The following is a 55,151-nucleotide window of genomic DNA, read 5'->3' on the forward strand; positions in this document are numbered from 1 at the left end:
TTCGGCGTCTCGATCGTCGCGATCATCCCCGTCGTGATCCTGTTCATGCTCATCGAGAAACGACTCGTCGGCGGACTCACCGCAGGCAGCGTCAAATAGGCGAGCGAGCGGATGCCGCGGCATCCGCTCGCTCACACCCCGACGGTTGCACTCAGGCGGCGTCGGCCGCGGTGGTCCAGAGTCCGAGGACGTTGCCCTCGGTGTCACGGAAGTAGCCGAAGTACCCCATGCCCGGGATCGCGGTCTTCGCCTGGACGACGGCGCCACCGAGCCCGACGATCCGCTCGAGCACGGCGTCGATGTCGTCGACGTCGACGGTGATGATCGGATGGGCGAGATCGGGCGATCGCTCGAACATGCCGCCGTTGATCGCGCCCGGTTCGAGCGGAACCTGCGTCGTCCCGTCGACGGGCGTGGTCACCACGTTGGTGTATCCCAGCTCGGGCAGGACCTCGAGTCGCCAGTCGAACGCGGCACCGTAGAACTCCCGTGCCCGCCCTTGGTCATCGGCGGGGATCTCGAAATGCACGACTCCCGACATGGTGCGCCTCCAACTTCGGCGACGCGGCACTTCCGCGCCAGCCAACCCGGAGCCTAGCCCGCACGGGGAGTCGCCGTAAGGGCGGGGAGGACGGTCCGGTTGACCCGGCACCACGCGTCCACCAGAGTGGAACCGTGCAGTGGGCTCTGGCCGTCCTCACCGTCGTCGCGTACGTGACGCTGCCGCTCGGATCCGCGAGCTTCGCGCAGCAGCCGGTGCCGACCCTCATCGTCGGACTCGTCTTCTCGCTGCTCGCGATCTTCGGGTTCCGCTTCGTGCAGGGGCGCTCGATCTGGTGGGCGGTGGCGTACGTCGGCGTGCAACTGCCACTCGGGTTCGTGGTGTTCTCGCTCTCGGGCGCGGCGGTCGGCGCCATCCTCCTGCTCGTGGTCCTGGTCTCGCAGAGCGTGCTGCTGCTGCCCCTGCCGATCGCGGCCATGGTGGCCGCGGTCATCCCGCTCGTGCACCTCGGGATGGAGTGGCAGGACGGACTGCGCGAGGGACTCGGCACGCTCGCGGCCACGTTCTTCACGCTCATCGTGACCTGGCTCCTCGTTCGCGAGCAGAAGGCGAGGGCCGCGCTCGCACACGCGAACGAGCGGTTGCGGGGTTACGCCGCCCAGGCAGAGCAGCTGGCCACGATTCAGGAGCGCAACCGGCTCGCCCGCGACATCCACGACGGCGTCGGACACCACCTGACCGTCGTGCAGATGCAGCTCGAGGCGGCGCGCGCCGTCATCCGCACGGCCGGGCCCGAGCGACTCGATGCGATGCTGGCCACGGCGCAGGAGCAGTCGGGGCAGGCGCTCGCTGAGGTACGGCGGTCGGTGGCCGCCCTGCGCGAGCACCGCCCCGCCCTGCCCGAGGCGCTGCAGGCGCTCACAGCCGAGGCGACCGAGGCGGGCGTGCCGACCGACCTCGAGATCCTCGGAAGCGTGCGCCCGATCCGCGCCGACGTCGAGGAGTCGCTGTTCCGGGCGGTGCAGGAGGGCCTCACCAACGTCGCCAAGCATGCGCAGGCGAGCCGCACGACGGTCGTCCTCGACTTCTCGGGTGACGATCGCCTCCGGCTCGAGGTGCGCGACGACGGCCGAGGACTTCCCGAGACGCCCGGCGACGGCTTCGGGCTCACCGGGTTGCGTGAGCGCATGGCGAACCTCGGCGGGCGGATGTCGCTGACCCCGGCCGGCGACGCCGGCCTCACCCTGACGGTCGAGGTGCCGGGATGACGATCCGCGTGCTCGTCGCCGACGATCAGGCGCTCTTCCGTGAGGCGCTCACGACGCTGCTCGAGGTGCAGCCCGGGATCGAGGTCGTCGGCGAGGCCGGCAACGGCGACGAGGCCGTGCGCCGGAGCGCCCGGCTGCATCCCGACGTGGTGCTCATGGACCTGCGGATGCCCGTGCTCGACGGCATCGCGGCCACCGCGCGCATTCGCGCCGAGCAGCCCGAGGTGCGCGTGCTCGCGCTGACGACGTTCGACGACGATGACGACGTGTTCGCGGCGCTGCGCGCGGGCGCGGTCGGGTACCTCCTCAAGGACGTGTCCTCGGTGAGGCTCGTCGAGGCGCTCGACGCCGCAGCGCGGGGCGAGTCGGTGCTGCAGCCGTCGGTGGCGGCGAAGGTCGTGGCACGGGTCGCCGGGCTGCCCGAGGATGCGCCGCCCCCCGAGCATCCGCTCTCCGACCGCGAGGTCGAGGTCGTGCGCCTCCTCGCCGAGGGCCGCAGCAACCGCGAGATCGCCGGCACGCTCTTCCTCGCCGAGGGCACCGTCAAGAACCTCGTCACGAGCGTGCTGTCGAAGCTCGAGGTGCGCGACCGCACGCAGGCGGCCATCCGCGCACGCGACCTCGGCGTCCTCTGAAGCGTCCGCCCGCCGGGTCACCGCCGAGCCGCCGAGGTCACGCCCGAACGTGACCCGGAACATGACCTTCGGCACGTGTCGCCGCCGCGCGTCCCGCGGAGGATTCCGTGTGTTCCCGCTTCGAACACGCAAGGAGTAGAGATGAACCACACAGAGACGGCCCACCGCACCGAGGCGACCGCGCAGCGACCTTCGCTGCTGCGGTTCGCACTCCACGGGCTGGAGATGGTGATCGCCATGATCGTCGGCATGGTCGTGCTGGACCCGGTCTGGGCGTTCGCCTGGCCGGGGCTCCACGAGAACACCGTCGCGCAGGCGCTCGTGATGGCCACGGACATGTCGATCGGCATGGCCGTGTGGATGCGGGTCCGCGGTCACGGCCTGCCGGCCATCGCCGAGATGTCGGCGGCGATGTACCTGTCGTTCCTGGTGCTGCTGCCGTTCCTCTGGGCCGGGGTGCTCTCGGGCATGGCGTTCATGACCGCCGGGCACGTGCTCATGGTCCCGGCCATGCTGATCGCGATGCTGCGCCGCCGGCACGAGTACGGGTGGTGACCCCGATGCGTGCCGTCCTTCGCGTCGTCGTGCTCGTGCTCGCGGCGCTGGTGCTGCCCGCAGCGCTCGGCACTCCGGCGGTCATCGGGGCGCTCACCTCGCTGAACGCGCCGCGGACCGACGGCGTCTCCCCGCCACCCGCACCGGTCGAACACGACCCGTCCAAGCCGACGGCGGTGGTCGTCGTCGGCGACGAGGGCGCGGTCGTGTCCGACACGCTCGCCCCCTACGAGATCCTCGCCACCACGGGAGCGTTCAACGTCTACACCGTGGCGCCCGCGATGCACCCAGTGCCGCTCACGGGAGGACTCGACCTCGTGCCCGACCTCACCTTCGCCGGACTCGACGAGGTGCTCGGCGGATCGGCGGACGTCGTGGTGGTCCCGGCCATGCCCGACGTCGGCCGGCCGACGATCGAACCCGTCACCGACTGGCTCGCCGCGCAGGCTGCCGGGGGAGCGCTGCTCCTCAGCGTCTGCAACGGATCCGGCGTGCTCGCCTCGGCCGGTCTGCTCGACGGCCGAACCGCGACCGCGCACTGGCTGCGCATCGACGAGTTCGAGCGCGCCTACGGGGCCGTCGACTGGGTGCGTGGCACGAGGTACGTCGACGACGGCGACGTCGTCAGCACCGCCGGCATCCTGTCGGGCATCGACGGCACGTTGCGCGTCGTCGAGCGCCTCGCCGGCGCGGATGCCGCAGCCGAGGCCGCGCGCGAGATCGCGTGGCCGTTCTACCACCGCGACGGTGCCGCCCGATTGGAGCAGGCGCAGCTCGCGCCATCGGATGCCGTGGTGGCGTTCAACACGGCATTCAACTGGGGTCGGCCGAATATCGGGGTGCAGCTGACCGACGGAGTCGGCGAGCTCGAACTCGCCTCGGTCTTCGACACCTACGGGCAATCGCTGGCGGTGCGCACGGTCGCCGTGGGCGACGGCGCCGTGCAGTCCCGCCACGGCCTCACCTTCGTGCCGCGCACCGACACCGGGGCCGGACTCGATCGGCTCATCGTGCCCGGCACGGCCGAGCACGAACCCGTCCACGGAATGGAACCGGAGTATCCGCACCGCACGGCTGGTTTCGCGTTCGACAGCGTGCTGCAGGACCTCGCGCGAACGACGGACGTGGCCACCGCGGAGTGGACGGCGAAGGTGCTGGAGTACCCCGTCGACGACCTGGCACTCGAGGGGCCGTCCTGGCCGTGGGCCGAGACGTTCCGGCTGCTCCTCCTCGCCGCCGTCGGGGTGCTCCTGGCGCTCGGAGCGTTCGCACTCGTCCGTGCTCGCCGACGGGGGCGCTCGGGCACGTAGCCACACCGACTGCCGTTCCCGTGCCCACGAACGACCACGTGCGCACGGGAACCGCGGCGCGGGACATCCGTTGCTATGCTTGCGTTCGTCGCGACTGGCGTTGAGATGGGTTCCCATCGGGGAGCGACCTGGCACGCACCGACCGCACGCCTGGGCCGGTACGGATGCCTCGTGGCGCGAGTCGCACGAGGCAGCACCCTCGTTTGGTCCGTACCGTCAGAAGGAGCCAGTCTTGGCCGAGTCCGTCTTCAACGCCCCCCTCTCCGAGGTCGATCCCGAGATCGCCGAGGTGCTCGAGCTCGAGCTCGGTCGCCAGCGCGACTACCTCGAGATGATCGCGAGTGAGAACTTCGTCCCCGTGTCGGTGCTGCAGTCGCAGGGTTCGGTGCTCACGAACAAGTACGCCGAGGGCTACCCCGGCCGCCGCTACTACGGCGGCTGCGAGTACGTCGACGTCGCCGAGTCGCTCGCCATCGAGCGAGCCAAGAGCCTGTTCGGCGCCGAGTACGCGAACGTCCAGCCGCACTCGGGCGCCACCGCCAACGCCGCCGTGCTTTCGGCCATCGCCACCCCCGGCGACACGATCCTCGGCCTCGAGCTCGCGCATGGCGGCCACCTCACCCACGGCATGCGGCTCAACTTCTCGGGCAAGCTCTACAACGCGGTCGCCTACGGCGTCGACCCAGAGACGTTCGTCGTCGACATGAACGTCGTGCGCGACAAGGCCCTCGAGCACAAGCCGCAGGTCATCATCGCCGGCTGGTCGGCGTACCCCCGCCAGCTCGACTTCGCCGCGTTCCGCGAGATCGCCGATGAGGTCGGCGCCAAGCTCTGGGTCGACATGGCGCACTTCGCGGGCCTCGTCGCCGCGGGCCTGCACCCGAACCCGGTGCCCCACGCCGACGTCGTGTCGTCGACCGTGCACAAGACGATCGGCGGCCCCCGCTCGGGCTTCATCGTCGCGCGCGACATGGAGCTCGCGAAGAAGCTCAACTCGAACGTGTTCCCGGGCCAGCAGGGCGGGCCGCTCATGCACGTCATCGCGGCGAAGGCCACGGCGTTCAAGATCGCGGCCTCGGCCGAGTTCGCGGACCGCCAGGAGCGTACCGTGCGCGGCGCGAAGATCCTCGCCGAGCGCCTCACGGCCGATGACTCGCGCGCCGCCGGCGTCGACGTGCTCACGGGCGGCACCGACGTGCACCTCGTGCTCGCCGACCTGCGCAACTCCGCGATCGACGGCCAGCAGGCCGAAGACCTGCTGCACGAGGCGCTCATCACCGTCAACCGCAACGCGGTGCCGTTCGACCCGCGCCCGCCGATGGTCACCTCGGGCCTGCGAATCGGCACGCCCGCGCTCGCCACCCGCGGGTTCGGCGACGCCGAGTTCACCGAGGTCGCCGACATCATCGCACTCACGTTGCAGGGCGGGGCGGATGTCCCGGCGCTGCGCGCCCGCGTCGAGGCCCTCACGGCGCGATTCCCCCTGTACCCCGGCCTGGCGCAGTAGGGAGCGGCACACGCAGCCCTTGCGCACGGTTGCCGGATTCGGGGATTTCTGCGACACGCGCTGCAACCGTCAAGCCAGCGCGGCGCGTCGCGGAAATCCCCGAATCCGGAAGCACAGAAACGGAGCTCCATCATGACCGCCATCACGCTCGACGGGGTCGCCACGGCCTCCGCCGTGAAGTCCGAGCTCGCCTCGCGGATCGCGCTGCTGCGCGCGCACGGGGTCGTTCCCGGACTCGGCACGCTGCTCGTCGGCGACGACCCCGGCTCGAAGTCCTACGTGGCGGGCAAGCACCGCGACTGCGCCGAGGTGGGCATCGAGTCCATCCGCGTCGACCTGCCCGCATCTGCGACCACGGCCGACGTGCGCGCCGCCATCCGCGACCTCAATGCCGCGTCCGAGGTGACGGGGTACATCGTGCAGCTGCCGCTGCCCGCCGGGCATGACGAGAACGCGATGCTCGAGCTCATCGACCCCGACAAGGACGCCGACGGCCTGCACCCCACGAACCTCGGCCGGCTCGTGCTCGGCATCGAGGGCGAGCTGCACTCGCCGCTGCCGTGCACGCCGGCGGGCATCGTCGAGATGCTGCGACGCTACGACGTGCCGATCCGCGGGCGGCACGTCACGGTCATCGGTCGCGGCCTCACGGTGGGGCGTCCGCTGGGGCTGCTCTTCACGCGCAAGGGCCTCGACGCGACCGTGACCCTGACGCACTCCCGCACCATCGACCTCGCGGCCGAGGTGCGCCGGGCCGATATCGTCGTCGCCGCCGTGGGCGTTCCGCACCTCGTGAAGCCCGAGTGGATCAGGCCCGGCGCCGCGGTGCTCGACGTCGGCATCACCCGCGTGCAAGACGAGGAGACCGGAAAGGCCCGGCTCACGGGCGATGTCGATCCCGACGTCGCATCGGTCGCCGGGCACCTCTCGCCGAACCCGGGCGGGGTCGGGCCGATGACCAGGGCGATGCTCCTCGCGAACGTCGTGAAGTCGGCCGAGTTCAAGCTCGCCCGGTAGCCCCGCGGCGGGTCCATGCGCGCAGCAAGCGCGATCCGTCACCCGGCCTCCTCCCGGTCGCCCGGCGTTCACTCGTTGATCACCGAGCGGCAAGCCTGCGCGCGTAGCTTCGCGGCATGCTCCCAGACGGGCGACAGGTAGGTCGCACCACGCCCCCCGCGGCGGGGGTCGTCGCCATCGTGCCCGCGCGAGGCGGCTCCAAGGGTCTCCCGGGCAAGAACCTCGCGCCCGTCGCGGGCGTGCCGCTCATCACCCGAACGATTCGGGCCGCGATCGGCGCGAGCCGCATCGACGCCGTGTTCGTGTCGACCGACGATGACCGCATCGCCGATGCGGCCCATGCCGAGGGTGCCGGGGTGATCCGCCGCCCGGTCGAACTCGCGGGCGACACCGCGAGCTCCGAATCGGCACTGCTGCACGCGCTCGACGAGATCGCCGCCGGTGCCGGCACCCTGCCCGGCACCACGGTGTTCCTGCAGGCGACGTCGCCGTTCGTCGACTCCGCCGACCTCGACGAGGCCGTGCGCCGAGTCGTCGACGGCGAGGACGACGTGGTCTTCTCGGTCGTGCCGAGCCACGCCTTCCTCTGGCGCGATTCGCCCGACGGGGCCGAGGGCGTCAACCACGAGTCATCCGTTCGACCGCGACGGCAGGAGCGCGAGCCCGAGTACCGCGAGACCGGCGCCTTCTACGTGATGCGCACCGACGGGTTCCGCGAGGCGGGCCACCGCTTCTTCGGCCGCATCGGCATGCTGCGCGTGCCCGATGCCCACGCGATCGAGATCGACGACCCCGCCGACCTGGCCCTTGCGCGCGTGATCGCGCGCGGCGGACTCGGCGACGACGATCCGGTCGGCACCGGCCCCGTCGTCGTCCCGCCGCAGACAGCGCGCCGCCACGTCTCGGCGGGTCACGACGGCCATGACGTCGCGCAGCGCCGCCCGACGCGCCTCATCGACGTCGACGCCGTCGTCACCGACTTCGACGGCGTGCACACCGACGACACCGCCTGGGTCGACGCCGAGGGCCGCGAACTCGTGCGCGTCAGTCGCAGTGACGGCCACGGCGTGGCACGGTTGCGCGAGGCGGGCATCCCCGTGCTGATCCTCTCGGCCGAGACCAACCCCGTCGTCGCTGCTCGGGCCGCGAAGCTGCAGGTCGAGGTACGCCACGGCGTGGCCGAGAAGGGCGTCGTGCTCGCCGAGTGGGCCGAGGCACGGGGCATCCGACTCGACCGCATCGCCTACCTCGGCAACGACGAGGGAGACCTTCCCGCCCTCGCGCTCGTCGGCTGGCCCGTCGCGGTCGCCGACGCAGTGGCGTCGGTGCGCAGCATCGCACGACTCGTGCTCGACCGCCGCGGCGGCACGGGCGCGGTGCGCGAACTCGCCGAACTCGTCGTCGGCGCGCGAACCATTCCCGAATCGGCATACGCCGATCGGGTCGTCCAGAAGCAGGGAGCTTTCGCATGACGTCTGTCCGCATCGGCCGATCGTCGATCGGCCCGGGCCACCCGGTCTACGTGATCGGCGAGATCGGCCTCAACCACAACGGCGACGTCGAGATCGCCAAGCGGCTCATCGACGTGGCCGTCGAGGCGGGCGCCCAGGCCGTCAAGTTCCAGAAGCGCACGCCCGAGATCGCGACGCCCGAGCACATGCGCGACGTGCCTCGCGAGACGCCGTGGGGCACGATGACCTACCTCGAGTACCGTCACCGGGTCGAGTTCGGCGAGGCCGAATACCTCGAGATCGCCTCGTACGCGATGCGTGCGGGCATCGACTGGTTCGCGTCGCCGTGGGATGTCCCGTCGGTCGAGTTCCTCGAGGACCTCGACGTCGTCGCCTACAAGGTGGCTTCGGCGTCGCTGACCGACCTCGAGCTGCTCGACGCGATGGCCCGCACGGGCAAGCCGGTGATCCTCTCGACGGGCATGTCGACGATCGACGAGATCGACCGCGCCGTCGAGATGCTGGGCACCGACGAGCTCATCATGCTGCACGCCACGTCGAGCTACCCGATGCCGGCCGAAGAGGCGAACCTGCGCATGATCGACACCCTGCGCCGACGCTACCCCGGCGTGCCGATCGGGTACTCGGGCCACGAGCGCGGCCTGCAGATCTCGCTCGCCGCCGTCACGCTCGGCGCGGTCGCCGTCGAGCGCCACATCACCCTCGACCGTGCGATGTGGGGCTCCGACCAGGCCGCCTCGCTCGAGCCGACCGGATTCGAGCACCTCGTGCGCGACATCCGCGTCATCGGCGACGCCATGGGCGACGGCGTGAAGCGCGTGTTCCCGGGCGAGGAGGCGCCGCGCGCGAAGCTGCGTCGGGTGCCCGCCCTGTGAGGCCGAGGCTCCTCGTCCTCGCGGACTCCGATTCGTACGTCAAGTGGGGCGCGGCGTTCGCGTCGCGCCTCCCCGACGGATGGCGGGCCGAGCTCGTCATCCTCGCGACGCCCGTGGCGCCGAGTGAGCGGCAGCTGCGCGCGGCCCTGGCCGGGTCGGTGTTCGACGTCCCCGACGTCACCTTCGTCGAATTGCACGAGCTCGAGCAGCATCTCGCGGCACGTCGCCCCGACGTCGTGCTGCTCGCGATGCGCGGCCCGCTCGTGCGGGTCATCACGCCGATCGTCGGCCGTGCCCCCGACCGCCCGGTGCTCGTGAGCGGATTCCCCGGCCTCACGATCCCCGCCGAGCCGAAAGCGATCATTTACCGCGAGCAGGTCGACCTCATCGTGCTGGCGAGCCGACGCGAGGTGCGCGAGTTCCGCGCGAACGCCGAACGGCTCGGCATCCCGGTCGGGTTGGGGCTCACGACGCTGCCGTTCCTGACCGACACGAGCCGAGCGGATGTCCCTGCCGCCGGTGCCGTGGCGGCTTCGGCGCCAGAGCGCACCGATCTCGTGTTCGCCGCCCAGGCGAAGGTGCCCCCCGTCCGCGAGGACCGCGTTCGACTCCTCGGCTGGCTCGTCGATGCCGCACGTCGTCGCCCGTCGCGACGCGTGGTCGTGAAGGTGCGCGCTCGCCGGGGCGAGGCGCAGACGCACGAGGAGGCCTACGACTTCGGTGAGCTCCTCGACGATCCCGATGTGCGCGAAGAGCTCGGCGGCAGCCTGCCGCCCAACCTCGTCGTCGAGGACGGCCCGATGGCCGAGCACCTCGAACGTGCCGCGGCGCTCGTCACCGTGAGTTCGACCGCGGTGCTCGAGGCGGTCGCGGCCGGGGTTCCCGCGGTGGTCATCGACGAGTTCGGCGTTTCGCCGAAGCTCATCAACACGGTGTTCGAGGGCAGCGGCCTCTTCGCCGGCGCCGAGGCGATCGCCGGGTGGGATCCGAGGTACCCGAGCGCCGAATGGCTCGACGACAACTACTTCCACGGGCGCGAGCACGACGACTGGCCGGCACGCGTCGGCGAGCTGCTCGAGCGCCGGGCTGCGGCGCCGCTGCCCCTGCGCGATCGCCGATACAACCTCACAGGCGGCCCGTTGCGTCGGGCGTTCGAGCGCAAGCGCATGCTCGGCGAGTTCGATCGCTCGCTTGCGGGCTCCGTCTCGGTCGTGTTCGCGCTGCCGTCGCGGTGGGTCGTACGCCGGGCGCGCCAGGTGCGCCGCCGTCTCGCGGGCGAGCCCGCGACGCCGCAGCTCGGGGCGCGCGAGGTGCGCGCACCGCAACTCGTCGACGCGGCCTGAGTGTTCGGCAGCGTGCGGCGATCGGCGCTCAGACGACCGGAGCGGTGTGCTCCTCGACGTGTCGCAGGTAGGCGTCGGCGTTGCGGCGGATGCCCTCGCGCTCGGCGTCGGTGAGTTCACGGCGCACCTTCGCGGGCACGCCCGCGACGAGCGAGCCGGGCGGAACGACGGTGCCCTCGAGCACGACGGCGCCGGCGGCGACGAGCGAGCCCGCCCCGATGACGGCCCCGTTCAGCACGGTGGCGCCCATGCCGACGAGCGAATCGTCGTCGACGGTGCATCCGTGCAGCACGGCGCCGTGCCCGACCGACACGTTGCGTCCGACGGTGAGCGGGTAGCCCGCGTCGACATGGCAGACCACCGTGTCCTGCAGGTTCGACCCCTCGCCGAGCACGATCGGCTCGGCCTCGGCACGCAGCACGGCGTTGTACCAGACGCTCGACCGGGCCTCGAGGCGCACGTTTCCGACGATGACGGCGCCGGCCGCGACGAAGGCCGAGTCGGCGAGCACGGGGGCATCGACGCCCGCCAGGGTGAGGATGCGGGCGGAGGGGTCTGCTGGCATGCGGCCAGCCTAGCGGCGGCGCCGGCGCCGAACGCCTCCGACGATGAGGCGGCCGAGCACACCGACGGCGAACACGGCGAGCCCGATGCCGATCGAGACGGGCGGCAGGGTGGCGACGAGCACGAGGCATCCGATCGCGCCGGCGGCCGACAGCGTGCGGGGCACGCGCCGCTCGACGGCGGGCTGCGTGATCGCGGAGAGGTTGGCGACGAGGTAGTAGCAGAGCACGCCGAACGAGCTGAAGCCGATCGCCTCGCGCAGGTCGACGGCGAGCACGAGCACGAGGATCGCGGCGCCGGTCACGAGCTCCGCGACGAACGGCGTCGCGGTTCGCGGATGCACCGCGGCGAGGCGGCCCGGCAGTTCGCGGTCGCGCGCCATGGCGAGTTCGGTGCGGGCGATGCCGGCGATGAGCACGAGCAGCGAGCCGAGCGCGGCGACTCCGGCCGCGACGCGTACGACGGGCTCGGCCCAGCTCCACCCCGCTGCCGCGACGACGTCGACGAGAGGTGCGGCCGATCCCGCGAGCAGCCGCGGGCCGAGCGACGCGAGGGCGGCAGAGCCGACCGCGAGGTAGACCGTGATGACGACCCCGAACGCGATGCCGATCGCCCTGGGGATGGTGCGGGAGGGTTCGCGCACCTCCTCACCGAGCGTCGCGATGCGCGCATAGCCTGCGAAGGCGAAGAACATGAGCGCGGCCGCCTGCAGGATGCCGTATGGACCGCCGGTGATCGGCGGCAGCGGGTCGGGAAGTCCGGGCGGTCGAGTCTCGACGAACGCGACGGTGCCGCCCTGGTTCGCGCTCGCGGCCACGAAGCCCGCGATGACGACCATGAGGAGCACGGCGAGCACCACGGCGACGATCACGGCGCCCACCCGCGCGGTTCGGGTGACGCCCAGCAGGTTCACGCCGACGAGCACCACGACCGCTGCGACCGCGACCGGGCGCTGCCACGCGGCGGGCACGAGGTAGGCGGCGGCGGTGAGCGCCATGGCCGCGCAGCTCGCGGTCTTGCCGACCACGAACCCCCAGCCCGCGAGGAACCCGGGCCACTCGCCCAGGCGCTCGCGTCCGTAGCGGTAGGCGCCGCCCGACTCGGGGTAGCGCACGGCGAGCTGGGCGGTCGACGCGGCGTTCGCGAGCGCGACGAACGCGGCGATCGCGAGGCCGACGATGAGCCCCGCGCCCGCAGCCTGTGCGGCCGGCGCCCAGACGGCGAAGACGCCCGCGCCGATCATCGCCGCGAGACCGATCGCGACGGCGTCGCCGAGCCCGAGTCGGCGGGCGAGGCGGTCGTGTGGTTCGGCGGCGGTCACGACCGGCACCTTAGCCGACGCCGGTGGCGGGCCGGGGTCGATCGTAGGATCGACGCATGACCGATCCCTCGCACCCAGCCGTCGACCGCGTCGCCGAAGCCCTCGCCCGGCACGGCCTGAGCCCCGAGATCGTGTGGTTCGACGACGCCGTGACCACCGCACCGCTCGCGGCTGCGGCGCTCGGCATCGAGGTCGGTCAGATCGCCAACTCGCTCGTGTTCACGCTCGACGACGAGCCGATCCTCGTGCTCACCTCGGGTGCGCATCGCGTCGACACCGAGTGGCTCGGCGCACAGCTCGGCGGTGTCATCGGTCGTGCCTCGAAGGACACGGTGAAGCACGCGACCGGACAGGTGATCGGCGGTGTCGCTCCCGTCGGCCACCCGGCCCCCGTTCGCACCATCGTCGATACCGACCTCGCGCAATACCCCGTGGTCTGGGCCGCCGCGGGCCATGCGAAGACGGTGTTCCCCACCACGTTCGACGAGCTCGTGCGCATCACGGGCGGCGTGCCCCGTGCGGTCGAGCCGTCGCTCGGGGCATCCGCGTGACCTCGGACCGCGTCGCATGGCCGCGCACCGCCGGTCCGCTCGTGCTCCGTCAGCCCACGAGCGACGACCTCGACCAGGTGCTCGCGTGGCGGAACGACCCCGACGTGGTGCGGTGGCTGCTGCGCACGACGGTCGACCCCGAGAAGTTCCGCACGGCGTGGTTCGACAGCATCGACGACCCCGACCAGCACACCGCGGTCGCCGTGCTCGACGGGATCGTCGTCGGAACCGGATCGCTCGACGTGCGCGACGGCATCGGCCAGTTCGACGGAGATGTCTGGCGCGGGGCCGAGGGGCTGCTCGGCTACCTCATCGACCCGGCGCACGCGGGTCGCGGATATGCGACCGCGGTCACGCGCGCCCTGCTCGAGATCGCGTTCGCCGACCTCGGCCTGCGCAGGGTCACGGCCGAGTGCTTCGCCGACAACGTCGCCTCGTGGCGGGTCATGGAGAAGGTGGGGATGCGTCGCGAGCAGCACGGGGTGCGCGACTCGTGGCATGCCGAGCTCGGCTGGGTCGACGGCTACACCTACGCGATCCTCGCCGAGGAGTTCGCACCGGCGCCCTGATCCGGCGCCGTGCGATGACCTCGCTGCCGCGCTTCAGAGGTCGCGATGCGCACCGGCGCTCGGCCGCACGGTGAAGACGACCGGCTCGCGGAACCCCTGCTCGGCGAAGGCCGCCATCACTTCGCGCGTCACGATCGGCACCAGGGCGTCGACCATGAGGGCGATCGCCGCACCGCCGAAGCCGCCGCCCGTCATGCGGGCGCCGATCGCCCCCGCGGCCTGGGCGGTCTCGACGGCGAGGTCGAGCTCGGGCACCGAGATCTCGAAGTCGTCGCGCATCGACACGTGCGACGCGTCGAGGAACGGTCCGATCGCGCCGGGTCCGTGCTCGCGAAGCGTGCGTACGGTGTCGAGCACGCGCTGGTTCTCGGTGACGATGTGCCGCACTCGGCGGAATGTCTCGTCGTCGAGCAGTTCGGCGGCGCGGCCGAGGTCGTCGAGGCGAACGTCGCGCAGCGACTCGACCCCGAGTGCGCGGGCGCCGGCCTCGCACGATGCACGGCGCGACGCGTATCCGCCGGTGGCGTGCGCGTGCGAGACCCGGGTGTCGATGACGAGCAGCGACAGGCCGTCGGCCTCGAACCCGAGCGGGATGACATCGGCGTCGAGGCTGCGGCAGTCGAGGAACACCGCCGAGTCGGGTTCGCCGAGCAGCGAGGCCGTCTGGTCCATGATTCCGGTCGGTGCCCCGACGGCGCGGTTCTCGGCGAGGCGTCCGATCTTCGCGAGCGTGGGGCGGTCGAAGCCGAGGCCCCAATGATCGTCGAGGGCCAGGGCCACTGCGCACTCGATGGCCGCCGACGACGAGAGCCCCGCGCCGATCGGCACGTCGGAGTCGATGTAGAGGTCGACGCCGCGTGCGTGGGCGAGATCGGCCCCGAACTCGCCGAGCGCCCAGGCCACGCCGAGCGGGTACGCCGCCCAGCCCTCGACGGCGTCGGGGGACAGTTCGTCGAGGTGGATCGAGACGACCTCGGGGTCGTGGCTCGTCCCGACGCGCAGCACCCGGTCGTCGCGGTCGCCGAGCGCCACGACCGTGCGGCGGTCGATCGCGAAGGGGAACACGAACCCGTCGTTGTAGTCGGTGTGCTCGCCGATGAGGTTGACCCGCCCGGGCGCCGACCAGACGCCCGCGGGCGGGCGCCCGAACCATTCGGCGAACCGGTGTGCCGCTCCGGCGACGGCATCCCCGTTCATACCCGTGCCTTCCCGATCGCGGCGCGCAGCGCCTCGGCCTGTGCTTCGGGGGCGACGTCCCCGATCCATGCTCCCATCGCGGCCTCCGAGCCGGCGAGGAACTTCAGCTTGTCGGCCGCGCGACGAGGACTCGTCAGTGCCAGCATGAGCCGCACCTCGTCGCGCCGCTCGCGCACCGGCGCCTGGTGCCACGCGGCGATGTACGGCGTGGGGGTGTCGTAGAGCAGGTCGATGCCGCGCAACAGCTTCAGGTAGAGCGACGCGAGTTCATCGCGTTCGGCGAGCGTCGTGGCGGCGAGGTCGGGCACGTGCCGGTGGGGGAGCAGGTGCACTTCGATGGGCCAGCGTGCTGCGAACGGCACGAACGCCGTCCAGTGCTCGCCGGTGAGCAGCATCCGAGGGCCGCTGCGCTCGCGCTCGACGAGGTCGGCGAAGAGGCCGGGACCGTAGGCGTCGATCGACGCGAGCAGCCGCTCGGTGCGCGGCGTCACGTAGGGGTAGGCGTAGATCTGGCCGTGCGGGTGGCCGAGGGTCACGCCGATCTCGCGTCCGCGGTTCTCGAACGGGAACACCTGCTCGACGCCGGGCAGCGCCGACAGGGCGGCCGTGCGCTGCGCCCACGCCTCGATCACGGTGCGCGCCCGCGAGAGGGTCTGCGTGCCGAACGAGCCCTCGTGCTCTGGGCTGAAGCACACGACCTCGCAGCGGCCGACCGAAGTATGGGTGCGTTCGAGCCCCACCTCGCGCAGCGACGCGAGTGCGCTCGGCGCTCCCGGTTCAGCCAGCGAGGGCCCGAACGACGGTGACCGGTTCTCGAAGACGGCGACGTCGTAGTGGTCGGGGATCTCGGACGGGTTGTCGGGCGTCTGCGGTGCGAGCGGGTCGAGGTTCGCGGGCGGCAGCATCACGCGGTTCTGCCGCGCGGCGGCGATCGAGACCCACTCGCCCGTCAACGAGTCCTGCCGCATCTCGGCGGTCGGAGGACGGGGATCGAGCGTTCGCGCGTCGATCGCGCGCTCGCCGGTGAGCCGGGTGTCGGCGTCGTCGAAGTAGATGAGCTCGCGCCCGTCGGCGAGGGTCGTCGGGCGCACCGCGATGCGCGGGTCGATTTCGAGCGCGGATGCCGCGGCTACGGACTCGGTCGTGTCGTTCACGTCGCACACGATACGCGACTTTCGTTTTGCAAACAAGCTGGTTTCGTATTGCAAAGATCGAGCCCAGGAGCGATCATGGCGATATGACCGACCTCGAGCCGACGACCCCGCAGCACGACGCACCGCGACGGCGCGAGCTCGCCCTCGCGCTCGTCGCCGAACGCGGGTTCGTGCGGGTGACCGAGTTGAGCCGCGCCTTCGGCGTGACCACCGTCACGGCACGCGCCGACCTCGACGCGCTCGAACGCCAGGGCGCCATCCGCCGGGTCCACGGCGGCGCGGTGCCCGCGACATCCGCCATCGGCGCCGACCGGCCCGAGCGGGAGCCGAGCTTCGAGGAGGCGCTCGAGGCATCGGTCGAACCGAAGCGGCGCATCGGCGAGCACGTCGCCTCCCTCGTCAAGAGCGGTCAGAGCCTGATCCTCGACGTGGGCACGACCACACTTCAGGTCGCCCGGGCGCTGCGGCGTCGCGCCGACCTCGCCGATGTCGTGATCTTCACGAACGGACTGTCGATCGCCCTCGAGCTCGAGCCGGAGATCCCGCGCTTCCAGGTCGTCGTCACGGGCGGCACCCTGCGTCCGCGCCAGCACTCGCTCGTCGACCCGCTCGCCGCGTCGATGCTCCGCGACGTGCATGTCGACCTCGCGGTCATCGGCGCCAACGGCGTCGATCCCGTGCACGGGGTGACCAACGCGAACCTGCCCGAAGCCGCCGTGAAGTCGCTCATGCTGGCGCGCGCCGCGCGGGCTGTCGTCGTCGCCGACGGCACGAAGATCGGCGAGGTGCACCTCGGCCGGGTCGCCTCGGTCGACGCCTTCGATGCGCTCGTGACCGATGCCTCGGCGCCGAGGGCGATCGTCGCCGAGCTGGAGGACGTCGGGCTCGCGGTGACGTGCGCCTGAGACCCTAGAGTGGAGGGATGAGCGCACCCACGGGCGAGCAGTTCGTCCTCGAGACGTCGACCGCGAGCGGAGATGTCCAGGCGACCATCACCGCCGTCGCGGCCGGCATCCGCACCCTCAGCATCAACGGCATCGACCTCGTGCCGCCGTACGGCGAAGACCAGTCGCCGCCGTCGGGCGCCGGCATCGTGCTCGTGCCGTGGCCCAATCGCATCCGCGACGGCCGGTGGAGCCACGACGGCGTCGACCACCAGCTCGCCATCACCGAGCCGAAGTACCAGAACGCCATCCATGGCCTGCTGCGCTACACGGAGTACACCGCGATCTCGCGCGAGCGCGACTCGGTGACCCTCTCGGCGCGCATCTATCCCCAGCTCGGCTATCCGTTCCTGCTCGGCACCGCCGTGCACTACGAACTCGTCGCCGACGGGCTGCGCGTCACGCACTTCGTCGAGAACCTCGGGGCCGACCCGGCCCCCGTCGCGATCGGCACGCACCCCTTCCTGAAGATCGGCGGCGTTCCCACTGCAGATCTCAACCTGCGCCTCGACGCGGCGAGCCACATCGAGGTCGACGACCGGCTGCTGCCGACCGGCGAGGTTCCCGTCGACGGCACCGAGTGGGACTTCCGCGAGGGTCGCCGCGTGGGCGATGTCTCGCTCGACGACGCCTTCGGCGAGCTCTCGGGCGACGATGGCCGGGTCGAGCACACGCTCACGGCGCCCGACGGGCGCAGCGTCTCGGTCTGGGCCGACGACGAATTCGGCTACGTGCAGGTGTACACCACTCGGTCGTTCCCCGGCGAAGACGGCGACGTCGCGATCGCGATCGAGCCGATGACGGCTCCGGCCGAGGCGTTCAACTCCGAGCGCGGGCTTCGCTGGCTCGACCCGGGCGAGGAGTGGGAGCTGAGCTGGGGCATCCGCTTCGAGGGATTCAGCGCCGACTGACGCTTCCGTGGTCGCGGAGCGACGAAGGAGCGTGTCGAGACCGGATGGCAGGGGGTCTCGATACGGGTCGTTGGCGCTCCGTACTCGATCACCGGTCTCAGCGCACGCACGCCCCTGAATCGACGGGCGTGTCGAGCCCCGGTGCCGCATCGGCGAGCGGTGTCAGCGTCGAGACCGGAATCGCGAACCCGACAAGATCCGACGTGTCGGAGCGCGCGAACACGACGCCGCCGACCTCGCCGTCCTGGGTCAGCACCGGTCCGCCCGAGTTTCCGTGGTCGACGTCTGCCGAGAGCGTCACGATCTCACGGGTCGACGTCGTGCCGGCGGCCTCGATCGTGAGCGGCCCGTTCGCCGCGACACGACCCGGGCGAAGCTCGAAGGGGCCGCCGAACGGGTAGCCCGCGACCGCGACGTCGTCGCCGACCGCGGGCTCGTCGATCGCGAGTGATGGGGTCTCGAGCCCGTCGACGGCGATGAGTGCCAGGTCGTTCTCGGCATCGAACGCGACGACGCGACCGGGGAGCGCCGGCTGGCCGGGCGCCTCTACGATGGGCTCCGTCACGCCGGCCACGACGTGCGCGTTGGTGACCACGCGATCGGGTGCCACGACGAAGCCGCTGCCCGAGAGGTTGCTGCCGCACTCGAAGGCGTTGCCGGTGATGCGCACCACTGATCGCGAGGCCTCGGCGAGCACTGCGGAGTCGACCGCGCCGGTGGGTGCCTCGCCGTCGACGGGCGGGGCGTCGAGCACGTCGACGAGCCAGGGGATCGCCTCGCCGAGCGCGGCCGTGCGCAACTGGGCGAGCAACGACCGCGTCGGAGCCGGGGTGACCGCGTCGAGGGTCTGCAGCACGCGTGAGCCCGCGACCGCGGGGGAGAGCACGGGCACGCCCATGGCCGAGACGCCCGACGCGACGAGCGCGACGACGAACGCGGTGACGAGCAGGTTGCCGATGGCGCCGAGTACTCGGTCGAGCACGCCGAGCTTGACGGCCCGCACGCCGCTGCGCAGGGCACGGCCGACGACCGCGCCGAGCCAGGCGCCGAGGCCGAGCAGCACGAGTGCCGAGAAGATCGCGGCGGGGGCCCGCCACTCGGGCCAGGGCACGAGCGCGGCGACCCACGGCATCACGAAGTACGAGGCGATGGCACCGGCGACGAGCCCGACGAGTCCCGCGGCGGTGCGCAGCAGCCCTGATCGCCAGCCGTTGACGATCGCGCCGATGAAGACCAGCACGAGCACGATGTCGAGCACGAGGCTCCAGCCCATGTGCGGCTCCGTTCGATCGATCGGCGGGGACTCCCAGCCTGCGACATCCGACTCCAAGAGTGCTGAAGACGCGCGAACGGCCGCACCGTGAGTCGGTACGGCCGTTCGCAGGGCGCGTGTGCGGTGCTCCTACATCGTGGGCATGAGCACCGAGTCGACGAGGTAGACCGTCGCGTTCGCGGTCTGCACGCCGCCGCAGATGACCGCGGCGTCGTTCACCATGAGCTCGTCACCCGAGCCCGTCACCTCGACCGTGCCGCCCTGCACCGTCGTCTGCGTGCCGACGACCTCGTCGGGCGAGAGCTGGCCGGGCACCACGTGGTAGGTGAGGATCGCCGACAGCGTCTCGGAGTCGGTCTTCAGCGCCTCGATGGTCGCCGGATCGATCTTGGCGAACGCTTCGTCGACCGGCGCGAACACCGTGAACTCGTCGCCGTTCAGCGTGTCGACGAGGTCGACGTCGGGGTTCAGCTGGCCCGATACCGCGGCCACGAGGGTCGCCAGCAGCGGGTTGTTCGAGGCGGCGACGGCGACCGGGTCGGTCGACATGCCGACGACCGAGCCGGGTCCGTCGGGGACCGCTTCGGCGTAGGCGGCGCAACCGGGGCCGACGAGGTCGGCGGCGGGGTCGGCCTCCATGGCCTCCTCGGTCGGCGTCGCCTCCTCCGACATGGTGGGCTCCTCGTCGGCGGTCGAGTCGCCGGGCGAACTGCAGCCGGCGAGGCCGAGCATCGCGACCGCCGTGATCGCGAAGACGGCGAGGGTCGTGCGAGTGCTGTGTGCGTTGGATCGCATCGTGTGCTCCTTCGTGAGTGCCGGCCTCCGAACGGGGCCGATACGTGGGGTTCGGAGCGGTCCTCGATCCGGATTGGAAGCGACCGGCGCAAGGTGTCCGAGCGGCACCGCCCGACCGGGCAGCGCGAGCCATGCGGCATCCGACCAATCGATTCGGGCTTCGGCTTCGAATCACTTGTCGACCCGAGAAAGCAGGACCACGTGATCACCCTCGCCCTCATCGGCCCCCTCGGCGGTCTCATCACCGGCATCTCGCCGTGCACCCTCCCCATGCTCACCGTCACGATGTCGACCGGGGTCGACGCCTACTCCTTCACGTTCGGATGATCCATGTCCTCGAATTCCGCAGTAGTGCCGCCGGCGTCTCGGCCCGCGACCCTCGATCTGACATGCTTGGACTCGTGGTCGACGGCAGCGGGGCAGGCGCACCGGCATCGGCGCCGACACCCGACGAATTGCTCGCCCGGGTCGGCGAGGGTGACCGGGAGGCGTTCGCCGCGCTCTACGACACCACCGTCCCGCGGGTCTTCGGGCTCGTGCGCCGGCTCGTGGTCGACCCGGCGCAGGCCGAGGAGGTGACGCAGGACGTGTACCTCGAGATCTGGCAGACGGCAACCCGGTTCGACCCGGCGCGCGGGAGCGCGCTCGCCTGGATGTTCACGCTCGCCCACCGGCGCGCGGTCGACCGAATCCGCGCGGCGCAGGCCGCCCACGACCGCGATCTGCGCATCGGTGCTCGCGATCTCGACGTGCCGGTCGACACGGTCGCCGAGGCGGTCGAGGTGCGCGTCGAGCACGAGCGCGTCCACGAGGCGCTCGCCGACCTCTCGCAACTGCAGCGCCAGTGCGTGGCGCTCGCGTACTACGACGGGCTCACGCAGCGCGAGATCGCCGAGCGGCTGGAGGTTCCGCTGGGTACGGTGAAGACGCGATTGCGCGACGGGATGATCCGACTGAGATCCGCTTTGGGGGTGACGACATGACCGAGCCGCGAGACGACGACCGCGAGCACGCGGATGAGTCGCGCCCGGCGCGCGAGTTCGCCTCGCTCGAGGCGATGCACGAGCTCGCCGCGGCGCACGCGCTCGATGCGCTCGACGCCGACGAGCGCGCGGCGTTCGATGCCGCCGCCGATGCGTCGCCCGAGCTGCGCGCCGAGGCCGACTCCTATGCCGAGTCGGCGGCGGTGCTCGCAGCCCTCGCCGAGCCCGTCGAACCGCCCCCCGCCCTCAAGCTGCGGCTGATGTCGCAGCTCGACGGGCTGCCGCAGGCGGCGTCGCAACCCACCGCGGCCGAGGGCTCGACCGCCGAGTCGACGGGTACGGCCGAGCTCGCGACATCCGCGGCGCCGCTCGATCGCCCGGCCGGACGGGCGCGGGCCCATGCCCGCCGCCGATGGTTCGAACGCCCCGGTGCGATCCTCGGCGTCGCCGCCGCGACGATCGTCCTGATCGCGGGCGTCGTCGTCGGCGTCGGATGGCCCGGCCCCAACGGTTGGGGCGCACAGCTCGAGATGGCCGCGCTCGCCACGGCACCCGACGCGCAGTCGCAGACCCTCGAGGTCGCGGGCGGGGGCGAGGTCACGCTCGTCTCATCGGCCGACCAGGGGCGCTCCGGCGTGGTCGTCGCCGGACTGCCCGAGCTCGAGGCCGACCAGACGTACGAGCTCTGGTACATCGACGACTCGGGTGCGGCATCGGCCGGCACGTTCGACGTCTCGGGCGACGAGACGTGGCGGGTGCTCGAGGGATCGTTCGTCCCAGGTGTCGCCGTCGGCGTCACCGTCGAACCGGCGGGCGGTTCGCCGCAACCCACCACCGAACCGATCGTCGTCATCCCCACGTAGTCGACGGCCCACAAACGGATGCCCCGGCCGCGACGTGCTCGGATAGGGTCTGAGTGCTCGCGGCCGATCTGCCCGGGCGCCCCTTCACACGACGAGGAGTGACGATGCGCGTCGGCATGTTCCTGAACTACGCGGGCGGATTCCGCGAGGCGGCCGATGAGGTCGCCGAACTCGAACAGGCGGGCATCGACCGCATCGCGGTGCCCGAGGCCTACTCGTTCGACGCCGTCAGCCAGCTCGGCTTCCTCGCCGCGCGCACGTCGAAGATCACGCTCGCCTCGGGCATCCTGCAGCTCTACACCCGCACGCCCACCCTCACCGCGATGACCGCAGCCGGGCTCGACTACGTCTCCGACGGGCGGTTCGAGCTCGGCATCGGCGCATCGGGTCCGCAGGTCATCGAGGGCTTCCACGGCGTGCGCTACGACGCCCCGCTCGGGCGCACGCGCGAGATCATCGAGATCTGCCGCATGACCTGGCGGCGCGAGCCGGTCGTGCACCAGGGCGCGAAGTACCACATCCCGCTCCCCAAGGGCGAGGGCACCGGACTCGGCAAGCCCCTGAAGCTCATCAACCACCCCGTGCGCGAGCGCATCCCGATCACGATCGCCTCGCTCGGCCAGAAGTCGGTCGAGCAGACCGCCGAGCTCGCCGAAGGCTGGATGCCGATGTTCTTCCACCCCGAGCGTGCTGCCGGCGTGTGGGGCGAGGCGCTCGCCGCGGGCGCCGCCAAGCGGGCACCCGACCTCGGGCCGCTCGACGTCTTCGCGAGCCCGGCGCTCGCCATCACCGAGAATCCCGAGCTCGTCGCCGCCGCGCTCGCGTCGGTCAAGCCGAACCTCGCGCTCTACATCGGCGGCATGGGCGCGCGCGGCAAGAACTTCTACAACGACCTCATCGCGAGCTACGGTTTCGAGGCCGAGGCGGCGCTCATCCAAGACCTCTACCTCTCGGGCCGTCGTGACGAGGCGATCGCCGCGGTTCCCGATGAACTCGTGCAGGCGATCTCGCTCATCGGCCCGGCCTCGTACGTCGCCGAGCGCGTGGCGGCATTCGCCGAGGCCGGGGTCACGACCCTCAATGTGACCCCGCTCGCGCGGTCGTCGGCCGAGCGGGTCGCCCTCATGTCGGGGTTCCGCGCGCTCATCGGGTGACGCGGGAGGAGACATCCGTTCGCCGCTGTCCGCCACCGGTGAACGGCGAGTGAACGAACCGGGTGAATCGCAGGTCGATGCTGGTGCCGAGGCGATTCGCGGTCTACCGTGAGTACACGCTCACAGCGACGTGGGTGCGAGGGAACACCTGGGGAGGGCCGCCATGGCGGGTACGTTCGAGCTCTACAAGGACGCTGCAGGGGAGTTCCGGTTCCGGCTGAAGGCCGCGAACGGGCAGACCATCGCGTCGTCCCAGGCCTACACGACGAAGGCGGCTGCGCAGAACGGCATCGAATCGGTGCGCACCAACGCGCCCGACGCATCGCTCGACGACCAGACCGACTAGCTCGAACACCCCGCCCGGCGATGCCCGGTGCGTCGCGGATCACCCCGGGCAGCGCCTTCGACGCTACGGCTGCCGCTGCGGCGTTGCCGCGGGCATCCGGGACGGTTCGCCGCGCCACGCCGCGTAGGCCCACACCGCGAGGGCCAGCATCGGCCCCCAGAACCAGAGCGGCAGCACGAGGTTCAGGAGCACGCCGTCGATGATGGCGTCGACGTCACCGATCATCCTGAGCATCGGTACGGCCGAGATGCACAGCGCCGCGGCCGCCAGGAGGCCGGGAACGACGGCCACGGGAGTGGGAACCGCGCGTCCGCCGATGCGCGGCATCCACCGCGGGAACCGCCGGCCCCATGGCAGGATCAGTCCGAGGGTGAGGACGCTCGCCGCGACCGCACCCGAGCCGAGCATGAGCCCGGTCGCGAGGACATCAGGGGTCATCGCGTCGCGATCGGGGCCGAACACCGGCCACGGGGTGAGCCAGGTCGCGCGTGCCACCGCGTAGGGCAGCGGCCCGAGCGCGGCGAGCACGGTGATCACGCGGCGGTGCCGTACGAGCCAGGCCTCGAATGCGCGCCCGCCGCGGCGTGTGCGCAGCGCGATCACCGCGAGCGCCGACCACGCGAGGATCGCCGCGATCAGCACGCCGGCGACGAGCAGCCCGGGTGCATCGTCGGCGAGCGCGGAGCCGAACGCGGTCGCGAAGTCGCCGACGCCCTCGACCGTCAGGCCGGCGATCCAGACGGATGCCGCGACCAGCACGGCGAGGCCGGCGAGCAGGGGCACGCCGAGTCGGGGTCTGCGGAACAGGGTCACGATGATCGTGACGATGCCGGCGACGACGGCGAGCAGCCCGAACAGGTAGCCCGCGATGGCGATGATGCCGATGCTCCCGAACACGGTGCCCATCACGATCGCAATGGCGCCCGAGGCGAACCCGAGCGGCGTGACGAGGCCGGGCCGCGCGTCGCCGGTCGCCAGCAGGGCGAGCACGACACCGGCGAGTCCGGTCGCGATCGCCGTCAGGGCGACGACCTCGGGTCCGAGGAACGTGCCTTCGGAGCTCAGCATCCCGTCGGTGCCGAACGGGTTCGACTCGGGCGCGAAGAGCCAGACGAGGCCGAGACCCGCGACCGCCGCCGATGCGACGAGCGCGAGGGCGCCGATCGCCCGCAACAGCCGATCGCGTCGTGCGACGGCGCCGTCGGGCGCTTCGCGCGGCAGTGGTGGGTGCTCTGTGAACGACATGTCGTCTCCGATCTCGTGGCAGGTGCCGGTTCACCCGTAGCCTCGCCCGTCGCCCCGCCGGGCCGCCTCACCCGATCGGGTGAGACCCTCGCCGGCGCCCACCGCTATCGTGGGTCGGGCGATGACCGCGCCAGCCCGTACCCCACCGTCGCCCGCGATCGCCCGGGCCGGCTCGTCGCGGCCGCCGTCGCTCGCCGACTGGGTCTGGGCCGCAGCCGCCGCCGCGGCCCTGCTGCCGCTCACGCTCGTCGAGATCTTCGCGGCGGCCCGTCTTCCGCACGATGGCGGCTGGCTCGTGGCAACGCTCACGCTGTACGCCGTGCTGCACGTCACGATCGCCCTGCGCCGCCGCTGGTTGCGGGCAACGCTGGCTGTGGCATCCGTGAGCATGTTCGGTCTCGTGATCGCAAGCCTGCCCGGCATGCCGATCGATGCCGTGCTGCTGCCGAGCAGCCTCTGCTTCCTCGTGATCGTGTTCACCGCGGCGGCGAGCGACGACCGCCTGGCCGACGTCGCCTCGATCGTGGTGGGCCTCGTCGGCGCGGCGATGATGACGGCGGTCTCAGTGCCGTGGGCGCCCACGGCCGGGCCGGGCGAGCTGATCGCACTCGCCGGATTCCTCGTCGCCTCGGTCGGCGCTGCCTGGGCTCTCGGACGTTATCGCCGCGAATCCCGCCGCAAGCTCGCCGCGCAGGAGGTCGCACGGGAACAGGCCGCCGAGATCCGGTTGCAGGCCGACCGCGCCGCCGTCGCCGACGAGCGCCGCCGCATCGGGCGCGAGCTGCACGATGTGATCTCGCATTCGCTCGCGGTCATGGTCGCGCAGGCCGAGGCCGCCCGCGTGCTGCAGGGCCGCGACGACGCGCGTTCGCGCGCCGCCGTCGTGCAGGTCGTCGAGACCGGTCGTGCCGCGATGACCGACATGCGCGGCCTGCTCGGGGTGCTGGCCGAACCGACTGCGGTGCGGGCGACCGCGTCCGCGCACGCGCCCGTCCCGCCGCCGCGCGAACCGAGCCCCGGGCTCGACGACGTCGCCGCCCTCGTCGAACGCGCCGCCGGCCCGCACCGATCGGTCGTGCTCAGCTCGTCGGGCGCGCAGGGGCCGGTCAGTCCCGGCGTCGCGCTCGCCGCGTACCGCGTCATCCAGGAATCCCTCACCAACACCTTGCGCCACACCCGGCCGCCGACATCGAGCGCAGTGCGCCTGACATGGGGCGACGACGAGCTGACCGTCGCGGTCACCGACGACGGCGTCCCGACGGTGCCCGATGCCGCGTCGCATCCGGGTGGCGCCGGCCGCGGCATCCGGGGCATGCATGACCGGGTCGAGCACGTCGGCGGGCGCTTCGAGAGCCGACCCCGCGAGGGCGGCGGATGGCTGACGATCGCAACGTTTCCGCTGACGCCCGAGGAATCCCGTGACTGAGACGGCCGCGACCGAACGCATCCGCGTCGCGATCGCCGACGACCAGGCGCTCATCCGTTCCGCGGTGCACGCCATGATCGAGGTGCACGACGGCCTCGACGTCGTCGCCGAGGCATCCGATGGCGCCGAACTGCTCGAACTCGCCCGCGCGCACCGCATCGACGTGGTGTTGATGGACGTGCGGATGCCTCGCCTCGACGGTATCGAGACGACGGCGCTGCTGCGCCGCGACCATCCGCATACCCGGGTGCTGGTGCTGACGACGTACGACCTCGACGAGTACGTCTTCGCCGCGATCCGGGCGGGAGCGAGCGGATTCCTCACCAAGGACACCTCGAGCGACGAGCTCGGCGACGCGATCCGGTCGGTGCACGCGGGCGATTCGGTGCTCGCACCCCGCGCGACCGCGAGTCTCGTGGACTTCGTCGCCACGGTGCCCGAACCCGTCGATACCGAGTCGCTGCTCGCCCCGTTCACGGCCCGCGAGCGCGAGGTGCTCGGCCAGCTCGTGACGGGAGCCTCCAACGACGAGATCGCCGAACGGCTCTACCTCACGGGCAACACCGTCAAGACGCACGTCAAGGCGATCCTCGCGAAGCTCGACCTGCGCGATCGCGTGCACGTGGTGATCTGGGCGTACGAGCGCGGGTTCGTGTCGCGGTGACGGCGACGCCGAGGAATCACGAATGGAGGCCCGCTGATAGGGTGGTCGATGCCCCTATAGCTCAGTTGGTTAGAGCAACGGACTTCAACACAACAAAATGGAGCGCCAGCGCAGAAATGCGTTGGATGACCGCCGCTATATGCTGGAACACCCTGAGAGCCCGAGGTACTCGCCGCAAGGCAGTGACAATCCGAGGGATTGGGCAATCAGCAGGTAACCGCAAGGGAACCTCAGAGACTACACGCGGCGCACCTGAACGATTCGGTCGAAGGTGAAGATATAGTCCAGACTGCAAGCCGTGTTTCGCACGGTGGCTAGGGAAACCTAGTGCAGCAGGTTAATCCGTGGGTCCAGGGTTCGAGTCCCTGTGGGGGCACCATCGTCGTCGCAGGCGCGACATCGTCTGGGCGGAAATCTGCAGTGAGCGCGTCCAGGCGAGATCATCAACTGACTGGATGAACGCCCCATCGAGGCGAGATTCCATGATCCCCGACATGCGCGCCGAGGTCGCGGCGCCGCTGCCCTGACGATGGCGCTCCGGCTGCCGGCGCGATGGGCTCGAGCGCTACCGGGGGTCCCCCGCGGCGTCTGACTCCGGCTCCTCGGCAGACTCGTGACGCGCGCTGATCAGCAGGCCCAGCACCGCGCCCGCCACACACACGATCGCGGTGATCGAGAAGATCTCGCCGTACTGCAGGGCGTACGCCTCGCGCACCCGGTCGGCCTCGGCAGCCAACCGTTCCGCGAGTGTGTCGCCGCCCGTGCTGGCGGGCAGGCCGGCCAGATGCTGGTTGAACCGGTAGAGGCCCCATGCGCTCAGCGCCGCGATGCCGAGCACCATGCCGATCATGCGGGCGACCACGACTGCTGCCGACCCGATCCCGTGCTGGGCGGCCGGAACCGCCCGAAGGGTCGCCGATGTCAGGGGACCGATCACCAGCCCGAGACCGAGGCCGGCGATCGCCAGGTCGGTGTCCACCGTCGGCAGAGTGAACAGTCCGAGATCGTGTCGAGCCGTCAGCACATCGACGGTCCATCTCGAGATCAGCAGAAAGCCCACGGCGGCGACGAGCAGGCCGGTGAACGCGACGATCCGGTCGCCGATCCGGGTGGCCAACCATCCGCCGAGGAGCGCCCCGACCGGCAGCGCGACGAGGAAGCGCAGCAGCAGGAGGGCGGCCTGGTTCTGGTCCTGACCCAGCACACCCTGACCGAACAGCTCGACGTTGACCAGCGTCACCATGAGCGCTGCGCCGGCCGCCAACGACGCGCCAAGGGCTGCCAGGAACGGTCTGAAGTGCACACCAGCCGGTTCCAGCAGGCGGGTGCGGGCGAACCTCTCCCAGACGAAGAACGCGATGGTCGCCACGGCGGCGGCGAGCAGCATCGGCATTCCCCAGCTGGGCAGCACCAGCTCGCCGTCGGGCTTGGGGTTGTACAGCCCGATCACGGCCAGGCCCAGCGCGATCGCCAGCAGCAGACCGCCGACCACGTCGACCTTCTGGGGGGTATCGCTTCTCTGCCGGCCGGGCAGGCTGAAGTGGATCATCACCATCGCGATCACCGCCAGCGGCACGTTGACCCAGAAGACGGCCTGCCAATGCTGGAACAGTCCGACCAGCGCGATGCCGTACACCGGGCCGAGCACGCTGCCCAGTTCCTGTGCGGCACCGACACCGCCGAGCACAGTTGCGCGGTTGCGCGCAGCCCACAGTTCGGCGGCCAAGGCCAGCGTCACCGGCAGCAGCGCGCCACTGGCAGCGCCCTGAAGCGTGCGGCCGACCACCAACACGGTGAGATCGGTCGACAGTGCCGTGACCACCGATCCGAGCGCGAAGCCGGCGAGGCTGACCTGGATGAGCATCTTCCGCCCGAAGCGATCCGACGCCCGACTCAGCAGCGGCATCGCCGCGATGTAGCCGAGCAGGTAGCCGGTGATGATCGGGGTGACCCGTTGGAGCTGATTCACGCCGATGCCGACGTCGCGCATGATGTCGGTCATGATCGTGACGACGACGTAGGTGTCGAGCGCGCCCAGTGCCACTGCGAGACTGCCCGCGCTGATCGCGATGCGGCGGTTGGTCGACACCCGCCCGGTGGCCGGGGGCGGGCCGTGCATCACACCGCCGGTTTGTCGATGGTGACCGGTTCGCCCCACTTGGACAGGGTCATGGTGACGCTGTCCCCAGGGCTGGGCTCCAACCGGACCTGCATCAGCTCGTGGTTGCCGGCCTCAGAGATCCAGACGGTGCCGGGCACGGGTTCCGTCGCCCCGAGCTGCGGGGCGATCTCGTTGACCGCGTCCGCGGTGACGTTGCCCGTGATGCGTAGAGAGTCCACGCCCTCGATGGTCTCTCGGCCGTCGACCTCGGCATCGGAGAAGTTGGCGAGCACGTTGGCCAGCCCCGCGTCGGGGTCCAGGATCGCCGCGACGTCGTAGATGTTCGATGCCGGCCCGAAGTTCGACAGGCTGCTTCCCGACGTGATCGCGGCCCAGAGGTCGCCGTCGGAGACCACGAACTCGACCCCTTCGAGCCGCTGGCCAAGGTACTCCATGTCGAGTGTGCCCTGGGCGGCGACCGCTGGAGTCTGTGTGAGATCGCCCTCGATGAACTCGACCGGCAGCCCGGCGATCTGGCCCTCGACCGACAGCTCGAGATGCGCGCTGGTCTGCCCCTTGGTGGTCTCGCTCGACTCTTGCAACACGGTGGCGGGGTCGGGGGAATCCCCTGACGATTGGCCGGTGCACCCTGCAACGAGGGCGACGACGGCGACGAGAGGCGCGAAGATCGCCACACGGCGGGTCTGCATGGCCGCATTATACCGGCTGAGCCGCCTCCGCGCGGTGGTGGCACTCGTGCGGTTGGCCGAGGAATCTGACAGAGGCCGGACGGGGGCATCACATCATCGGCGAAGTCGCAGCCGACCGGAGTAACGTGGCGCGCGATGGCTTCCGACTACCACCGTCCCACTCGATTCCCGCCGACCATGTTCGAGGGCTATCTCGGCGCAGAAGACCCGGCCCACGTCAGCCGCGTCGCTCACGACACCGCGGCCGCACTGCTGGCGCGGGTGCGCGAGGATCCCGATCCAGACGTCGTCGCCCGGCTGGTCGCCTACACCGACGAGCACGGCATCGACGCGATCGCCGAGCTCTGGTCGCACGCGTCGGCGAAGAGCCTGCCGGGCGCACTGTGGCGCGTCTACCTGCTGCGTGCGCTCATCCGGCAGGACCCCGGCGGGCAGGCGCTCGCGTTCCAGCGCGGCGCCGAGGTGTCGCACACGATCGACCAGGTGGTCGCCGGCGCGGCGATCCCCGCCGGCCCCGACGAGGTCGTCGAGCTCGCCGATCGCATCCTGCACGGGCTCTTCACGGGCGATTTCGCGGTCGCCCTCGAACGGGCCGCTGCGTTCGCGCGCGTGTCGGCGGCCGGGTTCGCGAGCCTTGCAGACGATGCGGATGCCGCAGACACGACGCATCCCGATCGCTCGGCGGCGCTCACCACCCGCGCCCTGCGCCTCACCCAACTCGCCGACGAGTTCGCCTCGTGCGCGCGACTCTGGCGCCGCGACTCGCTCGACTGACCGATCGGCGGCCGTTCGGCTCGCTCGGGAATGCCGAGGGGGTCGACCTCGTTTACACTTGTCGAGGCCGGCCGCATAACCCCGGGCTCCAATATTCGCCGCTGCGAGCGGCCTCGCGCCGAGAGGCGTTCTGCGGCCGGCCTTATCCCTGCCCGGCTGCCCGTAACATCGGAGCATGCCCGACACCGTCACCCTCCTCATCGAGCCGCTGCCCGCCGGCGAGACCGTCACCGACATCGAAGCGACGTTCCGCGAGGTCGATGCCGCAGAGCCGGCACTGCGCGTCGGTGAGCTCTCGACGCAGCGGGGCGACGGCATCTTCGAGACCCTCGCCGTCAGCGACGGGCACCCGCAAGAGGCACGCGCGCACCTCGAGCGACTGCGCAACTCGGCGCGGATCTGCGAGCTTCCCGAGCCCGATCTGCCGCAGTGGGAGGCCGCCATCGCCCGGGCCGCCGCCGCACTTCCCGCGCACGGCGAGTTCGCGCTCAAGCTCGTGCTGAGCCGTGGCGTCGAGCACGGTCCGGCGCCGACGGCGTGGCTGCACGCGACGCCCGCCGCCGACTTCAGCGGCCCCCGCGAGCACGGGGTGCGCGTCGTCACGCTCGACCGCGGCTACGCGCGCGACGCTGCGGGGAAGGCGCCATGGTTGCTGCTCGGCGCCAAGACGCTCAGCTATGCCACGAACATGGCGGCGCTCCGCGAGGCGAAGCGCCGCGGAGCCGACGACACGATCTTCATCTCCTCAGACGGCTACGTCATGGAGGGGCCGACGTCGAGCGTGATCCTGCGCCACGACGACGTGTACTCGACCCCCGCTCCGACCGGCGCGATCCTGCACGGCACGACACAGCTGAGCCTCTTCGGGTACCTCGAGCGCACCGGCCGGCGAACCGAGTACCGCGACATCCCGGTGGCCGAGCTCGGGTCGGCCGATGCGATCTGGCTCCTGTCGAGCGTGCGGCTCGCGGTCGGCGTCACGGCACTCGACGCGACATCCGTGCCGTACGACGCAGAGGCCACCCGCGAGTTCAACGCGTACCTGCAGAGTCCGCGCGACTGAACCGGGTCTCGATCCGCGCTTCGCGCGACTCGACCGACGAGAGGCTCAGCCGAAGCGGCCCGAGACGTAGTCCTCAGTCGCCTGCACCGACGGGTTCGAGAAGATCGTGGTGGTGTCGTCGTACTCGATGAGGTTGCCCGGCTTGCCGGTGCCCGCGATGTTGAAGAACGCGGTCTTGTCGCTCACGCGCGAGGCCTGCTGCATGTTGTGCGTCACGATCACGATCGTGTACTGCTGCTTCATCTCCTCGATGAGGTCCTCGATCGCGAGCGTCGAGATCGGGTCGAGGGCCGAGCAGGGCTCGTCCATGAGGATGACCTCGGGGGAGACCGCGATGGCGCGCGCGATGCAGAGACGCTGCTGCTGGCCGCCCGACAGGCCCGAGCCGGGGCGGTCGAGGCGGTCCTTGACCTCGTTCCAGAGGTTCGCGCCCCGAAGCGACTTCTCGAGCAGCTCGTCGGCGTCGGACTTCGAGATGCGGCTGTTGTTGAGCTTCACGCCCGCGAGCACGTTCTCCTTGATCGACATCGTCGGGAACGGGTTCGGACGCTGGAACACCATGCCGACCTGACGGCGCACGAGCACCGGGTCGACGTCGGCGTCATACAGGTTGTTGCCGTCGATGAGCACCTCGCCCTCGACGCGAGCGCCGGGGATGACCTCGTGCATGCGGTTCAGCGTGCGGAGGAACGTCGACTTGCCGCATCCGGAGGGGCCGATGAACGCGGTGACGCTGCGCGGCTCGATCTCGAGGCTGACCCCCTCGACCGCGAGGAACTTGCTGTAGTAGACGTTGAGGTCTTTGACTTCAATGCGCTTGGACACGGGTTTCCTAACTGGGCGTGCGGATCAGCGGCCGAACTTCGGTGCGAAGAAGCGGGCGACGAGTCGGGCGATGAGGTTCAGCGCCATGACGATGAGGATGAGCGTGAGGGCGGCGGCCCACGCGCGATCGAGGTAGGCCTCGGGAGGGTTGCCCTGGTTGGCGTACTGCGTGTACACGAAGACGGGCAGCGACGACATGCGGCCGTCGAAGAGGTTGTAGTTCATGCTCGCGGTGAAGCCGGCCGCGATGAGCAGCGGCGCGGTCTCGCCGATCACGCGGGCGACGGCGAGCGTGATGCCGGTGGTGATGCCGGCGATCGAGGTGGGCAGCACGACCTTGACGATCGTGAGCCACTTGGGCACGCCGAGCGCGTAGGCCGCCTCGCGCAACTCGTTCGGCACGAGCCGGAGCATCTCCTCGCTCGACCGCACGACGACGGGGATCATCAGCACTGCGAGCGCGACGCTGCCGGCGATACCGGTGCGGGTGCCCGGGCCGAGGAAGATCGAGAAGAGTGCGTAGGCGAACAGGCCGGCGACGATCGACGGGATGCCGGTCATGACGTCGACGAGGAAGGTGATTCCCCGGGCGAGCCTGCCGCGACCGTACTCCACCAGGTAGATCGAGGTCATGAGGCCGATCGGGATCGAGATGACCGCCGCGGCACCGGTGATGAGCAGGGTGCCGACGATGGCGTGCAACGCGCCGCCGCCCTCGCCTGTGACGTTGCGCATCGACGAGTTGAAGAACTCGGCATCGAATCGGGCGAGCCCGTAGGTCACCACGGTGATCGTCAGCGAGATCAGCGGGATCATCGCGAGCACGAAGGCGCCGGTGACGAGGGCGGTGACCAGGCGGTCCATCGCCCGGCGTCGGCCTTCGACGAGCATCGAGAAGAGCCAGATCGACGGGATGTAGAGCAGGGCGCCCACGATGATCGCGCCGCCCCAGTTGAACTCGTTGCCGGCGAGGGCGAGCACGCCGAAGATGGCGGCGCCGACGCCGATGGCGGCGCCGAGGATGATCCACGGGGCCGGAGCGGGCAGGCGGCCCGCGGTGAGCGAGTTCTCGATCGGGACCGCGGTCACGGCATCGGGTTTCGTCGTCGTGGTCATCAGTTGGCTCCCGAGAATTCCTTGCGACGGCTGACGATCCAGCGGGCGAACGCGTTGACCGCGAAGGTGACGACGAAGAGGATGAGGCCCGTCGCGATGAGCACGTTGACGTTCATGCCGTAGGCCTCTGGGAAGCTGAGGGCGATGTTCGCGGCGATCGTCGACGGGTTCACCGAGGTCAGCAGCTGGAACGTGACGGCACCCGACGCGGAGAGCACCATCGCCACCGCCATCGTCTCGCCGAGTGCGCGTCCGAGGCCGAGCACCGATGCCGAGATGATGCCCGAGCGACCGAAGGGGAGCACCGCGGTGCGGATCATCTCCCAGCGGGTCGCGCCGAGTGCGAGTGCCGCCTCTTCGTGGAGCACGGGGGTCTGCAGGAACACCTCGCGGCAGATGGCGGTCATGATGGGCAGCACCATGACGGCGAGCACGATGCCCGCGGTCAGGATCGTGCGGCCCGTGCCCGAGACCGGGCCGCCGAAGAGGGGGAACCAGCCGAGGTTGTCGACGAGCCAGGAGTACAGCGGCTGGACGGCCGGGGCGAGTACGCCGATGCCCCAGAGGCCGAACACCACGGAGGGGACGGCCGCGAGCAGGTCGACGATGTACCCGAGCACCGACGCCAGGCGACGCGGCGCGTAGTGCGAGATGAAGAGGGCGATGCCGATCGAGACCGGGATGGCCATGATCAGCGCGAGGGTTGCCGCCCACACCGTGCCGAAGACGAGGGGGCCGACGTAGGCCCAGAAGTTGGCGGGCAGGATCGAGGCGTCTTCGCTGTCTGCGAAGAACGCGGGGATGCTCTGCACGATCAGGAAGATCGCGACGGCGGCCAGGGTCACGAGGATCATCGACCCCGCGAAGACGGCGGAGCCGGAGAAGACCCGGTCGCCGGGCCGTTGTTTCGCCTTGATCGCGGCGGTGGTGCTCATGGGGCGCAATCCTCGGAATCAGGAGTGGGTGGGGGACAGGGCCGTGCCCGACCCCTCGACGTTCCTGAAGAACTCTCGGGGTCGGGCACGAACTTACTAGCTGATCGAGTCGATCGCAGCCGTGATCTGCTCGCGGAGCGTGTCCGAGATCGGGGCCGAGCCGGCGTCGGCCGCCGCAGCGTCCTGGCCCTCGGGGCTGGCGATGTACGAGAGGTACGACGTCACGAGCTCCACGTTCTCGGTCTCGGCGTAGGTGCCGCAGGCGATGAGGTAGCTCACGAGGACCACCGGGTAGACGCCGGCCTCGGTCGAGGTGCGGTCGAGCTCGATGGCGAGGTCGCCCTCGGCGCGGCCCTCGGCGAACGGCGAGGCGTCGACGATGGCGGCGGCAGCCTCGGGCGAGTACGAGACGAACTCGTCGCCGACCTGCACCGCGACGGTGCCGAGGTCGCCGGCGCGCGACGCGTCGGCGTAGCCGATCGTGCCGGTGCCGTTGGTCACGGCGTCGACGACGCCCGAGGTGCCCTGCGCAGCCTCGCCGCCCTCGAACGGCCATACGCCGTCAGCCTCGTAGGTCCACACGTCGGGAGCGGCGGCACCGAGGTACTCGGTGAAGTTCTCGGTGGTGCCCGAGTCGTCGGAGCGGTGCACGGGCGTGATCGCCAGGTCGGGCAGCGTCGCGTCGGGGTTCGTCGCGGCGATGGCCGGGTCGTTCCACTTGGTGATCGTGCCCGCGAAGATGCCGGCGATGGTGGCCGCGTCGAGGTTGAGCGTGTCGACGCCCTCGACGTTGAAGATCACGGCGATCGGGGAGATGTAGAGCGGCAGCTCGACGATGGTCGAGTCGGGCGCGCACCTCGCGAAGCCGCCCGCGGCGAGCTCCTCGTCGTTGAACGCGCGGTCGGAACCGGCGAAGTCGCTCGCACCCTCGAGGAAGGTCTCGCGACCTGCACCCGAGCCCGAGGGGTCGTAGTCGATCGTGACGTCGGGGTTCGCGGTCTGGAAGCCTGCGATCCACGACTGCTGTGCGGCGTCCTGCGAGGAGGCGCCTGCGCCGACGAGGTTGCCCGAGAGCGTCGAAGCCGACTCTTCGGGGGCAGCTCCGCCTTCGTTCGCGGCACAGGAGCTGAGTGCGAGTGCCGCGGTGACGGCGATGACGGCAGGCACGCCGAAACGCTTGAGGTTCACGTGAATTCCCTTCCGGGGTTCGTTTGCAGGATTTTCGGGCCGGTGCCGACCCGCCTGCGACGCTAATCAGCGCGGCTTACCAACTTGCGCCGCGTTGGTAAACGGAAGGTGAACGAGCGCTGTCGCTCCGGATGTCCCGTGGAGACCGCTCTCAGGAACCGGATGCTAGGCGCGGGGCGCGTGCGTCTCGATGGCGATGATGCCCGAGCCCGAATTCGACGCGGAGAGGTGCACGACGCTGAACGCGCCGGGCTCGAGCCCCGCGGCATCCGTCACATACGAACCGAGCGGGGTGCCCGTCGCCAACGCGACCTCGCGCATGATCTCGGGCAGGACGGGGCCGTGGCTGCAGAGCACCGCGTTCTTGCCCGATCGCACCCGTTTGCCGATCACGCGACGCACCTCGCCGTCGCCGGCCTCCCACGCGTCCTGGCTGATGCCGGCATCGCGCTTGACCGTGATGCCGGTGGCCGCCCCGAGCGGGGCGACGGTCGTGACGCAGCGAACCGCCGGGCTCGACACGATGCGCTTGAGGCCCCACGCGGGGAGCGCGTGCACGAGACCCGCCGCTTGCGCGACACCGCGTTCGGTCAGGGGCCGTGAGGCGTCGGCGCCGGTCCAGCCGCTGCGTCCGACCGCCTTGCCATGACGCAGGAGCGTGAGGGAGAACGTCGAGGTCACGCCCTGGTCGACGAGCTTCGCGAAGTTGTCGAGGATCTCGACGTCGGGCTCGTAGCTCAGGTATCCGCGCGCTCGCTTGAGGGTCACCCACTCGACCGCGGCCACCTCGGCGTTCGGCTTGAACGTCGACTGCTGCACGGCGCGCTCGCTCACCTCGGCGGACCAGTAGTGCACGATCTTCTCGCGTCCGCTCGACAGCGGATAGCGCGAGACGCCGAGCGGAACCCCGAGCGCGACCGCGAGCCCGGTCTCTTCGGCGATCTCGCGCACCGCGGTCTGCGGCAGCGACTCGCCCGGGTCGACCTTGCCCTTGGGGATGGTGACATCGCCGTACACCGTGCGGTGGATCACCAGCACGTGCACCTTGCCATCGATGATGCGCCAGCAGACGGCACCCGCGGCGTAGATCGCCGTCGAGGTCACCGGCGTTTTCCGGTGCGCTTGCGCTGGGCGATCTCGAGCATCTGCCGGTTCTGCAGGTCGGTGAGCGGCAGCCCGGATGCATCGGTCGAGTGACGCGTCCACACGCCGTCGCCCGCGAGGTGCCACGTGCTCGTCGAGTCATCCATCGCCTGGTCGAACAGTGCGCTGATCTCGGCGAGGTGCGTGGGTTCGGTGAGTCGTACGAGTGCCTCGACGCGTCGGTCGAGGTTGCGGTGCATCATGTCGGCCGAGCCGATGTAGGTCTGCACGTCGCCGTCGTTCACGAACGTGAAGATGCGGGAGTGCTCGAGGTACCGGCCGAGGATGGAGCGCACCCTGATGTTCTCGCTGAGCCCCGGGATGCCGGGTCTCAGGCTGCAGATGCCGCGCACCCACACGTCGACGGGGACGCCTGAGTTCGAGGCGCGGTAGAGGGCGTCGATGATCGCCTCGTCGACCATCGAATTCACCTTGATGCGGATGCCCGATGGCCGGCCGGCCTCTGCGTTGCGGATCTCGGTGGCGATGAGCTTGAGCAGTCCCTTGCGCAGGTGCAGGGGGGCCACGAGCAGTCGCTTGAACTTCTTCTCGATGGCGTAGCCCGACAGCTCGTTGAACAGGCGGGTCAGGTCTTTGCCGACCTGGTCGTCGGTCGTGAACAGCCCGAGGTCTTCGTAGATGCGGCTCGTCTTCGGGTTGTAATTGCCGGTGCCGATGTGGCTGTAGTGGCGGAGGCCGTCTTTCTCTTGACGAATGACGAGCGCGAGCTTGCAGTGGGTCTTCAGCCCGACGAGCCCGTAGACCACGTGCACGCCCGCCTTCTCGAGCTTTCTGGCCCACGTGATGTTGGCCTGCTCGTCGAACCTGGCCTTGATCTCGACGAGCGCGAGCACCTGCTTGCCCGACTCGGCGGCGTCGATGAGTGCCTCGACGATGGGACTGTCGCCCGACGTGCGGTACAGCGTCTGCTTGATGGCGAGCACGTCGGGGTCGGCCGCAGCCTGCTCGAGGAAGGCCTGCACACTCGTCGCGAACGACTCGTAGGGGTGGTGCACGAGGACGTCTTGACGCGCGATCGCCTTGAACACGTCGGCGCGCCGGTTGGGTTCGGCGGGCTGGAACTGCACCGCGGTGGTCGGCACGTGTGTGCCGTAGTGCAGCTCGGGCCGGTCGATCCTGGCGAGGTCGAACAGCCCGCCGAGATCGAGTGGTGCCGGGAGGCGGTAGACCTCCTGCTCGGTGACGTCGAGTTCGCGAACGAGCAGGCCGAGGGTCACCTCGTCCATGTCGTCGGTGATCTCGAGCCGGATGGGCGGTCCGAACCGGCGGCGCAGCAGCTCTTTCTCGAGCGCCTTGATGAGGTTCTCGGTCTCGTCCTCTTCGATCTCGACGTCTTCGTTGCGGGTGACCCGGAACACGTGGTGCTCGACGATCTCCATGCCGGGGAAGAGATCGCCGAGGTGGTTGGCGATGAGGTCTTCGAGCGTGATGTACCGCACGCGCTGCACCGACTCGCTGGGGTCGACGCGCACGAAGCGGGGCAGCATCTGCGGCACTTTGACGCGCGCGAACTCCTGACGCCCGGTGCGGCTGTTGCGCACGCGAACCGAGAGGTTGAGCGAGAGCCCCGAGATGTACGGGAACGGGTGGGCCGGGTCGACCGCGAGCGGCATCAGCACGGGGAAGATCTGTGCGCCGAAGTATGCACGAAGGTGGGCGTGCTCGTCGTCGCCGAGTTCGGCCCACGTCACGACCTGGATGCCCACCTCCTCGAGTGCGGGCTTCACGAGCGTCTGGTAGGCCGTGGCGTGCCGCTCCTGCAGCTCGTGGGCCTTCTTCGAGATGTCGACGAGCACGTCCATCGGGGCGCGGCCGACATTGGTCGGCACGGCGAGCCCGGTCATGATGCGACGCTTCAGGCCGGCGACCCGCACCATGAAGAACTCGTCGAGGTTCGACGCGAAGATGGCGAGGAAGTTCGCCCGCTCGAGCACCGGGAGCGTGGGGTCCTCGGCCAGCTCGAGCACTCGCTGGTTGAACGCGAGCCAGCTGAGCTCGCGATCGAGGTATCGTTCGGCCGGCAGCTCGGGCGCGCCCTCGATGTCGAACGGCTCGAAGTCGTCGTCGAAATCACTCGACGTGCGATCGGAGGTGCGCTCGTCCTCGATGAGGCTGTCAGCGGTCATCCCCTCATCATGCCACCCGCCGCAAACGCGGCATGAGAACCGGGTTAACGTGCGGTTACGGGCGCCCCTTCGTCGTCGTCTTCGTGCACGTTGAAGCGATAGCCGACGTTGCGAACGGTGCCGATGAGGCTCTCGAGATCGCCGAGCTTGGCGCGGAGCCGCCGCACGTGCACGTCGACGGTGCGCGTGCCGCCGAAGTAGTCGTAGCCCCACACCTCGCTCAGCAACTGCTCGCGCGTGAACACCCTCGAGGGATGGGCGGCCAGGAAGCGCAGCAGTTCGAACTCCTTGTAGGTGAGATCGAGGGGCCGACCGTGCACCTTGGCGGAGTAGCTGGCCTCGTCGATGACGACCCCCGACGTCTGGATGCGCTCATTCGGCTGCGACCGCTGCGACCGGCCGATGGCGAGCCGGATGCGGGCGTCGACCTCGGCGGGGCCGGCGTGCTCGAGCACCACGTCGTCGACGCCCCACTCGGGTGTCACGGCGGTGAGCCCGCCCTCGGTCACGACGAGGATGAGCGGCACCGAGAGTCCGGTCGTGCGCAGGATCTGGGAGAGCGCCTTGGCTCCGGCGAGGTTCGTGCGGGCGTCGAGGAACACGAGATCGGATTCGGGCGCATTGACCAGCTGCTCGGGCGAGGCCGGGATGACCCGGACTCGATGAGACAGGAGCGGAAGTGCCGGTAGAACGTCATCGTTGGCTGCCGGCGTCAAGATCAGCAGCTGCGCCACGCCACACCCTCCAGTAGTAAGGTGCCGTCAATACTACGGGACGGGCGAGCCCGGTCCGCGACATCGAACCCGGGGAGTGACGATGGCCGAGAAGACGGCGACCGGCGGCGGATGGCCCGGCATCGCGTTGGTCTGGGCGATCGCGCTCGCGGGCGTCGTCGTCGTCGTGAGTCTCGCATTCGCCGGCGGTGCCGCGTGGTTGGGCGATCGGGGTGCGCTCGGGATCTACGCCGCACTCGGCGTCGTGCTCGCGCTGGCGGTGATCGCCACGCTCGTGGTGCAGCTGGCGACCCGCCGGCCCGTGGGGTTCGTCGGCCGGGTCGCGGCGAGCATCGCCGGCGCGGTGGTCGTCGTCGCGATCGCAGCCGCGGTCGTCGCGCCCGTCGCCGTGCGGTGAGCCGATAGACTCGGAGCATGTCTGAGCTGCTCGCCCTCGAACTCCTCTTCATCGGCCTGCTCGGCCTCGCGAGCCTCGCGATCGCGTGGGTCAGCGGGGTCGTCGTCTACAAGCTCTTCAAGGGACAGCGCTAGGTGCTGAAGGCGTGGCGATGATCGAACTGCCCCTCGACCTGCCGGCCGAGCTCGTTCCGCTCTCGTGGCTCCTCGGGGTCTGGGAGGGGTCGGGTGTCATCGACTACAAGGTCGGCGACGGGTCGGTCACGCACGAGTTCGGGCAACGAGTGAGCTTCAGCCACGACGGGCTTCCGCACTTGAACTACACGTCGTACACCTGGCTGTTCCCCGCCGACGAGGGCGGCGAGCCGACGCCCCTCGCGACCGAGACCGGCTACTGGCGGCTGGCCCGCGAGCAGGGCGAGGGCGATCCCGGGCCTGCCCTGCTGCCGGCGATCGGCGAGCCGCGCTACCCCGACGCAGAGGCGGTCGAGCAACTGCGCAACACCGGCGGCGGGTTCGATCTCGAGGTCTCCATCGTGCATCCCGGAGGGGTCAGCGAGCTCTACCTCGGTCAGGTCAAGGGCCCGCGCATCGACCTGGCCACCGACGCCGTCATGCGTGCGGCCGGGGCGAAGGACTACGCGGCCGCGACGCGCCTCTACGGTCTCGTCGATGCCCACCTGCTGTGGGCCTGGGACATCGCGGCGCTCGGGCAGGACCTGCGCACCCATGCATCGGCCCGGCTCGCGAAGGTCGACTGATGGCCGCCTCCCCGTTCCTCGCGCTCTCCGGCGCCGTCCCGGCCGAGTCGCTCGATCTCGGCGTCGCCGGCCACTACGGCAACCCCATCGTCGAGCAGCGCAAGCTCGAGCGCGGCGAGGCGATCGTCGATCTCTCCGACCGCGGCCTCGTGGTCGTCACCGGTCCCGACCGTCGCTCGTGGCTGCACTCGATGGCGAGCCAGAACGTCGAACGCATCGCCCCCGGCGAGAGTGCCGAGGCACTGCTGCTCGACGCATCGGGTCGCATCGAGCACGCGGTGCACCTCGTCGACGACGGCGAATCGACCTGGCTCATCGTCGAGGGCGATGAGGCCGCGCCGCTGGCAGCCTGGCTCGACCGCATGCGCTTCATGCTGCGTGTCGAGGTCGCCGACCGCAGTGCCGAGTTCGCCGTGATCGCCGCGATGTCGCGGGCGGCGCTCGATGCCGCAGCGCCTGCCGCGTCGCCCGGCGGGGTGGCGCTCGATTGGATCGACCCGTGGGCCTCGCCCCCGCCCGGAGCCCACCAGTACGCCGAACCGGCCGGCCACCCGGCATCCGCCTGGCAGTGGATCGAGCGCATCGTGCCGCGCCCCGCCCTCGCCGACGCGGCCGCCGCCGTCGCCGCGGGCCGCGTCGCCGTCGCCGGATCGCTCGCCGCCGAGGCGCTGCGCGTCGCCGCGTGGCGCCCGCGCCTCGCGACCGAGGTCGACGAGAAGACGATCCCGCACGAGCTCGACTGGCTGCGCAGCGCCGTCGACCTCGGCAAGGGCTGCTACAAGGGCCAAGAGACGGTGGCGAAGGTGCTGAACCTCGGCCGTCCGCCGCGCCGGCTGGTGCTGCTGCACCTCGACGGCAGCGACACGGTGCTGCCCACGCCCGGCGACGAGGTCGTCGGCGAGAAGGTGCGCCCCGAACCCGAGGCCGGCGAGGCGCCCGAGCGTCGCGCCGTCGGCCGCATCACCTCGAGCGCGATGCACCACGAGCTCGGGCCGATCGCGCTCGCGGTCGTCAAGCGTGCGGTGCCCGGCGACCTGCCGCTGATCGTGCTGAGCCACGGCATCGAGGTCGCGGCGGCACAGGTCGAGATCGTCCCGGCCGGCGCCGGTGCGGCCGTCGATGTGCCGCGTCTGCCGCGTCTCGGCGTGCGCAAGCCCTGACGCTCCCCGACCCAGCCGCCCCGCCTCCGACATGCGCGGCTCACCACGTCGAGGCCGGCACCATCGCGGGCTGGCGGTCACTCGGCAGCGGGAGGGACTCGAGTAGCCCGACTTCGTCGCTCATCGCGACGCTCATCCGCCGCAGCGCGGCCCCGATTTCGGAGCCGGTCCACGCGTAGGACGCCACCTCATCGACGACATGCAGCAGCGGCCGGGCCAGAGCGTCGCGCCGGCGCTGGTACTCGTCGAGGGCGTCGTCGTCGCGACGGCCGCCGAGGGCATCGAGCAGAGCGTGTGCGAGCAGTTCCGCATCGCGGAACGCGTCGGTGATGCCGTGGCTCGCGATCGGATCCTTGAAGTACCCGGCGTCGCCGACCAGCGCCCAGCCGGGTCCCCAGGCCTGCCGCAGGAAGCCGGCGCGTCCGCCCCAGCCGCTCCACGGCGCGACGCGCCGGCTGCCCAGCTGCCGAGGAGCATGATCGGATGCCGCGGCCCGCAGCAGGGTGGCGAACACGTCGTCATCGGATCCACCGCGACGCACCGCGCGCATCGACTCCGACGCCGTCGCCACGAACACGCAGTGCTGGCCGTTGTTCGTGGGGATGATCCCGCAGGCGGCGTGATCGCCGTAGTACCACTCGTAGCCGCGGTCGTCGAGGCCCTCGAAGTACGCGTACCGGACTCCGCTGGACGAGGGGGCGACCATCGTCAACTCGGCGTCCGTGAGCCCGGCCACCGTCGAGGCGATGCCATCGGCGCCAACGACATATGCGGCGTGGTGTTCGGCGCTGTTCACGGTGGAGACGCCGCGCACCCGCTCGTCCCGGTCGCGCAGGAGGTCGACGACGGCCGCCTCGTGGACGACATCGACCCCGGCATTCGCGGCGGCGTCGACGAGGATGCCGTCCAGCAGATGCCGCCGCGGTGCGTAGAGGGCGTCCACGCCCGGACTCGGCCGGACCCGGACCTGCACGGGGTCTTGACCGGCGCAGTGGATGGACACGTCGCTCACCGGTGGGGTACCCGCGGCGATGATGCGGTCGAGCAGCCCCCAGCGGCTGAGCTGGAGAACTCCGCCGCGCATCAGCGCGTGGGTCGACACCGTGTCGGAACCGGCGCGACCACGATCGAGCAGCAGCACCCGGGCTCCGGCTTGCGCCAGCAGCATCGCCGTCGGTGCGCCGGCGACCCGCGCGCCGACGACGATCACGTCGTACTCGTCCATCGGTGTCTCCCGTCGGTACGGTCGCGCCGGGACCTCAGTGGGTGACGACCTCGATCTCGACGGGTGTCGGGTTGGTGAGCGCGTCGTAGACCGCCGACCGGCGGCGGGATTGCTCGACGAGCCCGCGCAAGGTATCGGCGTCGGCGTCGCCGGCGATCGTGAAGGTGACCTTCATACTCCGGTAGCCGTTGCGGACTTCGTCTGACAGCCCGAGGATGCCGAGCAGATCGACGTCGCCTTCGACGGTCGAGCTGATGTGGTGCAGCGGAATGCCCCGCGCGGCGGCGATGTTGCCGATGCCCGCGGTCAGGCACGCTGCGATGGCGTGCAGCAGGAACTCCACCGGCGTCGGGGCGTGATCTGCGCCCACCAGCACGGCGGGGTGATCGGCGTGCACCTCGGTGACGTGGTTGTGCTGTATCTCCTGCATCGCCCCGTAGAACCCGGAGAACTCGGATCGGCTGTGGGTGCCGCCCTCCCATGTGTTGCGGGCGCGGAACCGGAACTTCGCGATCTCCGGGGTCTCTTTCACGGCGTTCAACGTCGCGAACAGGGTGGGCACGTCGACGCCGTTCAGGGGCGGACGCACGACGGTGGTTGTGGTTTCAGACATGGTGGCTTCTCTCTTCTGTGCTGCTTCGCGTGCAGGTGGTGGTGGGTCTCGATCAACAGCGCATTGCGTCGCGGCATCGCGGGCCGCCCGGTCGGCTACTGCGGGGATCCGTGCGACTGGTCACGGCACGGGGCGCCGCGAGTCGTAGCCGGGGTCGAACGGAATCCGCCTCACCCGTGCACCGAGGGCGACGATTCCTGCGTACGCGGCGGCGAGCGCGAGCAACACCAGGACGACGAACAGTGCGAGCAGCATGGCGGATTCCTTCCGTGAAAGGGGATGACGACAGCGGACGCTCCGCGGGGGTCGGCATCCGCTCTTCCGTGGTGTACGCATCGATGATGCCGACCGGAGTGACACGGGCGCATGAGAGCCCGCTCCTACTTCTCGCCCCATGGCTCCCGCCGCGGCGCCGCGGTGTGGGACAGCGCTCCCAATGTGCGGCGATCCGGGGTTCGCGCTGCCCGGGCCCTCGAAAGGTCAGGTGATGTCGGAGCTCTGCGGGCGACCGGTCTGGTCCATCCCCGACCGCCCCATCCCGGCCTCCCTGGCCATGACGATGGCCTGGGCTCGGGTGTCGGTGTTCAACTTGGAGAACACGTGGGTGATGTGATTGCGCAACGTATGCGGGCTGATGAAGAGCCGCTCGGCGATCTCGGCATTGCTGAGCCCCAGTGAGATCAACTCCAGGACTTCGTGTTCACGTGGGCTGAGCTCACCCACGATGTCGCCTCCGCCGAGTTGACCACGATCGGTGGGCGTGTGGTCGACGAACGCTCCGATCTCCTCCACGAAGCGCGTCCAGGCCGGCTCGCCCTCCACGAGGATGTGGTTCTTGCTGTCAAGGGGTACGAACGTGCTCTCAGGGATCAGGCCCGCGAGACGTCGACCCTCCTCGAACGGGATCATTGCGTCGTTGCGGGCATGCAGAATCAGCGTCGGAACTGACACCGTTCTCGCTAGCTCGGTCACATCAAGAGCGTAGAACGCCTCCTCGAAGAGAACCGCATTCGCCGGAGACGTCGTTCGTCGCTGCAGCTCGTTGAGCGATCGTGTCTGCTCCGGGGTCGCGTCGGGCATGAACAGCGTGGTGAACACCTGCCGAAAGGCAGGGTTGTCCTGGCCCCATCCCAGCCGCATCAGGTCGAGCAGTGTGAAGGCTTCCTGGCGCTGTTCTGGGGTCGTACTGCGGCGGAGGCGACCCTGTGCATACGCTCCGTACAGGACCAGACGGGAAACCCTCTCAGGATGCCGCACCGCGTACGCGATCGCGACGGCTCCCCCCTGAGAGATGCCGAGGAGCGGGAAGTGTTCGAGGTGCAGGCTGTCGACCACGGTTTCCAGATCGGTGACCCAGGCGTTGAGTGAGAAATCCTCGACCTCCCAGTCCGACAGCCCGCAGCCGCGTTCGTCGTAGCGGATCAACCGATGACCCGACGACAATGCAGCGAGCCAGTGCCGCCAGACCGGGCTGACCCAGTCGAACTCGAGATGAGTGAGGTAGTTCGCAGCCTTGACCAGTGGCGGACCCTCCCCGACCTCTGCCAAAGCGATCCGAACACCGTCGGCTGCCTGGCAGAATCGGATCCGCTGTCTGGGCTCGCCCATGATCAATTATGTGCCCGGGTCATCGGGATTCACGCGATCAGGGCTGGCGGATGTCCCGCCGGTAGGCTGTTCGCATGCCACACACCCTCGTGCTGCTCCGTCACGGCAACAGCGAATGGAACCAGAAGAACCTGTTCACCGGTTGGGTCGACGTCAGGCTCTCCGAGCTCGGCGAGACCGAAGCCGCCCGCGCGGGCGAGCTGCTGCGCGAGTCGGGGCTCCTTCCCGACGTGCAGCACACCTCGGTGCTCACCCGCGCCATCCAGACCGCGAACATCGCCCTCGACGTCGCCGATCGCGCGTGGATCGACGTGCGTCGCTCGTGGCGGCTGAACGAGCGCCACTACGGCGCGCTGCAGGGTCTCGACAAGGCCGAGACGCTCGAGAAGTACGGTCCCGAGCAGTTCCAGCTCTGGCGCCGCTCGTTCGACGTGCCGCCGCCCGTGCTGGCCGACGACGCCGAGTGGTCGCAGGTCGGCGACCCGCGCTACGCGAACCTCGCCGATGGTGAACTGCCGCGCACCGAGTGCCTGAAAGACGTCATCGCGCGCATGCTGCCCTACTGGGAGTCCGACATCATCCCCGACCTCGCCGCCGGCAAGGTCGTGCTCGTCACCGCCCACGGCAACTCGCTGCGCGCGCTCGTGAAGCACCTCGACGGCATCAGCGACGACGAGATCGCCGAGCTCAACATCCCCACGGGCATCCCCCTCGTGTACCGCCTCGACGACGACTTCATGCCCATCGGCGCGGGGGAGTACCTCGACCCCGAGGCCGCCGCGGCGGGTGCCGCGGCCGTCGCCGCACAGGGCGCCAAGTAGCCCGAGCACGACCGAGGGCGAGGGATCGATGATCCCTCGCCCTCGGTCGTTCCCGCGTCAGCTCGCGGACTTCTCGGGATCCCAGTCGCCGGTCACGAGGTACTGCACCTTCTTGGCGATCGACACCGCGTGGTCGGCGAAGCGCTCGTGGTATCGGCTCGCGAGCGTGGCGTCGACCGTGTCGACGGCCTGGCCCTTCCAGGTCTCGCCGAGCACCTTGTCGAACACCACGAGATGCAGCGCGTCGACCTTGTCGTCGTCGTTGCGGATCTCTTCAGCGAGCTGCGCGTCTTCGGTGCGCAGCAGCTCGACGAGCTTGCGCGCGATCTCGACGTCGAGCTGGCCCATCTCGGCGAACGTCGAGCGCAGCGACTTGGGCACGACCTTGTCGGGGAAGCGGTAGCGAGCGAGCTGCGCGATGTGGGTGGACATGTCGCCCATGCGCTCGAGCGAGGCGCTGATGCGCAATGCGCTCACGACGATGCGCAGGTCGCGGGCGACCGGCTGCTGGCGGGCGAGGATCGTGATGGCGAGCTCGTCGAGTGCGACGGTGCGCTGGTCGATGAAGTTGTCGCTGGCGATCACCTCTTCAGCCAGGCTCACCTCGGACTTGTGGAACGCGCGCGTGGCCTTGTCGATCGACTCGGCGACGAGTTCGGCGAGCTCCACCAGTCGGTCCTGAACCTCGGCCAGCTCCTGCTGGAACACCTCACGCATGTACGAATCCTTGTCTCTCGGAGTCTCGCGCAGCGAGCGCGGGACGGAAGGGCACTGCGGCCCCGGGACATCCTCCCGGCGGCAGGTGAACAGCAGGTGCCCGGAGGCTGAACACCCACTAACGTACCGCCGCACAGGCGGACAATGGCCGAGGCGGCGTGATCGGCTGGTTAGTCTTGAACGCATGGACTCCACGTGGCTGGTGCTCACCGCGCTTGCCTTCGGCCTCTTCCTGGGCGCCGCATTCATGATCGTGCTGCACATGGCCGAACGCCGCGGAGCCAGCGCGGCGAAGGTCGTCGCGCCGACGATTCCCGACGGGGTCGACCAGGTGCTCGATGTCATGGAGTCCGCCGGAGTCGTGCTCGATCCGTCGAACAACGTGCTGCGCGCCTCGCCGGGGGCCGTCGCCATGGGGCTCGTGCGCAACCAGCAGCTCGTGCACCCCGAGCTGCTCGACATCGTCGCATCGGTGCGCCGCACGGGCGAACCGATCGTCGGCGAGGAGTACATCGTCTCCCGGGGGCCGTTCGCCGACACCCCCTTGCGGCTGCGCGTGCGCTCGGCGCGCCTCGGCACCCGATTCGTGCTGCTCCTCGCCGAGGATCGCACCGAGTCGTTCCGGCTCGATGAGGTGCGACGCGACTTCGTCGCGAACATCAGCCACGAGCTGAAGACCCCGATCGCCTCGGTCAGCCTGCTGGCCGAGGCGATCGACCAGGCTGCCGACGAACCCGACCAGGTGCGGCGCTTCGCCGGCCGTCTCTCAGTCGAGGCCGGCCGGCTCGCGCACATCACGAGCGAGGTCATCGAGCTGTCCCGGCTGCAGGCGCGCGGGGCGTTGCGCACCGATGTGCTGCTCGGGGTCGACGAGATCGTGGCGGCGGCCGTCGAGCAGAACCGGGTCGTCGCGACGGCGAAGGGCGTCGAGGTCGCGGTCCGGGCATCGTCGAACGCCGAGGTGTACGGCGACCGGTCGTTGCTGATCGTCGCGGTGCACAACCTCATCGCGAACGCGATCGCCTACTCCAGCGAAGGCGGCCGTGTCGGCGTGGGCACGAAGATCGTCGACGGGGCCGTCGAGATCGCGGTCACCGACCAGGGCATCGGCATCGAGTCCGATGAACTCGAGCGGGTGTTCGAGCGGTTCTACCGCATCGACCAGGCGCGTGCGCGCAACACCGGCGGTTCGGGCCTCGGGCTCAGCATCGTCAAGCACACGGTGCAGAACCACGGCGGCGACGTGAGAGTGTGGTCGCAGCCCGGCAGGGGATCGACGTTCATGATCCGGCTCCCGCTCGCGGAACCGCCCATCGAGGCGTCCGAATCGGCCGACCCGGCCGGTTCGGCCGGGCCACCGGCCGAACCCGGTGCCGCCGCCGCTCCGCCACTTGCCGCATCGCGCGGCACCAGACGCGCTGCGAACCTCGCAGCATCCGAACCAGGAGACCGTACGTGACTCGAATCCTGCTCGTCGAAGACGAGATCGCACTGAGCGACCCCCTGAGCTTCCTGCTCGAGCGCGAGGGGTACGAGGTGGAGGTCGCCGCCGACGGCCCCGCGGCGATCGCCGCGTTCGACCAGACCGAGCCCGACATCATGCTGCTCGACCTCATGCTGCCCGGCCTGCCGGGCACCGAGGTCTGCCGCGAGATCCGCTCGCGCTCGACGGTGCCGATCATCATGCTCACGGCGAAGGACTCCGAGATCGACATCGTCGTGGGCCTCGAGCTCGGCGCCGACGACTACGTCACGAAGCCGTACTCCACGCGCGAGCTCCTCGCCCGCATCCGCGCGGTGCTGCGGCGGCGCACCGAGATCGACGACTACGACGAGGCGATCCTCGAGGGCGGTCGGGTGCGCATGGACGTCGACCGGCACACCGTCGAGGTCGACGGCACGGCGGTGCCCATGCCGCTCAAGGAATTCGAGTTGCTCGAACTGCTCATGCGCAACCCCGGTCGCGTGCTCACGCGCGGCCAGCTCATCGACCGGGTGTGGGGTTCCGACTACTTCGGCGACACGAAGACGCTCGACGTGCACATCAAGCGCATCCGGTCGAAGATCGAGCAGCAGCCCTCCGAGCCCGTACAGCTCGTCACCGTGCGCGGGCTCGGCTATCGCTTCGAGGCCTGATCCCTCGGAGTGCACGAGGCCCGCAGCGACGAATGAGCGGATGCCCCGGGGCATCCGCTCATTCGTTCGTTCCGTGCCGGCGCCGGGTCGGCGCCGCCGTGCGTCAGGGGGCCAGGCCGGAGTACTCGGGCAGGCGGCTGTCGAGCACCGGCACGCCGATCTCGATGCCCTCGGCCGAGCCGTACTGGAAGTAGAGGTCGACGAGTCCGCCGGGCTGCGTGTCGATGCCCTCGAGCAGGATGGGGTCGAGGACGTCGATGCCCTCGACGTCGGCGGCGCCGAGGCCCACGGTGGAGCCCGCTGCGACCTCGATCGTCTGCGTGTCGCCGCTGGCGACGAGCTGCACGTCGAGCTCGACGTCGTCTTCGCCGTTGTTGACGACGGTGAGCACGAGGTTGCCCTCGTCGCCGTCGTCGCTCACGACGAGGATGTTGCGCAGGTCGAGATCGCCGACATCGGCGGCGACCCCGTCGCTCGCATCGTAGGGCTCGGTCGTCGCCTGATAGGTGAGCATCGCGCAACCGCTCGCGCCGAGCGCGATGCCGAGAGCGAGAGCAGCGGATGCCGCGAGACGCGCCTTCACAGAACCTCCAAGAGCGAGCGGGCGCACGGCCGTTTCGGCGCGCGCGAGGAATCGAATCCGAGCATATCGTACGGTCGCGGCGGCGATGCGAGGGGGAGGCGGAACCTTAGCACGATCCCGAATGTGATATCCTGTGAGTTGCCGAAAGGACACATATTCATGCTTTTTGAGGTTGGCGAAACCGTCGTTTACCCCCACCACGGTGCCGCAACGATCACCGAGGTGAAGAAACGGATCATCAAAGGTGAAGAGAAGCTCTACCTCAAGCTGAACGTCACGCAGGGCGACCTCGTCATCGAGGTCCCGGCCGAGAACGTCGACCTCGTCGGCGTGCGTGACGTCATCGGAAAAGAAGGCCTCGACAAGGTCTTCGAGGTGTTGCGCGCCCCTTTCACCGAAGAGCCGACCAACTGGTCGCGTCGCTACAAGGCGAACCTCGAGAAGCTCGCCTCGGGCGACGTGATCAAGGTTTCCGAGGTCGTCCGCGACCTCTGGCGTCGTGATCAGGACCGCGGGCTCTCGGCCGGCGAGAAGCGCATGCTCGCGAAGGCACGTCAGATCCTCATCTCCGAGCTCGCGCTCGCAGAGAAGACCGACGAAGAGGCGGCCTCGACCGTGCTCGACGAGGTGCTCGCCTCGTAGCCTTCCGCGCGTCGAGTAGCTGCAGGCCGCGTCTCGCGGTCAGCGCTACGCTCGTGGGATGAGCACGCCCACGATCGCCGTCGTCATCGTCGCGGCCGGAAGCGGCACGCGCCTCGGGTACGACGAGCCGAAGGCGTTCGTGCCGCTCGGCGACGGCACCGTGCTGTCGACGGCCGTCGCCGGCGCGCTCGGAATGGCGTCGGCGCCGCACCTCGTGCTCGTCGTTCCCGACGACCGGGTCGACACGACCCGGTCGTCGTTCGAGCCCGTCGTGGCCGCGGCATCCGCCGCCCTCGACGTCGTCTCGGGCGGCGACACCCGACAGCAGTCGGTCTCGCGCGGACTCGCGGTGCTGCCGCCCGGCATCGACACGGTGCTCGTCCACGACGCCGCTCGAGCGCTCACGCCGAGCCTCGTGTTCGACGAGGTCGCCGCAGCCGTGCATGCACGCAACCGCGGCGTCGTTCCCGCCCTCGACGTCGTCGACACCATCAAGCGCGTCGGGGTCGACGGCAGCGTCGTCGAGACCGTCGACCGGTCGCAGTTGCGCGCGGTGCAGACGCCCCAGGGCTTTCCCCGCAGGGCGCTCGACCATGCCTACGCCACGGCGCGCGCCGAGTTCACCGACGATGCGGCGCTCGTCCAATCGGCCGGGCTCGCGGTCGATGTCGTGCCGGGCGACGTCCGGGCGTTCAAGATCACGGTGCCGGCCGACCTGCGCCGCGCCGAGCAGCTCGTTGCGGAACGCACCCGGCCGACCGGCCGGCACGACGCTCCGGTGCCGCGCATCGGCACGGGTACCGACGTGCACGCCTTCGCCGCCGACGCCGGTGTCGCGCTCTGGCTGGCGGGCCTGCACTGGCCCGGCGAGCGCGGGCTCTCGGGGCACAGCGACGGCGACGCCGCCGCGCACGCGATCTGCGACGCCCTGCTCGCGGCTGCGGGGCTCGGCGACGTCGGCCGGGTCTTCGGCACCGACGACCCTCGATTCGACGGCGCCCACGGCGAGGTCTTCCTCACCGAGACGAAACGCCTGGTCGAGGCATCCGGATTCTCGATCGGCAACGTGACCGTGCAGATCGTCGGCAACCGGCCGAAGCTCTCCCCTCGGCGAGCCGAGGCCGAGGCGCTGCTTTCGCGGGTGCTCGGCGCGCCCGTGAGCGTGAGCGCGACGACGAGCGACGCACTCGGCTTCACCGGCCGCGGCGAGGGTGTCGCGGCGATCGCAACGGCCCTCCTCATCCCCTGAACGAACAGCACAGCGGAACGGGGGCAACGCGCCGGTAGGCTTGGCGGGTGACCGTGCGAATCTACGACTCGAAGGCCCAGGCCCTGCGTGACTTCGTGCCCCTTCGCGAGGGGCACGTCGGCATGTACGTCTGCGGGCCGACGGTGCAGTCGAGCCCGCACATCGGACATCTGCGCAGCGCCCTCGTCTACGACATCATGCGGCGCTGGTTCGCGTATCGCGGCAACGATGTCGCGTTCATCCGCAACGTGACCGACATCGACGACAAGATCCTCAACGCGGCGGGCGACGAGCAGTGGTACTCGCTCGCATATCGCGTCGAGCTCGAGTTCACGGCGGCGTATGCCTCGCTCGGCATCCTGGCCCCGACCTACGAGCCGCGCGCGACGGCGAGCGTACAGCAGATGCAGGAGCTCATCGCTCGGCTCATCGAGCGCGGACACGCGTATCCCGCGCCCGACGGCTCGGGCGACGTGTACTTCGACACGTCGAGCTGGCCCTCCTACGGCGAGCTCACCCGCCAGTCCCGCGACAAGATGGAAGCCGCCGCCGACGCCGATCCGCGCGGCAAGCGCGACCCGCGCGACTTCGCGCTCTGGAAGGGGCACAAGCCGGCAGAGCCCGAGTCGTCGAGCTGGCACTCGCCCTGGGGCTCCGGGCGGCCCGGCTGGCACATCGAGTGCTCGGCGATGGCCGCGCGCTACCTCGGCACCGAGTTCGACATCCACGGCGGCGGGCTCGACCTGCGGTTCCCGCACCACGAGAACGAGCTCGCCCAGTCGACCGCGGCCGGAGACGGCTTCGCACGGTACTGGGTGCACAACGGGCTCGTGAACATCGGCGGGCAGAAGATGTCGAAGTCGCTCGGCAATTCGGTCTACGCGGCCGAGCTGTTCGGCATCGCCTCCCCGCTCGCGGTGCGCTACCTGCTCGGGGGAGCGCACTATCGATCGACGCTCGACTACGCACCGAGCTCGCTCGCCGAGGCGGAGGCGACCGTCGACCGCATCCGCGGCTTCCTCGAGCGGGTCGAGCGCCGGCTCGCCGGCACCCGGTACTCGGGTGTGGGCAGCCCGGTGATCCCCGATTTCTTCGCCGAAGCGATGGATGACGATTTCGGCGTGCCCCAGGCACTCGCCGTGCTGCACGACACCGTGCGTTCGGGCAACCAATCGCTCGACGACGAGGAGTTGCACCGTGCCGCCGTCGCGCACGGCCAGGTGGTCGCCATGGTCGAGGTGCTCGGCATCGACCCCCGCGACCCGCACTGGTCGGCGGGCGACTCGGGACCCGCGACATCCGCGCTCGACGCCCTCGTCACACGCCTCATCGAAGACCGCCAGACCGCACGCGAGTCGCGGGACTACGCCGCGGCCGATCGCATCCGCGCCGAGCTCGCTGCTGCGGGCATCACCATCGAAGACAGCCAGACCGGCACGCATTGGAGCTTGGGATCATGAAGGGCAGCAGCGGCAAGTCGCGCGCCGGGGCAGTACGCAAGGCGAAGAACAAGCAGGTCGGCTCGGGCGGCCAGGGGCGCCAGGCGCTCGAGGGCAAGGGGCCCACGCCGAAGGCCGAAGACCGAGCCTGGCACCCCGCAGGCAAGCGCAAGGCCGCACAAGACCGCTATACCGCCGCAGGCGGCAAGGGCAGGGGCGCGGGCAAGGTCGCGGGCCAGGGTGCCCGTGCCGGCGCACCGCGCGGTGCCTCGGGTGCGGCACGCCGCTCGAAGTCGGGCGACGAGTCCGAGATCGTGACCGGTCGCAACTCGGTCGTCGAGGCGCTGCGCGCGCGCATCCCCGCGTCGACCCTCTACATCGCGGCGCGCGTCGAGATGGACGACCGGGTGAAAGAGGCGATGAAGCTCGCCAACAACCGCGGCATTCCCATGCTCGAGGTCATGCGCCCCGAGCTCGACCGGCTCGCCGGCCACGACGCGGTGCACCAGGGCATCGCCCTCAAGGTGCCGCCGTACGAGTACGCGCACCCGATCGAGATGCTCGACGAGGTGCTCGCACGAGACATGACACCGCTGCTGGTGGCACTCGACGGCATCACCGACCCTCGCAACCTCGGTGCGATCCTGCGTTCGACGGGGGCGTTCGGGGGCCAAGGCGTCATCGTGCCGCAGCGCCGCTCGGTGGGCGTCAACGCCGCAGCCTGGAAGACCTCGGCGGGTGCGGCCGCGCGCATCCCCGTGGCCATGGCGCCGAACCTCACCCAGACGCTGAAGGCACTCAAGGAGCGCGGCGTCTTCGTGCTCGGGCTCGACGGCGACGGCGAGGTCTCGCTGCCGGGCCTGTCGTGGGCCGACCGGCCGATCGTCATCGTCGTCGGCAGTGAGGGCAAGGGCCTTTCGCGCCTCGTCGCCGAGACGTGCGACGCGATCGTGTCGATTCCGATCGAGGCCGCAACCGAGTCGCTGAACGCCGGCATCGCAGCATCCGTGACGCTCTACGAGATCTCGAAGCTGCGCGCCGAGGCGACGCCGGCCGAATAGCCGCGCCTCAGACCTTCAGTCGCCAGTCGTTCTCGTCGTCGGGGTCGATCGCGCTCATTGCAGCGGTCTCGGTCGGCACGACGTCGTCGAGCACGGCGCTGATCGAGCTCGTCACCGGGTCGATCACGGTCGCCTCGTCGCGGCGGTGCCGCAGCACCTCGTTGACGTACGAGGTCACCGCCTCGGCGAGCGGGATGTCGTGTCCGGCCTGCTGGGCCATGAACCAGCGGTGCTCGAGCAACTGGTGGAACACCTCGGCCGGCTCGAGCTTGCGGCGCAGGTCGAGTGGGATCGCCCGCACGACCGGCTCGAACACGCGCATGAGCCATTCGTGGGCGACCATCTCTTCATCGAGGTGGTCCTTGCCGTACGCCGCGCGATAGGAGTCGAGGTCGTTGAGCAGCCGACGGGCCTGGTTCTCACCCGCATCGAGGCCCGTGAGCCGCAGCAGGCGGCGTTGATGGTGTCCGGCGTCGACGACCTTCGGCTGGATGCGCACGCGCGTGCCGGTCTCGTCGGTCTTGATGGCGAGTTCCTCGATGTCGAAGCCGAGGTCGTTGAGGCGATTGACCCGCTCGTTGATGCGCCAGCGTTCGGCGGACGAGAAGACCTCGGGGCCGGTGAGCTCGTCCCACAGGCTGCGGTACGCCTCGATGATGCCGTTCGAGATGTTCACCGGATCGAGCTCGTCGGCGACCTTGCCACCGGCCTCGAGATCGAGCAGCTCGCCGGCGATGTTGACGCGCGCGATCTCGAGGTCGTTCTCGCGCTGGCCGTCGGAGAGGCCGCCCTCGTAGAGCTTGCCCGTCTCGGCGTCGACGAGGTACGCGGCGAACGAGCCGGCGTCGCGCCGGAACAGGGTGTTCGACAGCGAGACATCGCCCCAGAAGAACCCCACGACGTGCAGTCGCACGAGCAGCACGGCGAGCGCGTCGACGAGTCGGGTCGCGGTGTCGGGTCGAAGCGTCTGCGAGAACAACGCCCGGTAGGGCAGTGAGAAACGCAGGTGCCGCGTGACGAGCACGGGCTTCAAGGCGTCGCCCTCGTCGTCGGTGCGGTTCGTGATCACGGCGACGGGATCGACGCACGGGATGTCGAGGCGCTGCAGGGCGCGCAGCATCTCGTATTCGCCCTTGGCCATCTCGGCCGTCGTCTCCTTGACGGCGACGACGTGCGACCCGAGGTGGGCGAAACGCACGAGGTGGCGCGAGATGCCCTTCGGGAGTGCGGCGATCGTCTCGCTGGGCCAGGCCTCGAGGGGGAGGTCCCACGGGAGGTCGAGGAGCGCTGGGTCGGTCAAAGCCGACGTGATCGAGAGTGAGCCGGTCATCGAGGTTCAGCGTAGCCCTGGTTCATGTGGCGCAGAAACGGCGATGCCGGCCGGGCCGAGCGGCCCGACCGGCATCCGTGTTCGGCGATGGCTCAGGCCACGACCGGCTTCTTGCTGAGGCGGAGGCCCGACTCGGCGTCGAAGACGTGCACGTGGTTCGGCGTGGCCGTGAGGTACACGCGCTCCCCGGCGTTCGGGTGCACGCGGCCGTCGACACGCGCGACGATGTC

At 70.3% G+C, this 55,151-nt stretch carries 57 protein-coding genes, 1 pseudogene and 1 riboswitch (1 of these 59 running past the window's edge); of the genes and pseudogenes, 33 read left to right on the plus strand and 25 right to left on the minus strand.

Going from position 1 to position 55,151, the window contains the following annotated elements; translation table 11 throughout:
* A pseudogene (locus LSF15_RS19120) lies at positions 1-99 on the plus strand (carbohydrate ABC transporter permease); the annotation flags it as partial.
* 52 nt (positions 100-151) lie between these two features.
* Here LSF15_RS19120 and LSF15_RS16845 read toward each other — a convergent pair.
* Positions 152-541, minus strand: a complete 390-nt coding sequence (locus LSF15_RS16845; RefSeq protein WP_232499725.1) for a VOC family protein — start codon at positions 539-541, stop codon at positions 152-154.
* A 134-nt stretch (positions 542-675) separates the two neighbouring features.
* Between LSF15_RS16845 and LSF15_RS16850 the strand changes: the two genes are divergently transcribed.
* The 9 genes from LSF15_RS16850 to LSF15_RS16890 all read left to right on the plus strand — a co-directional run bounded on the left by LSF15_RS16850 (position 676) and on the right by LSF15_RS16890 (position 10,484).
* On the plus strand, positions 676-1,770 hold the full coding sequence (locus tag LSF15_RS16850) for a sensor histidine kinase (protein WP_232499726.1): 1,095 nt from the start codon (positions 676-678) through the stop codon (positions 1,768-1,770).
* Positions 1,767-2,405, plus strand: coding sequence for a response regulator transcription factor (locus LSF15_RS16855; protein ID WP_232499727.1), 639 nt, complete (start codon positions 1,767-1,769; stop codon positions 2,403-2,405). The genes LSF15_RS16850 and LSF15_RS16855 overlap by 4 nt, the downstream gene beginning before the upstream one ends.
* Before the next feature lie 141 nt (positions 2,406-2,546).
* Positions 2,547-2,960: a hypothetical protein gene (locus LSF15_RS16860; protein ID WP_232499728.1), complete on the plus strand. Its 414-nt coding sequence runs from the start codon at positions 2,547-2,549 to the stop codon at positions 2,958-2,960.
* 5 nt (positions 2,961-2,965) lie between these two features.
* A complete protein-coding gene (locus tag LSF15_RS16865) occupies positions 2,966-4,270 on the plus strand; it encodes a DJ-1/PfpI family protein (RefSeq protein ID WP_232499729.1) in 1,305 nt (434 codons plus the stop codon).
* Between the two features lie 80 nt (positions 4,271-4,350).
* A riboswitch (ZMP/ZTP riboswitch) is annotated at positions 4,351-4,433 on the plus strand.
* Between the two features lie 69 nt (positions 4,434-4,502).
* Positions 4,503-5,777: a serine hydroxymethyltransferase gene (gene glyA / locus LSF15_RS16870; RefSeq protein ID WP_232499730.1), complete on the plus strand. Its 1,275-nt coding sequence runs from the start codon at positions 4,503-4,505 to the stop codon at positions 5,775-5,777.
* A gap of 132 nt (positions 5,778-5,909) precedes the next feature.
* Positions 5,910-6,794 carry a bifunctional methylenetetrahydrofolate dehydrogenase/methenyltetrahydrofolate cyclohydrolase gene (locus LSF15_RS16875; protein WP_232499731.1) on the plus strand — a complete coding sequence of 295 codons (885 nt, stop codon included), beginning with the start codon at positions 5,910-5,912 and terminating at the stop codon, positions 6,792-6,794.
* Positions 6,795-6,910: 116 nt separating this feature from the next.
* A complete protein-coding gene (locus tag LSF15_RS16880) occupies positions 6,911-8,266 on the plus strand; it encodes an acylneuraminate cytidylyltransferase (RefSeq protein ID WP_232499732.1) in 1,356 nt (451 codons plus the stop codon).
* Entirely contained in the window at positions 8,263-9,141 is an 879-nt protein-coding gene (locus LSF15_RS16885; protein WP_232499733.1) for an N-acetylneuraminate synthase family protein, read from the plus strand. Before LSF15_RS16880 ends, LSF15_RS16885 begins: the two co-directional genes overlap by 4 nt.
* Positions 9,138-10,484 (plus strand): DUF6716 putative glycosyltransferase, encoded by a 1,347-nt coding sequence (locus LSF15_RS16890; protein ID WP_232499734.1) that lies wholly within the window; start codon positions 9,138-9,140, stop codon positions 10,482-10,484. Before LSF15_RS16885 ends, LSF15_RS16890 begins: the two co-directional genes overlap by 4 nt.
* A gap of 28 nt (positions 10,485-10,512) precedes the next feature.
* On the opposite strand, the gene LSF15_RS16895 is transcribed toward LSF15_RS16890, so the two are convergent.
* Both LSF15_RS16895 and LSF15_RS16900 read right to left on the minus strand, forming a co-directional pair.
* Complete coding sequence (locus LSF15_RS16895; protein ID WP_232499735.1) at positions 10,513-11,049, minus strand: gamma carbonic anhydrase family protein; 537 nt, start codon at positions 11,047-11,049, stop codon at positions 10,513-10,515.
* Positions 11,050-11,058: 9 nt separating this feature from the next.
* A complete protein-coding gene (locus tag LSF15_RS16900; RefSeq protein WP_232499736.1) occupies positions 11,059-12,369 on the minus strand; it encodes an APC family permease in 1,311 nt (436 codons plus the stop codon).
* A 56-nt stretch (positions 12,370-12,425) separates the two neighbouring features.
* Between LSF15_RS16900 and LSF15_RS16905 the strand changes: the two genes are divergently transcribed.
* Together LSF15_RS16905 and LSF15_RS16910 are read left to right on the plus strand one after the other, a co-directional pair.
* The gene (locus LSF15_RS16905) at positions 12,426-12,920 is read left to right on the plus strand and encodes a YbaK/EbsC family protein (RefSeq protein ID WP_232499737.1); all 495 of its coding nucleotides are present in this window, start codon (positions 12,426-12,428) and stop codon (positions 12,918-12,920) included.
* Entirely contained in the window at positions 12,917-13,489 is a 573-nt protein-coding gene (locus LSF15_RS16910; protein ID WP_232499738.1) for a GNAT family N-acetyltransferase, read from the plus strand. Before LSF15_RS16905 ends, LSF15_RS16910 begins: the two co-directional genes overlap by 4 nt.
* A 33-nt stretch (positions 13,490-13,522) precedes the next feature.
* Here the strand turns inward: LSF15_RS16910 and galK are convergent, their stop codons facing one another.
* Together galK and galT are read right to left on the minus strand one after the other, a co-directional pair.
* Entirely contained in the window at positions 13,523-14,686 is a 1,164-nt protein-coding gene (galK, locus tag LSF15_RS16915) for a galactokinase (RefSeq protein ID WP_232499739.1), read from the minus strand.
* Entirely contained in the window at positions 14,683-15,783 is a 1,101-nt protein-coding gene (gene galT, locus LSF15_RS16920; protein ID WP_372460058.1) for a galactose-1-phosphate uridylyltransferase, read from the minus strand. The genes galK and galT overlap by 4 nt, the downstream gene beginning before the upstream one ends.
* A gap of 140 nt (positions 15,784-15,923) precedes the next feature.
* Here galT and LSF15_RS16925 point away from each other — a divergent pair, with 140 nt between their 5' ends.
* A complete protein-coding gene (locus LSF15_RS16925) occupies positions 15,924-16,745 on the plus strand; it encodes a DeoR/GlpR family DNA-binding transcription regulator (RefSeq protein ID WP_232499740.1) in 822 nt (273 codons plus the stop codon).
* 17 nt (positions 16,746-16,762) lie between these two features.
* The gene (locus tag LSF15_RS16930; protein ID WP_232499741.1) at positions 16,763-17,695 is read left to right on the plus strand and encodes an aldose 1-epimerase family protein; all 933 of its coding nucleotides are present in this window, start codon (positions 16,763-16,765) and stop codon (positions 17,693-17,695) included.
* A gap of 97 nt (positions 17,696-17,792) precedes the next feature.
* On the opposite strand, the gene LSF15_RS16935 is transcribed toward LSF15_RS16930, so the two are convergent.
* Positions 17,793-18,968, minus strand: a complete 1,176-nt coding sequence (locus LSF15_RS16935) for a MarP family serine protease (protein ID WP_232499742.1) — start codon at positions 18,966-18,968, stop codon at positions 17,793-17,795.
* Positions 18,969-19,097: 129 nt separating this feature from the next.
* Entirely contained in the window at positions 19,098-19,763 is a 666-nt protein-coding gene (locus LSF15_RS16940; protein WP_232499743.1) for a fasciclin domain-containing protein, read from the minus strand.
* A gap of 201 nt (positions 19,764-19,964) precedes the next feature.
* On the opposite strand from LSF15_RS16940, the gene LSF15_RS18915 reads away from it, so the two are divergent.
* The 5 genes from LSF15_RS18915 (at position 19,965) to LSF15_RS16960 (ending at position 23,109) form a co-directional block, all read left to right on the plus strand.
* Positions 19,965-20,090 (plus strand): hypothetical protein, encoded by a 126-nt coding sequence (locus LSF15_RS18915; protein ID WP_269756584.1) that lies wholly within the window; start codon positions 19,965-19,967, stop codon positions 20,088-20,090.
* Positions 20,091-20,152: 62 nt separating this feature from the next.
* Positions 20,153-20,746: an ECF RNA polymerase sigma factor SigK gene (gene sigK / locus LSF15_RS16945; RefSeq protein ID WP_232499744.1), complete on the plus strand. Its 594-nt coding sequence runs from the start codon at positions 20,153-20,155 to the stop codon at positions 20,744-20,746.
* Positions 20,743-21,609, plus strand: coding sequence for an anti-sigma factor (locus tag LSF15_RS16950; protein WP_232499745.1), 867 nt, complete (start codon positions 20,743-20,745; stop codon positions 21,607-21,609). Before sigK ends, LSF15_RS16950 begins: the two co-directional genes overlap by 4 nt.
* Positions 21,610-21,713: 104 nt before the next feature.
* Positions 21,714-22,763, plus strand: coding sequence for an LLM class F420-dependent oxidoreductase (locus LSF15_RS16955; RefSeq protein ID WP_232499746.1), 1,050 nt, complete (start codon positions 21,714-21,716; stop codon positions 22,761-22,763).
* A gap of 163 nt (positions 22,764-22,926) precedes the next feature.
* On the plus strand, positions 22,927-23,109 hold the full coding sequence (locus LSF15_RS16960) for a YegP family protein (RefSeq protein WP_232499747.1): 183 nt from the start codon (positions 22,927-22,929) through the stop codon (positions 23,107-23,109).
* 63 nt (positions 23,110-23,172) lie between these two features.
* Here LSF15_RS16960 and LSF15_RS16965 read toward each other — a convergent pair whose 3' ends face one another.
* Positions 23,173-24,354: a hypothetical protein gene (locus LSF15_RS16965; protein ID WP_232499748.1), complete on the minus strand. Its 1,182-nt coding sequence runs from the start codon at positions 24,352-24,354 to the stop codon at positions 23,173-23,175.
* Positions 24,355-24,475: 121 nt separating this feature from the next.
* Between LSF15_RS16965 and LSF15_RS16970 the strand changes: the two genes are divergently transcribed.
* A complete protein-coding gene (locus tag LSF15_RS16970; protein ID WP_232499749.1) occupies positions 24,476-25,780 on the plus strand; it encodes a sensor histidine kinase in 1,305 nt (434 codons plus the stop codon).
* Positions 25,773-26,444 (plus strand): response regulator transcription factor, encoded by a 672-nt coding sequence (locus tag LSF15_RS16975; protein ID WP_232499750.1) that lies wholly within the window; start codon positions 25,773-25,775, stop codon positions 26,442-26,444. Before LSF15_RS16970 ends, LSF15_RS16975 begins: the two co-directional genes overlap by 8 nt.
* Positions 26,445-27,009: 565 nt before the next feature.
* On the opposite strand, the gene LSF15_RS16980 is transcribed toward LSF15_RS16975, so the two are convergent.
* Entirely contained in the window at positions 27,010-28,533 is a 1,524-nt protein-coding gene (locus tag LSF15_RS16980) for an MFS transporter (protein ID WP_232499751.1), read from the minus strand.
* 29 nt (positions 28,534-28,562) lie between these two features.
* A complete protein-coding gene (locus LSF15_RS16985; protein ID WP_232499752.1) occupies positions 28,563-29,255 on the minus strand; it encodes an LppX_LprAFG lipoprotein in 693 nt (230 codons plus the stop codon).
* Between the two features lie 135 nt (positions 29,256-29,390).
* Between LSF15_RS16985 and LSF15_RS16990 the strand changes: the two genes are divergently transcribed.
* Both LSF15_RS16990 and LSF15_RS16995 read left to right on the plus strand, forming a co-directional pair.
* Positions 29,391-30,029, plus strand: a complete 639-nt coding sequence (locus LSF15_RS16990; RefSeq protein ID WP_232499753.1) for a DNA-directed RNA polymerase subunit beta — start codon at positions 29,391-29,393, stop codon at positions 30,027-30,029.
* A 175-nt stretch (positions 30,030-30,204) separates the two neighbouring features.
* Entirely contained in the window at positions 30,205-31,092 is an 888-nt protein-coding gene (locus tag LSF15_RS16995) for an aminodeoxychorismate lyase (RefSeq protein WP_232499754.1), read from the plus strand.
* A 45-nt stretch (positions 31,093-31,137) separates the two neighbouring features.
* Here LSF15_RS16995 and pstB read toward each other — a convergent pair whose 3' ends face one another.
* The 7 genes from pstB to LSF15_RS17030 form a co-directional block, all read right to left on the minus strand.
* On the minus strand, positions 31,138-31,917 hold the full coding sequence (pstB, locus tag LSF15_RS17000; protein ID WP_232499755.1) for a phosphate ABC transporter ATP-binding protein PstB: 780 nt from the start codon (positions 31,915-31,917) through the stop codon (positions 31,138-31,140).
* Positions 31,918-31,941: 24 nt separating this feature from the next.
* Positions 31,942-33,033 carry a phosphate ABC transporter permease PstA gene (pstA, locus tag LSF15_RS17005; RefSeq protein ID WP_232499756.1) on the minus strand — a complete coding sequence of 364 codons (1,092 nt, stop codon included), beginning with the start codon at positions 33,031-33,033 and terminating at the stop codon, positions 31,942-31,944.
* The gene (gene pstC / locus LSF15_RS17010; RefSeq protein ID WP_232499757.1) at positions 33,033-33,968 is read right to left on the minus strand and encodes a phosphate ABC transporter permease subunit PstC; all 936 of its coding nucleotides are present in this window, start codon (positions 33,966-33,968) and stop codon (positions 33,033-33,035) included. Before pstC ends, pstA begins: the two co-directional genes overlap by 1 nt.
* Before the next feature lie 96 nt (positions 33,969-34,064).
* On the minus strand, positions 34,065-35,156 hold the full coding sequence (locus LSF15_RS17015; protein ID WP_232499758.1) for a phosphate ABC transporter substrate-binding protein PstS: 1,092 nt from the start codon (positions 35,154-35,156) through the stop codon (positions 34,065-34,067).
* Positions 35,157-35,321: 165 nt separating this feature from the next.
* The gene (locus LSF15_RS17020) at positions 35,322-36,260 is read right to left on the minus strand and encodes an NUDIX hydrolase (protein ID WP_232499759.1); all 939 of its coding nucleotides are present in this window, start codon (positions 36,258-36,260) and stop codon (positions 35,322-35,324) included.
* Positions 36,257-38,446 (minus strand): RNA degradosome polyphosphate kinase, encoded by a 2,190-nt coding sequence (locus LSF15_RS17025; protein WP_232499760.1) that lies wholly within the window; start codon positions 38,444-38,446, stop codon positions 36,257-36,259. The genes LSF15_RS17020 and LSF15_RS17025 overlap by 4 nt, the downstream gene beginning before the upstream one ends.
* A gap of 44 nt (positions 38,447-38,490) precedes the next feature.
* A complete protein-coding gene (locus LSF15_RS17030) occupies positions 38,491-39,180 on the minus strand; it encodes a response regulator transcription factor (RefSeq protein WP_232499761.1) in 690 nt (229 codons plus the stop codon).
* 82 nt (positions 39,181-39,262) lie between these two features.
* On the opposite strand from LSF15_RS17030, the gene LSF15_RS17035 reads away from it, so the two are divergent.
* The 3 genes from LSF15_RS17035 (at position 39,263) to ygfZ (ending at position 41,497) form a co-directional block, all read left to right on the plus strand.
* Positions 39,263-39,577 carry a hypothetical protein gene (locus LSF15_RS17035; protein WP_232499762.1) on the plus strand — a complete coding sequence of 105 codons (315 nt, stop codon included), beginning with the start codon at positions 39,263-39,265 and terminating at the stop codon, positions 39,575-39,577.
* Between the two features lie 151 nt (positions 39,578-39,728).
* Positions 39,729-40,337, plus strand: coding sequence for a nitrobindin family protein (locus LSF15_RS17040; protein WP_232499763.1), 609 nt, complete (start codon positions 39,729-39,731; stop codon positions 40,335-40,337).
* Positions 40,337-41,497: a CAF17-like 4Fe-4S cluster assembly/insertion protein YgfZ gene (ygfZ, locus tag LSF15_RS17045; protein ID WP_232499764.1), complete on the plus strand. Its 1,161-nt coding sequence runs from the start codon at positions 40,337-40,339 to the stop codon at positions 41,495-41,497. The genes LSF15_RS17040 and ygfZ overlap by 1 nt, the downstream gene beginning before the upstream one ends.
* Positions 41,498-41,537: 40 nt before the next feature.
* Here ygfZ and LSF15_RS17050 read toward each other — a convergent pair whose 3' ends face one another.
* From LSF15_RS17050 to LSF15_RS17060, 4 genes are all read right to left on the minus strand, one after another.
* A complete protein-coding gene (locus tag LSF15_RS17050) occupies positions 41,538-42,722 on the minus strand; it encodes an NAD(P)/FAD-dependent oxidoreductase (RefSeq protein ID WP_232499765.1) in 1,185 nt (394 codons plus the stop codon).
* Positions 42,723-42,756: 34 nt separating this feature from the next.
* Positions 42,757-43,335, minus strand: a complete 579-nt coding sequence (locus LSF15_RS17055; RefSeq protein ID WP_232499766.1) for an OsmC family protein — start codon at positions 43,333-43,335, stop codon at positions 42,757-42,759.
* A gap of 120 nt (positions 43,336-43,455) precedes the next feature.
* Positions 43,456-43,590: a hypothetical protein gene (locus LSF15_RS18920; protein ID WP_269756585.1), complete on the minus strand. Its 135-nt coding sequence runs from the start codon at positions 43,588-43,590 to the stop codon at positions 43,456-43,458.
* 225 nt (positions 43,591-43,815) lie between these two features.
* Complete coding sequence (locus LSF15_RS17060) at positions 43,816-44,943, minus strand: alpha/beta fold hydrolase (protein WP_232499767.1); 1,128 nt, start codon at positions 44,941-44,943, stop codon at positions 43,816-43,818.
* A gap of 74 nt (positions 44,944-45,017) precedes the next feature.
* Between LSF15_RS17060 and LSF15_RS17065 the strand changes: the two genes are divergently transcribed.
* Positions 45,018-45,764, plus strand: coding sequence for a phosphoglyceromutase (locus LSF15_RS17065; RefSeq protein ID WP_232499768.1), 747 nt, complete (start codon positions 45,018-45,020; stop codon positions 45,762-45,764).
* 57 nt (positions 45,765-45,821) lie between these two features.
* Here the strand turns inward: LSF15_RS17065 and phoU are convergent, their stop codons facing one another.
* On the minus strand, positions 45,822-46,481 hold the full coding sequence (phoU, locus tag LSF15_RS17070; protein WP_232499769.1) for a phosphate signaling complex protein PhoU: 660 nt from the start codon (positions 46,479-46,481) through the stop codon (positions 45,822-45,824).
* Positions 46,482-46,665: 184 nt separating this feature from the next.
* On the opposite strand from phoU, the gene LSF15_RS17075 reads away from it, so the two are divergent.
* Together LSF15_RS17075 and LSF15_RS17080 are read left to right on the plus strand one after the other, a co-directional pair.
* Positions 46,666-47,940, plus strand: coding sequence for a sensor histidine kinase (locus LSF15_RS17075; RefSeq protein ID WP_232499770.1), 1,275 nt, complete (start codon positions 46,666-46,668; stop codon positions 47,938-47,940).
* On the plus strand, positions 47,937-48,617 hold the full coding sequence (locus LSF15_RS17080; protein WP_232499771.1) for a winged helix-turn-helix domain-containing protein: 681 nt from the start codon (positions 47,937-47,939) through the stop codon (positions 48,615-48,617). The genes LSF15_RS17075 and LSF15_RS17080 overlap by 4 nt, the downstream gene beginning before the upstream one ends.
* Positions 48,618-48,720: 103 nt before the next feature.
* On the opposite strand, the gene LSF15_RS17085 is transcribed toward LSF15_RS17080, so the two are convergent.
* The gene (locus LSF15_RS17085) at positions 48,721-49,200 is read right to left on the minus strand and encodes a hypothetical protein (RefSeq protein ID WP_232499772.1); all 480 of its coding nucleotides are present in this window, start codon (positions 49,198-49,200) and stop codon (positions 48,721-48,723) included.
* Between the two features lie 159 nt (positions 49,201-49,359).
* On the opposite strand from LSF15_RS17085, the gene LSF15_RS17090 reads away from it, so the two are divergent.
* From LSF15_RS17090 to rlmB, 4 genes are read left to right on the plus strand one after another with little or no spacing between them, the layout of a single operon-like run.
* Positions 49,360-49,842, plus strand: coding sequence for a CarD family transcriptional regulator (locus LSF15_RS17090; RefSeq protein ID WP_022889889.1), 483 nt, complete (start codon positions 49,360-49,362; stop codon positions 49,840-49,842).
* A gap of 58 nt (positions 49,843-49,900) precedes the next feature.
* Entirely contained in the window at positions 49,901-51,091 is a 1,191-nt protein-coding gene (ispD, locus tag LSF15_RS17095; RefSeq protein WP_232499773.1) for a 2-C-methyl-D-erythritol 4-phosphate cytidylyltransferase, read from the plus strand.
* A 47-nt stretch (positions 51,092-51,138) separates the two neighbouring features.
* Positions 51,139-52,551 (plus strand): cysteine--tRNA ligase, encoded by a 1,413-nt coding sequence (gene cysS, locus LSF15_RS17100; RefSeq protein ID WP_232499774.1) that lies wholly within the window; start codon positions 51,139-51,141, stop codon positions 52,549-52,551.
* Complete coding sequence (gene rlmB, locus LSF15_RS17105) at positions 52,548-53,591, plus strand: 23S rRNA (guanosine(2251)-2'-O)-methyltransferase RlmB (RefSeq protein WP_232499775.1); 1,044 nt, start codon at positions 52,548-52,550, stop codon at positions 53,589-53,591. The genes cysS and rlmB overlap by 4 nt, the downstream gene beginning before the upstream one ends.
* A gap of 7 nt (positions 53,592-53,598) precedes the next feature.
* On the opposite strand, the gene LSF15_RS17110 is transcribed toward rlmB, so the two are convergent.
* Both LSF15_RS17110 and LSF15_RS17115 read right to left on the minus strand, forming a co-directional pair.
* Positions 53,599-54,921, minus strand: coding sequence for a DUF4032 domain-containing protein (locus LSF15_RS17110; protein ID WP_232499776.1), 1,323 nt, complete (start codon positions 54,919-54,921; stop codon positions 53,599-53,601).
* Positions 54,922-55,013: 92 nt separating this feature from the next.
* Positions 55,014-55,151, minus strand: the 3' portion of a protein-coding gene (locus LSF15_RS17115) for an ABC transporter ATP-binding protein (protein ID WP_232499777.1). It continues 963 nt past the right edge of the window; the window shows 138 of its 1,101 coding nt (coding positions 964-1,101); its start codon lies off the right edge, out of view — the gene reads right to left on this strand; it ends in the stop codon at positions 55,014-55,016.

The organism is Agromyces humatus (genome assembly GCF_021228295.1).
Lineage (GTDB): Bacteria > Actinomycetota > Actinomycetes > Actinomycetales > Microbacteriaceae > Agromyces > Agromyces humatus.

Coding starts and splice junctions, on each gene's coding strand:
- LSF15_RS16845 (WP_232499725.1), bottom strand. CDS start 541: ATGTCGGGAGTCGTGCATTTCGAGATCCCCGCCGATGACCAAGGGCGG.
- LSF15_RS16855 (WP_232499727.1), top strand. CDS start 1,767: ATGACGATCCGCGTGCTCGTCGCCGACGATCAGGCGCTCTTCCGTGAG.
- LSF15_RS16860 (WP_232499728.1), top strand. CDS start 2,547: ATGAACCACACAGAGACGGCCCACCGCACCGAGGCGACCGCGCAGCGA.
- LSF15_RS16865 (WP_232499729.1), top strand. CDS start 2,966: ATGCGTGCCGTCCTTCGCGTCGTCGTGCTCGTGCTCGCGGCGCTGGTG.
- LSF15_RS16875 (WP_232499731.1), top strand. CDS start 5,910: ATGACCGCCATCACGCTCGACGGGGTCGCCACGGCCTCCGCCGTGAAG.
- LSF15_RS16880 (WP_232499732.1), top strand. CDS start 6,911: ATGCTCCCAGACGGGCGACAGGTAGGTCGCACCACGCCCCCCGCGGCG.
- LSF15_RS16885 (WP_232499733.1), top strand. CDS start 8,263: ATGACGTCTGTCCGCATCGGCCGATCGTCGATCGGCCCGGGCCACCCG.
- LSF15_RS16895 (WP_232499735.1), bottom strand. CDS start 11,049: ATGCCAGCAGACCCCTCCGCCCGCATCCTCACCCTGGCGGGCGTCGAT.
- LSF15_RS16905 (WP_232499737.1), top strand. CDS start 12,426: ATGACCGATCCCTCGCACCCAGCCGTCGACCGCGTCGCCGAAGCCCTC.
- galK (WP_232499739.1), bottom strand. CDS start 14,686: ATGAACGGGGATGCCGTCGCCGGAGCGGCACACCGGTTCGCCGAATGG.
- LSF15_RS16925 (WP_232499740.1), top strand. CDS start 15,924: ATGACCGACCTCGAGCCGACGACCCCGCAGCACGACGCACCGCGACGG.
- LSF15_RS16930 (WP_232499741.1), top strand. CDS start 16,763: ATGAGCGCACCCACGGGCGAGCAGTTCGTCCTCGAGACGTCGACCGCG.
- LSF15_RS16935 (WP_232499742.1), bottom strand. CDS start 18,968: ATGGGCTGGAGCCTCGTGCTCGACATCGTGCTCGTGCTGGTCTTCATC.
- LSF15_RS16940 (WP_232499743.1), bottom strand. CDS start 19,763: ATGCGATCCAACGCACACAGCACTCGCACGACCCTCGCCGTCTTCGCG.
- sigK (WP_232499744.1), top strand. CDS start 20,153: ATGCTTGGACTCGTGGTCGACGGCAGCGGGGCAGGCGCACCGGCATCG.
- LSF15_RS16950 (WP_232499745.1), top strand. CDS start 20,743: ATGACCGAGCCGCGAGACGACGACCGCGAGCACGCGGATGAGTCGCGC.
- LSF15_RS16955 (WP_232499746.1), top strand. CDS start 21,714: ATGCGCGTCGGCATGTTCCTGAACTACGCGGGCGGATTCCGCGAGGCG.
- LSF15_RS16960 (WP_232499747.1), top strand. CDS start 22,927: ATGGCGGGTACGTTCGAGCTCTACAAGGACGCTGCAGGGGAGTTCCGG.
- LSF15_RS16965 (WP_232499748.1), bottom strand. CDS start 24,354: ATGTCGTTCACAGAGCACCCACCACTGCCGCGCGAAGCGCCCGACGGC.
- LSF15_RS16970 (WP_232499749.1), top strand. CDS start 24,476: ATGACCGCGCCAGCCCGTACCCCACCGTCGCCCGCGATCGCCCGGGCC.
- LSF15_RS16985 (WP_232499752.1), bottom strand. CDS start 29,255: ATGCAGACCCGCCGTGTGGCGATCTTCGCGCCTCTCGTCGCCGTCGTC.
- LSF15_RS16990 (WP_232499753.1), top strand. CDS start 29,391: ATGGCTTCCGACTACCACCGTCCCACTCGATTCCCGCCGACCATGTTC.
- LSF15_RS16995 (WP_232499754.1), top strand. CDS start 30,205: ATGCCCGACACCGTCACCCTCCTCATCGAGCCGCTGCCCGCCGGCGAG.
- pstA (WP_232499756.1), bottom strand. CDS start 33,033: ATGACCACGACGACGAAACCCGATGCCGTGACCGCGGTCCCGATCGAG.
- pstC (WP_232499757.1), bottom strand. CDS start 33,968: ATGAGCACCACCGCCGCGATCAAGGCGAAACAACGGCCCGGCGACCGG.
- LSF15_RS17025 (WP_232499760.1), bottom strand. CDS start 38,446: ATGACCGCTGACAGCCTCATCGAGGACGAGCGCACCTCCGATCGCACG.
- LSF15_RS17035 (WP_232499762.1), top strand. CDS start 39,263: ATGGCCGAGAAGACGGCGACCGGCGGCGGATGGCCCGGCATCGCGTTG.
- LSF15_RS17040 (WP_232499763.1), top strand. CDS start 39,729: ATGATCGAACTGCCCCTCGACCTGCCGGCCGAGCTCGTTCCGCTCTCG.
- ygfZ (WP_232499764.1), top strand. CDS start 40,337: ATGGCCGCCTCCCCGTTCCTCGCGCTCTCCGGCGCCGTCCCGGCCGAG.
- LSF15_RS17050 (WP_232499765.1), bottom strand. CDS start 42,722: ATGGACGAGTACGACGTGATCGTCGTCGGCGCGCGGGTCGCCGGCGCA.
- LSF15_RS17055 (WP_232499766.1), bottom strand. CDS start 43,335: ATGTCTGAAACCACAACCACCGTCGTGCGTCCGCCCCTGAACGGCGTC.
- LSF15_RS18920 (WP_269756585.1), bottom strand. CDS start 43,590: ATGCTGCTCGCACTGTTCGTCGTCCTGGTGTTGCTCGCGCTCGCCGCC.
- LSF15_RS17060 (WP_232499767.1), bottom strand. CDS start 44,943: ATGGGCGAGCCCAGACAGCGGATCCGATTCTGCCAGGCAGCCGACGGT.
- LSF15_RS17065 (WP_232499768.1), top strand. CDS start 45,018: ATGCCACACACCCTCGTGCTGCTCCGTCACGGCAACAGCGAATGGAAC.
- phoU (WP_232499769.1), bottom strand. CDS start 46,481: ATGCGTGAGGTGTTCCAGCAGGAGCTGGCCGAGGTTCAGGACCGACTG.
- LSF15_RS17075 (WP_232499770.1), top strand. CDS start 46,666: ATGGACTCCACGTGGCTGGTGCTCACCGCGCTTGCCTTCGGCCTCTTC.
- LSF15_RS17090 (WP_022889889.1), top strand. CDS start 49,360: ATGCTTTTTGAGGTTGGCGAAACCGTCGTTTACCCCCACCACGGTGCC.
- ispD (WP_232499773.1), top strand. CDS start 49,901: ATGAGCACGCCCACGATCGCCGTCGTCATCGTCGCGGCCGGAAGCGGC.
- rlmB (WP_232499775.1), top strand. CDS start 52,548: ATGAAGGGCAGCAGCGGCAAGTCGCGCGCCGGGGCAGTACGCAAGGCG.
- LSF15_RS17110 (WP_232499776.1), bottom strand. CDS start 54,921: ATGACCGGCTCACTCTCGATCACGTCGGCTTTGACCGACCCAGCGCTC.